Origin of the sequence: Novosphingobium sediminicola, from assembly GCF_014196525.1 — a bacterium.
GTDB classification, from domain to species: domain Bacteria; phylum Pseudomonadota; class Alphaproteobacteria; order Sphingomonadales; family Sphingomonadaceae; genus Novosphingobium; species Novosphingobium sediminicola.
Genome location: NZ_JACIDX010000026.1, coordinates 1 through 51,612, shown reverse-complemented (window position 1 = coordinate 51,612; position 51,612 = coordinate 1). Strand labels below are relative to the sequence as shown.

At 62.6% G+C, this 51,612-nt stretch carries 45 protein-coding genes and 1 pseudogene; 29 read left to right on the top strand and 17 right to left on the bottom strand.

Annotated elements, in window-relative coordinates:
* Positions 1-51: 51 nt before the first annotated feature.
* The 3 genes from GGR38_RS22380 (at position 52) to GGR38_RS22370 (ending at position 3,873) form a co-directional block, all read left to right on the top strand.
* Positions 52-921 (top strand): TonB-dependent receptor domain-containing protein, encoded by an 870-nt coding sequence (locus GGR38_RS22380; RefSeq protein ID WP_183628980.1) that lies wholly within the window; start codon positions 52-54, stop codon positions 919-921.
* 128 nt (positions 922-1,049) lie between these two features.
* On the top strand, positions 1,050-2,204 hold the full coding sequence (locus GGR38_RS22375; RefSeq protein ID WP_183628962.1) for an MFS transporter: 1,155 nt from the start codon (positions 1,050-1,052) through the stop codon (positions 2,202-2,204).
* A gap of 25 nt (positions 2,205-2,229) precedes the next feature.
* Positions 2,230-3,873, top strand: coding sequence for a GMC family oxidoreductase (locus GGR38_RS22370; protein ID WP_183628960.1), 1,644 nt, complete (start codon positions 2,230-2,232; stop codon positions 3,871-3,873).
* A gap of 256 nt (positions 3,874-4,129) precedes the next feature.
* Here the strand turns inward: GGR38_RS22370 and GGR38_RS22365 are convergent, their stop codons facing one another.
* The gene (locus tag GGR38_RS22365) at positions 4,130-4,540 is read right to left on the bottom strand and encodes a VOC family protein (RefSeq protein ID WP_183628958.1); all 411 of its coding nucleotides are present in this window, start codon (positions 4,538-4,540) and stop codon (positions 4,130-4,132) included.
* A gap of 212 nt (positions 4,541-4,752) precedes the next feature.
* On the opposite strand from GGR38_RS22365, the gene GGR38_RS22360 reads away from it, so the two are divergent.
* The 3 genes from GGR38_RS22360 to GGR38_RS22350 all read left to right on the top strand — a co-directional run bounded on the left by GGR38_RS22360 (position 4,753) and on the right by GGR38_RS22350 (position 6,701).
* Positions 4,753-5,073 carry a metalloregulator ArsR/SmtB family transcription factor gene (locus GGR38_RS22360; protein ID WP_183628956.1) on the top strand — a complete coding sequence of 107 codons (321 nt, stop codon included), beginning with the start codon at positions 4,753-4,755 and terminating at the stop codon, positions 5,071-5,073.
* Entirely contained in the window at positions 5,070-5,729 is a 660-nt protein-coding gene (locus tag GGR38_RS22355) for an SdpI family protein (protein WP_183628954.1), read from the top strand. The genes GGR38_RS22360 and GGR38_RS22355 overlap by 4 nt, the downstream gene beginning before the upstream one ends.
* 84 nt (positions 5,730-5,813) lie before the next feature.
* Positions 5,814-6,701, top strand: a complete 888-nt coding sequence (locus tag GGR38_RS22350; protein WP_221227216.1) for an AraC family transcriptional regulator — start codon at positions 5,814-5,816, stop codon at positions 6,699-6,701.
* Positions 6,702-6,742: 41 nt separating this feature from the next.
* Here the strand turns inward: GGR38_RS22350 and GGR38_RS22345 are convergent, their stop codons facing one another.
* Together GGR38_RS22345 and GGR38_RS22340 are read right to left on the bottom strand one after the other, a co-directional pair.
* Positions 6,743-7,906, bottom strand: a complete 1,164-nt coding sequence (locus GGR38_RS22345) for a winged helix-turn-helix domain-containing protein (RefSeq protein ID WP_183628952.1) — start codon at positions 7,904-7,906, stop codon at positions 6,743-6,745.
* An 82-nt stretch (positions 7,907-7,988) separates the two neighbouring features.
* Positions 7,989-8,267 (bottom strand): metal/formaldehyde-sensitive transcriptional repressor, encoded by a 279-nt coding sequence (locus GGR38_RS22340; protein WP_168604782.1) that lies wholly within the window; start codon positions 8,265-8,267, stop codon positions 7,989-7,991.
* Positions 8,268-8,542: 275 nt separating this feature from the next.
* On the opposite strand from GGR38_RS22340, the gene GGR38_RS22335 reads away from it, so the two are divergent.
* Genes GGR38_RS22335 through GGR38_RS22325 form a run of 3 tightly spaced genes read left to right on the top strand, consistent with a single transcriptional unit; the run spans position 8,543 to position 12,973 of the window.
* A complete protein-coding gene (locus tag GGR38_RS22335; RefSeq protein WP_183628950.1) occupies positions 8,543-9,862 on the top strand; it encodes a carbohydrate porin in 1,320 nt (439 codons plus the stop codon).
* Between the two features lie 22 nt (positions 9,863-9,884).
* Positions 9,885-11,630, top strand: a complete 1,746-nt coding sequence (locus tag GGR38_RS22330) for an ABC transporter permease (RefSeq protein ID WP_183628948.1) — start codon at positions 9,885-9,887, stop codon at positions 11,628-11,630.
* A gap of 20 nt (positions 11,631-11,650) precedes the next feature.
* Positions 11,651-12,973, top strand: a complete 1,323-nt coding sequence (locus GGR38_RS22325) for an ABC transporter ATP-binding protein (RefSeq protein WP_183628947.1) — start codon at positions 11,651-11,653, stop codon at positions 12,971-12,973.
* Between the two features lie 7 nt (positions 12,974-12,980).
* Here GGR38_RS22325 and GGR38_RS22320 read toward each other — a convergent pair whose 3' ends face one another.
* The 7 genes from GGR38_RS22320 to GGR38_RS22290 all read right to left on the bottom strand — a co-directional run bounded on the left by GGR38_RS22320 (position 12,981) and on the right by GGR38_RS22290 (position 19,569).
* Positions 12,981-13,241 (bottom strand): DUF3325 family protein, encoded by a 261-nt coding sequence (locus GGR38_RS22320; protein ID WP_183628946.1) that lies wholly within the window; start codon positions 13,239-13,241, stop codon positions 12,981-12,983.
* Positions 13,238-14,731, bottom strand: coding sequence for a PepSY-associated TM helix domain-containing protein (locus tag GGR38_RS22315; protein WP_183628945.1), 1,494 nt, complete (start codon positions 14,729-14,731; stop codon positions 13,238-13,240). Before GGR38_RS22315 ends, GGR38_RS22320 begins: the two co-directional genes overlap by 4 nt.
* Entirely contained in the window at positions 14,728-15,009 is a 282-nt protein-coding gene (locus GGR38_RS22310; protein WP_221227215.1) for a hypothetical protein, read from the bottom strand. Before GGR38_RS22310 ends, GGR38_RS22315 begins: the two co-directional genes overlap by 4 nt.
* Positions 15,006-17,456: a TonB-dependent siderophore receptor gene (locus GGR38_RS22305; protein WP_183628944.1), complete on the bottom strand. Its 2,451-nt coding sequence runs from the start codon at positions 17,454-17,456 to the stop codon at positions 15,006-15,008. The genes GGR38_RS22310 and GGR38_RS22305 overlap by 4 nt, the downstream gene beginning before the upstream one ends.
* Positions 17,457-17,535: 79 nt before the next feature.
* Positions 17,536-18,504 carry a FecR family protein gene (locus GGR38_RS22300; RefSeq protein ID WP_343059204.1) on the bottom strand — a complete coding sequence of 323 codons (969 nt, stop codon included), beginning with the start codon at positions 18,502-18,504 and terminating at the stop codon, positions 17,536-17,538.
* Complete coding sequence (locus GGR38_RS22295; protein ID WP_343059203.1) at positions 18,505-19,008, bottom strand: sigma-70 family RNA polymerase sigma factor; 504 nt, start codon at positions 19,006-19,008, stop codon at positions 18,505-18,507.
* A 144-nt stretch (positions 19,009-19,152) separates the two neighbouring features.
* On the bottom strand, positions 19,153-19,569 hold the full coding sequence (locus tag GGR38_RS22290; RefSeq protein ID WP_183628943.1) for a helix-turn-helix domain-containing protein: 417 nt from the start codon (positions 19,567-19,569) through the stop codon (positions 19,153-19,155).
* A gap of 65 nt (positions 19,570-19,634) precedes the next feature.
* Between GGR38_RS22290 and GGR38_RS22285 the strand changes: the two genes are divergently transcribed.
* Complete coding sequence (locus tag GGR38_RS22285) at positions 19,635-20,462, top strand: class I SAM-dependent methyltransferase (RefSeq protein ID WP_183628942.1); 828 nt, start codon at positions 19,635-19,637, stop codon at positions 20,460-20,462.
* Positions 20,463-20,479: 17 nt separating this feature from the next.
* Here GGR38_RS22285 and GGR38_RS22280 read toward each other — a convergent pair whose 3' ends face one another.
* The gene (locus GGR38_RS22280; RefSeq protein ID WP_221227214.1) at positions 20,480-21,310 is read right to left on the bottom strand and encodes an aldo/keto reductase; all 831 of its coding nucleotides are present in this window, start codon (positions 21,308-21,310) and stop codon (positions 20,480-20,482) included.
* Between the two features lie 376 nt (positions 21,311-21,686).
* Between GGR38_RS22280 and GGR38_RS22275 the strand changes: the two genes are divergently transcribed.
* A complete protein-coding gene (locus GGR38_RS22275) occupies positions 21,687-22,682 on the top strand; it encodes a purine-nucleoside phosphorylase (RefSeq protein ID WP_183628939.1) in 996 nt (331 codons plus the stop codon).
* A gap of 27 nt (positions 22,683-22,709) precedes the next feature.
* Here GGR38_RS22275 and GGR38_RS22270 read toward each other — a convergent pair whose 3' ends face one another.
* Positions 22,710-23,567: a HoxN/HupN/NixA family nickel/cobalt transporter gene (locus GGR38_RS22270; RefSeq protein ID WP_246405201.1), complete on the bottom strand. Its 858-nt coding sequence runs from the start codon at positions 23,565-23,567 to the stop codon at positions 22,710-22,712.
* Between the two features lie 363 nt (positions 23,568-23,930).
* Here GGR38_RS22270 and GGR38_RS22265 point away from each other — a divergent pair, with 363 nt between their 5' ends.
* Complete coding sequence (locus GGR38_RS22265; RefSeq protein ID WP_183628937.1) at positions 23,931-25,931, top strand: TonB-dependent receptor; 2,001 nt, start codon at positions 23,931-23,933, stop codon at positions 25,929-25,931.
* A gap of 363 nt (positions 25,932-26,294) precedes the next feature.
* On the opposite strand, the gene GGR38_RS22260 is transcribed toward GGR38_RS22265, so the two are convergent.
* A complete protein-coding gene (locus tag GGR38_RS22260; RefSeq protein ID WP_183628968.1) occupies positions 26,295-26,615 on the bottom strand; it encodes a hypothetical protein in 321 nt (106 codons plus the stop codon).
* A 410-nt stretch (positions 26,616-27,025) separates the two neighbouring features.
* Positions 27,026-27,834 (bottom strand): annotated as a pseudogene (locus tag GGR38_RS22255) (IS3 family transposase); the annotation flags it as partial.
* A gap of 475 nt (positions 27,835-28,309) precedes the next feature.
* On the opposite strand from GGR38_RS22255, the gene GGR38_RS22250 reads away from it, so the two are divergent.
* From GGR38_RS22250 to GGR38_RS24590, 3 genes are all read left to right on the top strand, one after another.
* Positions 28,310-28,714, top strand: coding sequence for a hypothetical protein (locus GGR38_RS22250; protein ID WP_183628935.1), 405 nt, complete (start codon positions 28,310-28,312; stop codon positions 28,712-28,714).
* 99 nt (positions 28,715-28,813) lie between these two features.
* Positions 28,814-30,931 carry a TonB-dependent receptor gene (locus tag GGR38_RS22245; protein WP_183628933.1) on the top strand — a complete coding sequence of 706 codons (2,118 nt, stop codon included), beginning with the start codon at positions 28,814-28,816 and terminating at the stop codon, positions 30,929-30,931.
* On the top strand, positions 30,906-31,643 hold the full coding sequence (locus GGR38_RS24590) for an energy transducer TonB family protein (protein ID WP_343059201.1): 738 nt from the start codon (positions 30,906-30,908) through the stop codon (positions 31,641-31,643). Before GGR38_RS22245 ends, GGR38_RS24590 begins: the two co-directional genes overlap by 26 nt.
* A gap of 167 nt (positions 31,644-31,810) precedes the next feature.
* On the opposite strand, the gene GGR38_RS22235 is transcribed toward GGR38_RS24590, so the two are convergent.
* The gene (locus tag GGR38_RS22235) at positions 31,811-32,716 is read right to left on the bottom strand and encodes an AraC family transcriptional regulator (protein WP_183628931.1); all 906 of its coding nucleotides are present in this window, start codon (positions 32,714-32,716) and stop codon (positions 31,811-31,813) included.
* 96 nt (positions 32,717-32,812) lie between these two features.
* Between GGR38_RS22235 and GGR38_RS22230 the strand changes: the two genes are divergently transcribed.
* The 11 genes from GGR38_RS22230 to GGR38_RS22180 all read left to right on the top strand — a co-directional run bounded on the left by GGR38_RS22230 (position 32,813) and on the right by GGR38_RS22180 (position 46,123).
* Positions 32,813-33,562, top strand: coding sequence for an SDR family oxidoreductase (locus GGR38_RS22230; RefSeq protein ID WP_183628929.1), 750 nt, complete (start codon positions 32,813-32,815; stop codon positions 33,560-33,562).
* 324 nt (positions 33,563-33,886) lie between these two features.
* Complete coding sequence (locus GGR38_RS22225; protein WP_183628927.1) at positions 33,887-34,582, top strand: CerR family C-terminal domain-containing protein; 696 nt, start codon at positions 33,887-33,889, stop codon at positions 34,580-34,582.
* Positions 34,575-35,333, top strand: coding sequence for a hypothetical protein (locus GGR38_RS22220; protein WP_183628925.1), 759 nt, complete (start codon positions 34,575-34,577; stop codon positions 35,331-35,333). The genes GGR38_RS22225 and GGR38_RS22220 overlap by 8 nt, the downstream gene beginning before the upstream one ends.
* Positions 35,334-35,367: 34 nt before the next feature.
* A complete protein-coding gene (locus tag GGR38_RS22215; RefSeq protein ID WP_183628923.1) occupies positions 35,368-35,988 on the top strand; it encodes a cytochrome c oxidase subunit 3 in 621 nt (206 codons plus the stop codon).
* 8 nt (positions 35,989-35,996) lie between these two features.
* Positions 35,997-36,263 (top strand): cytochrome C oxidase subunit IV family protein, encoded by a 267-nt coding sequence (locus tag GGR38_RS22210; protein ID WP_221227213.1) that lies wholly within the window; start codon positions 35,997-35,999, stop codon positions 36,261-36,263.
* A 130-nt stretch (positions 36,264-36,393) separates the two neighbouring features.
* Entirely contained in the window at positions 36,394-38,742 is a 2,349-nt protein-coding gene (locus tag GGR38_RS22205) for a TonB-dependent receptor (RefSeq protein ID WP_183628921.1), read from the top strand.
* 243 nt (positions 38,743-38,985) lie between these two features.
* Positions 38,986-39,909, top strand: coding sequence for a helix-turn-helix domain-containing protein (locus tag GGR38_RS22200; RefSeq protein ID WP_183628919.1), 924 nt, complete (start codon positions 38,986-38,988; stop codon positions 39,907-39,909).
* A gap of 121 nt (positions 39,910-40,030) precedes the next feature.
* Positions 40,031-42,634 (top strand): TonB-dependent receptor, encoded by a 2,604-nt coding sequence (locus GGR38_RS22195; RefSeq protein ID WP_183628917.1) that lies wholly within the window; start codon positions 40,031-40,033, stop codon positions 42,632-42,634.
* Positions 42,634-43,725: an NAD(P)-dependent alcohol dehydrogenase gene (locus GGR38_RS22190; RefSeq protein ID WP_183628915.1), complete on the top strand. Its 1,092-nt coding sequence runs from the start codon at positions 42,634-42,636 to the stop codon at positions 43,723-43,725. The genes GGR38_RS22195 and GGR38_RS22190 overlap by 1 nt, the downstream gene beginning before the upstream one ends.
* Before the next feature lies 1 nt (position 43,726).
* Positions 43,727-45,136 carry an aldehyde dehydrogenase family protein gene (locus GGR38_RS22185; protein ID WP_183628913.1) on the top strand — a complete coding sequence of 470 codons (1,410 nt, stop codon included), beginning with the start codon at positions 43,727-43,729 and terminating at the stop codon, positions 45,134-45,136.
* A gap of 66 nt (positions 45,137-45,202) precedes the next feature.
* On the top strand, positions 45,203-46,123 hold the full coding sequence (locus tag GGR38_RS22180; RefSeq protein WP_183628911.1) for an alpha/beta hydrolase fold domain-containing protein: 921 nt from the start codon (positions 45,203-45,205) through the stop codon (positions 46,121-46,123).
* A 128-nt stretch (positions 46,124-46,251) separates the two neighbouring features.
* On the opposite strand, the gene GGR38_RS22175 is transcribed toward GGR38_RS22180, so the two are convergent.
* Both GGR38_RS22175 and GGR38_RS22170 read right to left on the bottom strand, forming a co-directional pair.
* The gene (locus tag GGR38_RS22175) at positions 46,252-46,689 is read right to left on the bottom strand and encodes a PaaI family thioesterase (RefSeq protein WP_183628910.1); all 438 of its coding nucleotides are present in this window, start codon (positions 46,687-46,689) and stop codon (positions 46,252-46,254) included.
* A gap of 2 nt (positions 46,690-46,691) precedes the next feature.
* On the bottom strand, positions 46,692-48,161 hold the full coding sequence (locus GGR38_RS22170; RefSeq protein WP_183628908.1) for an efflux transporter outer membrane subunit: 1,470 nt from the start codon (positions 48,159-48,161) through the stop codon (positions 46,692-46,694).
* Positions 48,162-48,252: 91 nt separating this feature from the next.
* Here GGR38_RS22170 and GGR38_RS22165 point away from each other — a divergent pair, with 91 nt between their 5' ends.
* The 3 genes from GGR38_RS22165 to GGR38_RS22155 all read left to right on the top strand — a co-directional run.
* Positions 48,253-48,867: a TetR/AcrR family transcriptional regulator gene (locus GGR38_RS22165; protein WP_183628906.1), complete on the top strand. Its 615-nt coding sequence runs from the start codon at positions 48,253-48,255 to the stop codon at positions 48,865-48,867.
* Positions 48,868-48,939: 72 nt separating this feature from the next.
* Positions 48,940-50,013 (top strand): efflux RND transporter periplasmic adaptor subunit, encoded by a 1,074-nt coding sequence (locus GGR38_RS22160; protein ID WP_343059200.1) that lies wholly within the window; start codon positions 48,940-48,942, stop codon positions 50,011-50,013.
* Positions 50,010-51,612 (top strand): efflux RND transporter permease subunit (locus tag GGR38_RS22155; protein WP_183628902.1); only part of this gene is annotated, 1,603 nt, incomplete at its 3' end. The genes GGR38_RS22160 and GGR38_RS22155, both read left to right, overlap by 4 nt.

Sequence of the window (51,612 nt, the reverse complement as noted above, 5' to 3'; positions counted from 1 at the left end):
TGACCCTGTCCGGGGCTCGCCCCGGACAGGGTCAATCAGAAGAAGTGAGGAATTTTACTTTGCCTCTTCCGGGGCATTTTACTCCGCCATCAACACTCGAACTTCAGCTACAAGATCGGTCTTGACTGGCAGGCCACCCCGACCACGCTGGTCTATGGTTTTTATGGTCGCGGCTACAAGGGCCCCGGTTTCTCGAACAGCTCGCCGGGTGTCGGCGCTGATGTGCGCGTTGCGCCGGAAATCTCGAACGGTGGTGAAATCGGCCTGAAGGGTTCGCTCCTGGGCCGCTCGGTCACCTACAGCGTTTCGGCCTTCTATACGAAGTTCCAGAACCTGCAGGTGCAATCCTGGAACAACACCTTGCAGACCTTCTCGCTGCAGAACGCCGCCACGGCAACGACCAAGGGTGTGGACCTGAGCCTGACCTACCGGCCGACCCGCGATCTGTCCTTCTCGGGCAATGCCAGCATTCTGGATGCCAAGTATGGCTCCTATGCCGGTGTACAGTGCTATGTTGGTCAGGTCAGCCCCACCTGCACCAATGGCTACTTCAACGCGGCGGGACAGCCCATCCTGATGTCGGCGAAGTTCAGCTCTTCGCTGTCGATGGAATACACCCCCACTCTGAAGAACGATCTGAAGGGCATTCTTGGTCTGGGCCTCTATCATCGCTCGTCCTACCTGTCGGGCTTCTCGCCGAGCGAGCGCCTTCCGGAAGTGACCCGCGTTGACGCGCGCATCGGCCTGCAAAGCGATAACTGGACCGCAGCGCTGTTCTGCAAGAACTGCTTCAACGTCATCCAGCCCTACTCGATCGGCCAGTATCCGGGCGACACAACCAATGGTGTGATGTCGACCGTGCAGCGCTTCAACAATGACTCGGTACGCACGATAGGCCTGCGCTTCACCTACAGGCACTGATGGCTGGGCGGGTGAGCGGGCTGCGGCCGTTCACCCGCTTTTTCTCAACAAACAGATCATGGGAATTTACAGACGTGACCGTAACCCTCTCCCATGAATGGGACGCCAGCTCCGGCCCAAGGCATCCCATGGCCAAGGGCATCACGCTGGTTTACGCGCAGATTTTGCCCGTCATGGCGATTGTCTCGCTTTTCCCGGCCATTCCCAAGCTGTTTCAGCAATTCGGGAATATCCCGATGGCATCGCTGCTGGTGCCGATGATCGTCACGGTGCCATCGCTGTTTGTAGCTCTGACGGCTCCCTTCGCGGGCGTTCTGGCGGACCGCTTCGGCCGCCGCCGCATATTTGTGTGGGGCATTACGGCCTATCTCATCATGGGGCTGGTCCCGATTTTGACCGAAAAGCTGGGGCTGATCGTCGCTAGTCGTGCGGTGTTGGGGATTGCCGAAGCCTGCGTTGTCACCGTGTCGAGCGCGCTGATCGGCGACTATTTTGGCGAGCAGCGGCACAAGTGGGTTTCCATGGTGGGCATCGCCATCACCATTGCCGGCATGGTCTTGTTGGCAGCGGGCGGAGCGCTTGCCGATATCAGCTGGCGCGGGCCTTTTGCGATTTACCTCTTTGTGGTGCCCGCTGTCATCATGGCCTGGCTCTATATCGACGAGCCGCCGGTTTATGAAAAGCAGCAGGCAGGCGATGGAGAGGTGGCCGTGCCCCCCTATCCTTGGCGCATCGCCAGCGTGATCGGTGCGGTCACACTGCTCTGTTCGCTGATTTATTACGTCATGCCGCTGAATTTCGCCGCCGCGCTGGGCATGGTTGGCATCACCTCATCCACCACGGTAGGTCTGATGCAGGCGGCCTCCAATATCGGCTATTTGATCGGCGCGCTAACCTATCGCCGCATCCATGACTGGCACGTCACGCGGCTTTTGGCGCTCTCCAGCGCGGCGATGGGTGCGGGCATGCTGGTGCTCAGCTTTTCCACCACGCTCAACGGGGTGATAGTGAGTTCGCTGATCCAGCAATTTGGCGCCGGTTTCGTGATTCCTGTCCTGATGGCATGGGGGCAGGCGCTGTTGCCGGTGACCCAGCGCGGGCGCGTCATGGGCATTTGGGTCACCTCTTTCTTTACCGGCACATTCCTGTGCCCGCCGATGATCACCGGCCTGTCTGCGCTACTGGGCGGGCTTTATCCAGCGGTGGGCGCAGTGGGCGTGGCAGGGCTGATCACCGCGCTGGGCGCATTCGCGCTGCGCGAACGCCAGAACAACACACATTAATCAAAGCATGGATTTGGGCATCGTAATGGCAGAATATGACTATATCATCGTTGGCGCCGGTTCTTCAGGCGCGGTTCTGGCCGAAAGATTGAGCGCAGATGGGCGACAGTCGGTGCTCTTGCTGGAGGCTGGCGGCGACAATGAGGCCGAGATTGTTCGGATGCCGCGCGCTTTCCTCAAAATGTGGGGTAATCCGAAATATTTCTGGCACTTCCCTGTCAAGGAGCAGCAAGGCCGCCCAGCGGGTGAGACATGGTTCTATGGGCGCGGGCTTGGCGGATCAAGCTCGACCAACGGCACCTGGTATCTGCGCGGGCTTGCCGCCGACTATGACAGCTGGGCACAGCAGGGGCTGAACGAATGGTCATGGCAGGACATGGCGCGCTGCTTTGGCGAAATGGAGAGCTATCGCTATCCCCACGCCCATCCTTCGCGCGGACGCAGCGGGCCGCTGCAGATCACCGAACTGCCCTATCGCTCGAAATTCCTCGACGCGGTGAAGAGGGCAGGTGAGCAGTTTGGCCTGCCTGTGCTGGCCGACATCAACACGCCCGACACGCAGGGCATAGGATATACGCAGGCGACGGTGGATCGGCGCGGGCGCCGCGCCTCGTCCTATCGCGCATTCCTGAAGCCTGCGATGAACCGCCCCAATCTGACGGTCAAGACCGAGGCTTTGGTCGAGAAGGTGATAATCAAGGGCGATAAAGCCACCGGCTTGCGTTATCGCCATCATGGGCAGACCATTGAAGTCATCGCCCGCCGCGAAGTGATCCTGAGCGCCGGAACGCTGCAAAGCCCTAAGTTGCTCCAGATCTCGGGCGTCGGCCCGCGCGATGTGCTGGAGGCTGCCGGTGTGCCGGTGGTCAAGGAACTGCCCGCTGTAGGCCGCAATCTGGCTGACCATATCATGCTGTCACTGTCCTTCCGCATGAAGAACTATCGCGGCTTCAACACCGAGTTCTCGGGCTGGCGGGCTGTAAAGCATGTTTTGCAATATTACCTCACCCGCACCGGCATGATGGCCTACACGTCGCCTGAATTGACCGCGCTGATCGCGATGAAGGCGCCCAAGCACTGGCCCGAAGTGCAGATCGGCTTTGGCCCCTTCTCGATGCGCTCCAGCGAGGAAATCAAGGCAGACCCAGGCCGCGGTGCGCTGGAGCAGGAGCCGGGGTATACGCTCAACGGCTATTACCTTCGGCCTAAGTCGCGCGGCAGTGTCGCCATCCAGTCGAATGACATTGCGGTCCCGGTGATGGTGGACGCCAATTGGTGGGGCCACCCCGATGACAAGCGGGACCTGATCGAGATGGTGCGTCTGTGCCGTCGCTTTGCCGCCCAACCCGCACTGGCCGACTATACTGTTCGCGAAGTCTCGCCGGGCGAGCAGTACCAGACCGACGATGAGATCGCGCAGGCGCTGGAATGGCTGGTCAGCCCCGGCGTTCATGCGACAGGCACATGCCGCATGGGCCACAGCGCTGAGGATTCGGTGGTGGACTCGCGGTTGTGTGTCCACGGCATCAATGGGCTGCGCATAGTCGATTGCTCAGTCATGCCTTCGCCGCCCTCAGGCAACACCAATGGCCCGGCTATGGGGGTGGCATGGCGTGCCGCAGAACTCATCCAGCAGGATTGGGCGGGAGTTCGAGCCGACTTATCATAGTCGGCAGGTTCAAATACGGCGTTTCCACCTGCCGTTTACGGATCGATCATCACACGGGCATCTTCCAGAACCTTCCGCTGGCTCATTGGGGCGCGTATCAGGTGACCGAAGAGATGCCCAAGCCTCCGCGCAGGCCAAAGATGCGCGGAGGCTGAAATTCATAGACATTGGCCACCACCAGCTTGTCGGTGACAGTGCGGACATAGGCCTGCAATTCCCAGCCGCCGTGATCGGGCCGCGCTCCGCTCTTTCCGCCTCATTCTTCGGCGGGCATGGCGCTCATATCCATCCAGAAGGCCTCCCAGACATGCCCGTCGGGATCGGCAAGATTGCGGTTATACATGAAGCCGAGATCCTGCACGGGATTGACGTCCGCCTGACCGCCATGCGCATCGGCGGCCTCGTTCATCCGGTCCACCGCCTCGCGGCTTTCGCAGGAGATGGCCAGCATCACTTCGCTCGATGTTGCGGGCGGGATCGGGCGGCTGGTGAAAACGCGCCATTTGTCATGGGTAAGCAGCATCACGCTGATCGTCTCGCTCCACACCATGCAGGCGGAGTTGTCGTCGCTGAACTGCGGGTTGTTGGTGAAACCCAGCGCATCGTAAAAACGCATGGCGCGGGGCAGGTCGGTCACCGGCAAATTCACGAAGATCATTTTTGTCATGCTGCTTCTCCCTGGGCGCGCAGATCCCTGCTGGGCAAACCCATGCCCTCCGGGTCGGTTCCGTGTCGACGGACGAATTGCTCTCCCCATGCGACGAGAATGGAGGCGCGACGAAAGGGACCGGCGCCGCCAAGGACCGATGGGCGGCCGGCCCCGCAAGTCGCCCCACAAACTACTTGCGATTTGTTGTTTAGCGTATTAGCTAAATAGCTATGAACGTTGTCTTCGACGCTCTCTCCCATCCGATTCGCCGCGAGGTGCTGGAACTGCTCAAGCGCGGAGGAATGACCGCGGGCGAACTGGCCGACCATTTCCCGGTCTCCAAACCGACCATGTCCGGCCATTTCGCCAAGCTGAAATCCGCAGGCCTGATTTTAGGCGAAAACCGTGGCGGGACCATCCTTTACACACTGAACCTTTCGGTGCTCGAAGAGGCGGTGATGGGGTTCATGAACCGGGTGCGCACCGGCCAAAGCACTTCGGCCCAAAGCGCTTCGGCCAAAACCTGTCCGCCAAAGGGAGAAACAGCATGAAAGTGAAAGGCCTTTTGATGGCGAGCCTGCTGCTTGCCGCGCTGATGGCTGCGATGGGGGCGCTGGCGCTGATGCGCCTGCCCGAAGGCGCGCGGCTGATCACGCATTGGGCGGCGGACGGCACGCCCAACGGCTCCATGCCTGCGGCGCGCGCGCTGTTCATCGCGCCGCTGATGGTTGCGCTGTTGGGCGCGTTGTTCGCCGTTCTGCCCAGCATCGAGCCCTTGCAGGAGCGGATGGCGCAATCGGCGCAAGTGCTGCGGGTCGGCTGGATTTCGCTGCTGATACTGATGACGCTGGTGTTCGCGCAGATTGCGGGTCCGGCTTTCGGCATCGTGCTCCCCGTCTCGTTGGTAAGTTTTGGCGCGGGCGCCATGCTGGTCGCGCTGGGCAATGTGCTGCCCAAGTCGCGGCCGGGCTTTTTCGTCGGCATCCGCACGCCATGGACGCTGACCGATACCGAAAACTGGATTGCCACGCACCGGCTTGCCGCGCGCCTTTTCATTCTTGCGGGCCTTGCTGTCATGCTGGCTTCGGTCTTGCCGGTGCCAATGGCTGTGCGCGGCGGATTGCTGGTGGGCGCGGCGCTCTTTGCCGCCTTGGTCCCGACGATCTATTCCTGGTGGTTCTGGCAGAGCCGCAAGGGTCGCTCATAAGCGAGGCAGCATTGCGCAAGAACGGTCGAGCGGGGCCCCTGCCTCCATGGCTAAGAGAAGGGGCCATCACCCAGGAAGTTCCCGATGACCGCTACCGACACGACCGAAGCCCGCTATCTGCTGCGTATGCAGCGGGTGGTCGATCATATCCACCGCCATCTCGACGGCGATCTTGGGCTTGATGTGCTGAGCGGGGTTGCGGCCTTTTCACCCTATCATTTCCACCGGCAGTTCAGCGCCATGTTTGGCATGTCGCTCCACCGCTATGTGCAGATGGCGCGGATGAAACGGGCTGCATCGCAATTGGCCTATCGCGCCGAGACCGTGACCCACATCGCGTTCGAGGCGGGCTATGAAGCGCCCGACAGTTTCGCCCGCGCCTTTCGTCAGCGCATCGGGCAGGCGCCGCTGGCCTTTCGGGAACAACCGGACTGGGCGGCATGGGAGGCGGCAATGGCGCCGCTTTCCAAGGCTAGGAGCCGTATCATGACCCAGCAATTTTCCAGCGACGATGTTTCCTTGCGCGAGGTGTCCGATATAACCATCGCGCTGATGAGCCATTGCGGCGATCCGCAGCGCCTTGGCGATACGATCCGGCGCTTTATCGCGTGGCGCAAGGGCAACGGCGTGCGCGCCGCCGATCATGCCACCTACACGATCTTTCACACCGACCCGGAGATCAGCGGCCCGGACGCCTATCGCCTTGACCTCGCCACTGAAATCCGCCGTCCGTTGACAGCGGCCGACGTTGGGGTTGAGGCAGGCGTCATTCCGGGCGGGCGTTGCGCGGTGCTGCGCGTGATGGGCAACAGCGATGATCTGCGCCCGGCGGCGGAATTTCTCTACGGCACATGGCTGCCCCTCAGCGGAGAGGAATTGCGGGACTTTCCGCTCTATGCCCAACGCGTCCGCTTCTTTCCGGACGTGCCCGAGCAGGAGGCGATAACCGATCTGTTCCTCCCGCTGCGGTAGGAAGGCGGACCGCGCGTGGAGCAGTCCTGATTGCTCCCGCGCTATTCCGCCACACGCACCCCTGCGAGGCCAAGCCATGACGCCATGCGTTCAAGTTCGCTCCGAAGCCGCTCCAAGGTCTCGGCCGGAGCATTGGGTTCAAGCGTTATGCGATGGGCGAGGAGGAGGCCCGCCGCGCGGTCAGCTTTCAGATCGACGCGCGCGACCAGAGCCTCGTCCATCAGGAAGGGCAGGACATAATAGCCATGCGCGCGCTTTTCCTGCGGCACATAGATCTCGATGCGGTAGCGGAACCCGAACAGCCTTTCGGTGCGGCCGCGCTCCCATATCAGCGGATCGAAAGGCGCAAGCAGCGCGGCGCCGGTGATCTTGCGAGGCGTGCGGGTGTCGCGGTGCATCCAGGCCTTTTGCGTCCAGTCCTCGACCCGCACCGGCACGAGAAGGCCGGCATCGACCTGCGCCGCGATGGCGTGATCGGCCTCGTCCGGTTTGAGGCGATAATAGTCGCGCAAATCGGCCAAGGTCGCCACGCCCAAAGCCATGGCGCTGCGGGCGATAAGCTCTTGCTGCGCGGTTGCGGCGTCCGGCGTGGGCAGGGCCAAAATCTTTTGCGGCAAAACACGTTCCGGCAGATCATAGACCCGCGCGAAACTTCCCCGCCGCGTGGAGGTGGTGATCTGCCCGGACCAGAACAGCCATTCGAGGGCGTGTTTGGTATGGCTCCATTCCCACCAGCCGCTCTTGCTTGCCCCGTTCTCGAAATCGGCGGCGGTCAGCGGGCCTTCCGCCGCGATCCTGTCGAGCACGCATTGCGCTTCCTGACGGCGCTCGGTCGCAAAGCGCCGCAAGGCGGGGTATCCGATCTCGCCGCGCTCCGCCCGCGCCATGCGCCAGCGCAGCAGAGGATGAAGATCGAGCGGCAGCAGCGAGGCCTCATGGGCCCAGTATTCGAACATGCGGCGGTGCCGTCGGGCGCCCCACGCCGCCTGCTCCAGATCGGCGCGATCATACGGGCCGAGGCGCGAAAAGGCCGGGAGGTAATGCGCCCGCGTCAACACGTTCACGCTGTCGATCTGAAACAAGCCGAGCCTGTCCAGCACGCGGCGCATTTGCCCCGCCGCCGGGCGCGCGGACTGTCGCCCCCCGAAACCTTGCGCCGATAGCGCAATGCGTCTGGCGTCACGAAGGGAAAGTTCAATGGTCATGGGCGCAAGTCTGGCGGCGCAAAGCCGCGCATGCAAGCCGTGCGATACGCCGGTCGGGAAGTCCGGTGTGGAGGCCAGCGCTTTACCGAAGATAGGCCCTGACGATCGCCACCAGTTCCTCGGCGGCCTGCACTTTGGGGTCGCTGACGGGCAGGTCCGGCTCGATCATATGTTCGCGGATGTGATCCTCGATCACCTCGGCGATGAAGCCTTCGAGCGCGCCGCGACAGGCGGTGGCCTGTTGCAGCACGCGGGCGCATTCGACATCGCCGCTGACGGCGCGTTCCAGCGCATCAACCTGTCCTTTCAACCGTTTCAGCCGATTGAGGAGCTTTTGCTTTTCTGCCGCAACATGGCTCATGACCTGACCTTTTCACCTTGATACTATACCCCCCTAGGGTATATGTCCGCCCAAGTCGAGTCGGCCTGCAACCAGCAGCCACGACCGACGTTCCGAGGGAATCAATCGATGCCGCGAAGTTGCAACCATTCCGCCGACGAGGGCGACAGTAGGCTCACCGCCTTGCTGACGCTTGCGTGGCGGTCGGCAGCTTTCCCATCCGGGTATCCATGCGCGTAATCTGATGCGCGATGGGTCCGGGCGGAAAGCGTGCCTTTCCGTTCAAGGACCCGATAATGACCATTCTGACTGCTATGCGCGCCCTGTGCGCTGCCCCCTTTGCGCTGGGTATGCTGGTCGCGCCCGCCTTTGCCGATGACGCTGCTCCGCAGGATCAGCGCTTTGCCATCCACGGCCAATATACCGGCGTGGTGCAGGGCGTTGGCGGTTTCGCCTCGCCCTATGCCGCCGACAACAGCCTCGATCCCCATCAGGTCAAGGCCACTAATGATGCCACGCTTTACCTTGGCCTGCGCCTATGGAAGGGCGGCGAGATCTGGATCAATCCCGAGGTGGATCAGGGCTTTGGCCTGTCAAACACGCTGGGCGCGGGCGGTTTCCCCAGCGCCGAGGCCTATAAGGTCGGCAAGATGGCGCCCTATTTCAAGCTGCAACGCGCCTTTGTCCGCCAGACCATCGCGCTGGGCGGCGATGCGGTCAGGCTGGAGGCGGGGATCAACCAGTTGCGCGCGACCACCACGGCCAACCGCCTCGTCATCACGGCGGGCAAGATGGGCGTAGGCGATATTTTCGACACCAACAAATTCGCCCATGATCCGCGCGGCGATTTCCTCAACTGGGCGCTGGTCGACACGGGCAGCTTTGATTACGCGGCCAATGCCTGGGGCTATACCTATGGAATTGCGGCGGAATGGTATCAGGGGCCGTGGACCCTGCGCGCTGGTTTGTACAACCTGTCGAAGGTTCCCAATGGCGTCGAACTGGAGGCCGATTTCTCCCAGAACGCCCTGATGATCGAGGGCGAGCGGCGCTTTCGCATCGCCGGGCGCGAGGGCGCGCTGCGGGTGACGGGCTTTCGCAATCGCGGCCTGTTCGCACGGTTCGATGAGGCGCTGGCCAAGGGCGTGCCGCTCGACCTTACTCCCGCGCGGCGCAGGCAGGATCGTTTCGGCATCGCGCTCAATGCCGAGCAGGACGTGACCGATGCCTTGGGCCTGTTTCTGCGGGCGGGGACCAGTGACGGCGCCATCGAGACCTATGATTTCACCGATATCGACCGCAGCCTTGCTTTCGGCGGTGCGCTTAAAGGCAAGGCATGGGGGCGGCCGCAGGATACGCTGGCCGTGGCGGGCGTCGTCAGCGACATTTCCGATGCGCACAAGCGTTGGCTGGCGGCGGGCGGCATGGGCGTGCTGGTGGGCGATGGCGCGCTGCCCCATCCGGGGGATGAGAGGATCATCGAGGTCTATTACGCCTTCCGGCCGGTGGGCTGGGGCGCGCTGACGGTGGATTATCAGCATATCGCCAATCCGGGATACAACCGCGACCGCGGCCCGGCCGATATCGTCGCGCTTCGTGTTCATGCGGGCTTCTGAAGCCTTGTGAGAGGGTCGTTCCATGAGCCCCGACAAAAAACCGCTCCCCATCCTGCCCAGCTTCTCGCGGATGCTGCGCCTGACACGCCCCAGCCGCGAGGATGCGATGGGTTTCGTCATCCTTGCGGGTCTGGCGCTGCTGGTGTTCCGCGCGGGTGAGGGGATGGTCGAGCCGCTCTCCAGCCTGCATCTGGAGCCGGTGACGCTCGATCCGGCGCATCTGCCCTATTATGCGCTGCGCACGGTGCTGCGCATGTTTGCCGCGCTGCTGGCCTCCACGCTGTTCACGCTGATTGTCTCGACGTTGGCTGCGCGCAGTCGGCGTGCCGGACAGATCGTCGTGCCCGCGCTGGATATTCTGCAATCCGTGCCGATCCTCGGCTTCCTGACCTTCACCGTCACCTTTTTCATGAATCTGTTTCCCGGTAATGTGCTGGGCGCCGAACTGGCCAGCATCTTTGCCATCTTCACCTCGCAAGCGTGGAACATGGCCTTCAGCTTCTATCAGTCGCTGCGCAATCTGCCCGGCGATCTGGAGGAAGTGTGCGAGGGGTTCGAACTCTCGCCGCTGCGCCGTTTCCTGCGGCTCGATCTGCCCTATGCCACGCCCGCGCTGGTATGGAATGCGATGATGTCCATGTCGGGCGGGTGGTTCTTTGTGGTGGCCTCCGAAGCGATCACTTTGGGCAACACCACGGTGACCTTGCCGGGGATCGGTTCCTATCTGGCCTTGGCCATCGCGCATCAGGATTTCGGCGCGGTGGGCTGGGCGGTGGGCATGATGGCGCTGGTGATCGTCGCCTATGACCAGTTGTTTTTCCGCCCCATCGTGGCCTGGGCCGACCGGTTTCGTTTCGAACAGACGGCCGGTACCGAGGCGCCGCAAAGCTGGGTCTATAATTTGCTTCGTCGCACCCGCGTCCTGCCGCTGCTGTTCGTGCCTCTTGGGGCCATGCTCGGGCTGTTGCTGGCGCTTGAGCCGCGCCGATTCAGGCGCCGCGCGGCCGAACCTCGCCCGGCCAATGCCGTGACCGAGCGGATATGGCAGGCGTCGATCTGGGCGGGGGTGGTCGCGGCCTTGGGGTGGATTGGCCATTATGTGCTGACCTCGCTTGGCCTGCATGACATCCTGCTGGCCTTTGGCTATGCAGCGATCACGCTGGTCCGGGTCGTGGTGCTGATCGTGCTGGCCAGCGCGGTCTGGGTGCCGCTTGGGGTGACGATCGGCCTGCGCCCGCGTCTTGCAGAGAGGGTTCAGCCCGTCGCGCAATTTCTGGCTGCGTTCCCGGCCAATGTGCTGTTTCCTTTTGCGGTGATGGGCATCGTGCGTTTCGGCCTGCTGCCCGACATCTGGCTCTCGCCGTTGATGATCCTTGGCACGCAATGGTACATCCTGTTCAACGTGATCGCGGGGGCCAGTTCGATCCCCAACGACCTGCGCGAGGCAGCGAGCATGTTTTGCGTGCGGGGCTGGCAATGGTGGCGTCAGGTCGCGCTGCCCGGTATCTTTCCCTATTACATCACCGGCGCGCTGACCGCCTCGGGCGGCTCGTGGAATGCCTCCATCGTGGCCGAAGTCGTGACATGGGGCAGCCATCGCCTCGAAGCGCATGGCCTTGGCGCCTATATCGCCGATGCCACCACGGCGGGCCATTATCCGCAGGTCGCGCTGGGCATCGCGGTGATGAGCCTGTTCGTCCTTGGCTTCAACCGCATGGTCTGGCGCCCGCTTTATGCCTTTGGCGAGCGCCGCCTGCGGCTGTCCTGATTTTCTTCGGAGTATTCCCCATGGCAACCATCGCTCCTGCCGCCTCGCTGCCTGTCATCCCGCTGATCAAGGTCAAGGGGCTCAACCATTATTACGGCCCGCCGCCGGGCGGCCATCTGGTGCTCGAAAATGTCGATCTGACGCTTTATCAGAACGAGGTTGTCGGCCTGTTGGGCCGCTCCGGTTCGGGCAAATCCACTCTGCTGCGCTCGATTGCGGGGCTGATCCATCCGCGTCACGGCACGGTGGAGCGCGTTGCCGGCCCGGATTGCCCAGACCCCAGCGTGGCCATGGTGTTCCAGACCTTCGCGCTTTTTCCATGGCTGACGGTGCAGGAAAATGTCGAGCTGGGGCTGGAGGCGCAGAAAGTGCCGCCTGAGGAGCGCCGCGCCCGCGCGCTGGCCGCCATCGACCTCATTGGGCTGGACGGGTTTGAAAACGCCTATCCCAAAGAACTGTCGGGCGGGATGCGGCAGAGGGTCGGGCTGGCGCGGGCGCTGGTGGTCAATCCGTCGCTGCTGTTGATGGACGAGCCGTTTTCCGCGCTCGATGTGCTGACCGCTGAAACCTTGCGCACCGATCTGCTCGATCTGTGGTCGGAAGGGCGGATGCCGATCCGTTCGATCCTGATCGTGACGCATAATATCGAGGAGGCGGTGCAGATGTGCGACCGCATTCTGGTGTTCTCCTCCAATCCGGGGCGGGTGGTGGCCGAGATCAGGGTGGATATTCCCCGCCCGCGTGACCGGCTCGATCCGCCGTTCCGCGCGCTGGTGGATGATATTTACGCCCGTATGACCGCGCGCCCGGATCAGGTTCAGCCCACCCGCGATGGCGTGTTTCCCGGCACAGGCATCGCCATGGTCCTGCCGCGCGTTTCGACCAATACGCTGGCGGGCCTGATCGAGGAGGTGGACGGCACGCCCTTCAACGGCAAGGCCGGTATGGCCGAACTGGCTGCCACGCTCAATTTCGAGGTGGATGATCTGTTCCCGATGGCCGAAACGCTGCAATTGCTGCGCTTTGCCGAATTGCGCGGGGCCGATCTGCTGCTCACCCCATCCGCGCGGCGTTATGCGCAGGCAGGCGTTGACCAGCGCAAGGCGATGTTTGGCGAGGCGTTGCTGGCCCATGTGCCGCTGGCGGGTCATATCCGCCGCATCCTTGACGAGCGCGCCAGCCACAAGGCTCCCGCGCGCCGTTTCCGCGACGAGCTGGAAGACCATATGAGCGAGGATTTCGCCGACGAAACGCTGCGGACCGTCACCAACTGGGGGCGCTATGCCGAGATATTCACCTATCACGAGGATGATGATCAATTCAGTCTGGACGATCCGCAATAACGGGCGTTCACGGGCGCCTTGCCGAAGCAAGAGTGCATGAGGCAGCCACGATGAGGGCCGCAATGCTCAGCTCGCCGATCCAGCACAGGATCGCGAGCGGCCCGTCGGACACGGCCAAGGCCAGAGACAGGCAGAGCGCGGCCCAGCCGCAGCATCGCAGGGCTTGCGATGATCGCTTTGGCAAGGCGTGCGCCAACAGGTCGCGCTGATGCCGCGTCATCGAAAGACACAGGCAGAGCAAACCGCCAAGTATAAGCAGCAGGGTCATGCCTCGGCCTTCCGCCTTGTGCCGCCCATGCTGGCTGCCGCCAAGGCGGTGAGGCCGGTGGTGAGCAGGGCCAGATCGACGCAGACCCGCGCCATGTCGTCGGTTCGGACCCATGCGAACAGCCCGCTCTCCGGCACGAACATTTGCGGGATCGGGGCGGCGAGGCACAACAGGCCAAGGCAGCGCACCTGTCCTATCCATGCTCGTTGGGGCGGCATCATCCATGCATTCACCAGCGCGGCGATCCATGAGAGGAAAAAGGCCGAAGCCTCCCATCCTATGCGCCCGGACATTCCCGCAGGCAGCAGCCGGTTCGCCAGCATCAGAGCCGCGATGGCGATCGGCAGGCCCGCGATCACGGCGACATTGGCGCGCTCCGCCGCCATGGGGCGCGGGGACGCCGGGTTTTGCGGGCGCCGTTTGACCACCCAGAGGATCAGCCCCGTTGCGATCATCGCGGTGCCGAGCAATCCCGACAGAAAGAACAGGAAACGCAAGGTCCCGCCCGAGAAGCGGGCCAGATGCAGACCATAGAGCCAGCCATGCGTTGTCACAGCCGGTCCGCCGCCGTCATGGCGTGCGACCAGTCGCCCGTCGGCGCTGAACCGCAACCAGACGAGATCATAGGATATGCTGTCCGAATCCCGCCGCTCCACCGTCACGGTCGCGTGTTTTGACGAGGGATTGTCCACCAGAATGCGACCGGCGCGGCCCTTGGGCCACATCTGTTCGGCGCTGCGGACAATATGGTCCACCATAGGCCCGGTCAGCGCTGGCGCATCGGCGGAGGAAGCCACACCTTGCCCTTTCAGATCGAGGGCATAGGCGGCAGCATCGCCCGAATAGGCGCGCTGGATGGCCCATGGCATGAACATTGTGGCCAGTGTGATCAGCCCGGTAAAACTGATCATCAGGCAGAAGGGCAGGGCCAGAACGCCCGCGACATTATGGGCGTCGAGCCAACTGCGCTGGCCTTTGCGCGGGCGGAATGTGAAGAAATCGGCGAATAGCCGCCGGTGCGTGATGATCCCGCTGATGATGGCCACCAGCATGGCGATGGCGGCAAAGCAGACCAGCCAGCGCCCAAGCCGGACGGGCGCGTGCAGATCAAAGTGGAAGTAATACAAAAAGTCGCCGCCCATGGTCTCGCGCCCGCGCAATCGCCGGCCGGTGCGCGGGTCGAGATATTCGGAGCGGAAGCCGCCCTTTTCCCCTTTCCACAAAATTTCCGTCACCGGGTTGCGCGCATTGGGCAGATCGATGCGCCACAGATGAGCATCGGGCGCTGCCTGTTGCAGGCGGTCTATGGCATGGAGGGCGGCCTGCGGATCGGCCGCCGCGCCGCTCAATTCGGGCCGCATCCACAGGGTGATTTCCTGCCGGTAATAGGTCAGCGAACCGCTCAGGAAGACCGCATAGAGCAGCCATCCTGGAAACAGGCCCGCCCAACTGTGCAGGAAGGCCATGGTCTGGCGAAACCCGTCCTTCATCGGCCGCCGCCCAGCCATCCCGCCAGCGCAAAGATAGCGCCGGGCAGCAGGATGATCGCCCATGCCGTCGCACCCTTGCGCGGCAGGAATGCCGCCAGCGCCGCCAGAACGAACAGGACATAGGCGGCGATCTGCGCCGTCACCACGGCCTCGATCCGTGGCATCGGCAATATCGCGGCCAGCCCGCCAGCTGCAGCGGCGGCCAGCAGATAGCCGCCGCCCAGCCCGGCCAGAATGCGGTTCAGGACAGCCTTTCGCCCCGGTGCGGCCCGTTTCACCAGCGCCACGCCAGATCGACGATGACATCGCGCCCTTCGCCATAATAGCAACGGTTGGTGCCGATGCAGGAGGCGATGTAGCGTTTGTCGAACAGGTTGTTCGCCTTGGCCGAGAGTTCGAGCCCCTTCAGGCCGGGCAGCCACGCGCCGAGATCGAAACGAACCGAGGCATCGACCAGCGTGAAAGCGGGAACGCGCGAATAATTCGCGGCATCGCCAAAGGTCTCGCTGGTATGGCGCAAGCCTCCCGCCAGCGTGATGCCCCGCAGGTTGGCATAATTGAGCCAAAGCGAAGCATTGTGCCGGGGCACTGCCATCAGGCGCAGCCCCTGCTGCGCGCGTGATTTAACCGTGAGATCGGCCGGGTCGATGCCCGATACGGTATCATTGCTGTTCGTGACGCGGGAATCGAGCAGCGTATAGGCGCCGATCACGCTGAACCCGGCCGGGAGCTTGACCTTCCCTTCCACTTCCAGCCCACGCATCCGCACCTCACCGATCTGCACGTAGAACAGCGCATGATCCCGGTCGGCGGTAAGATAGTTCTTGCGCCGCAAGTCAAAGACCGCCGCCGTCATGAAGCTCTGGCTGCCCGGCGGCTGGAATTTTATGCCCAGTTCATACTGGCGGCCCTTTTCCGGGTTGAAGGATTTTCCCGAGTAATCAGACCCATATTGCGGCGTAAAGCTTTCGGCATAGCTGAAATAGGGGGCCAGCCCATTGTCGAAATTATATAGCAGCGCCGCGCGCTTGGTCAGCGCCGCATTGCTGTTGTCCGAAGCGCCCGCCGGGAGATAGGAGGTCAGCCTGTATCGGGTCCAGTCCTGACGCAGGCCCAGCAGCAGGCGCCAGCCTTCATAGGCGATCTGATCCTGTGCATAGAGGCCGATCTGTCGGTTGTCATATTGCTGGTTGCGAAAGGGCGCGCGGGCCGGGATCGTCTGATAATAGGTCGGCGCGAACAGATCGAGCGTCGGCGCGGTCACAAATTCCCGCACCGTGCTGTATTGGAAAGACTGCGCGTCCAACCCGATCAGCACCTGATGCGCAACCGCGCCCGTATCGAATTTCAGCGTGACGCGATTGTCGATGGTGAAATCGTCGGACTTCTCGTTCAGGCCGAAAGCCTGCCGCGTGACTGTGCGCAGATCGGCGGCGAGGGCGGCGATATAGATATTCTGATTGTCCAGCTTGTTGTTGGTATAGCGGAAATTCTGGTTGAATTTGATCGCATCGCTGAAGCGGTGCTCCAGTTGATAGCCGACCGAGGCGACTTCGCGGCGCCAGCCCTGATAATTGGGATCGCCCGTGAACAGGTTTGGGGTAATGCTGCCATTGGGATTGGCGATGATCGTGCCGATGGTGGGCAGCCAGTTCAGCGTCGATCCTTTGAAATTGTCCTTCTGATAATGAGTCAGCAGGGTGAGGGTGGTCCGCCCGCCCGGTTTCCACGTCAGGGAAGGGGCGACCATCACCCGTTTTCGATTGGAAAAGGCGGTCATGCCGTTCGTGTCGAAATAGGTGCCGGACAGGCGGTAAAGCAGGCGATGATCCTGCGTCAGCGGTCCGGTCACATCCGCCGCCACCTGCTTGCGATCAAAAGTGCCGTAACGCAGCAGGATCTCGCCTCCGGCTTTGGACTGCGGCCGTTTGCTCACCATGTTGATGAGGCCGCCGGGCGTCGATTGGCCGAAGAGGACCGAGGTGGGGCCTTTCACAACCTCCACCTGTTCATAGAGATAGGGATCGAGAGCGCCGCTGGCATAACCTGTGCCGCTCAATCGCAATCCGTCGATATAGCTGTTGGTGGCTGTGCCGGTCGTGCCGTCATTGCCGAAACCGCGAATGGCCAGGGCATCGCCGCCATAGGTCACGCCCTTGGTATTGGCAAAGACGCCCGCGCTGTAGGTCACGGCGTCGCCGACCGAGAGGATGCTCCGTTCGCGCGCCTGCTCCATCGAGACCACGGAAATCGACTGGGGCGTCTCGCGCAGGGGCGTGTTTGTTTTCGTGCCAATGGCGGTCACAACGATATCATCGCTTTGCGCCGGTTCCATTCTCTCTGGCGTCCGGGCCGGAGCATGCGTTGGAGCCGAGGCGGGTTTGTGCGTCGCCGGTGCCACGCGCCTGACCAGCGTAAATCCGCCATGGCCATCCGGGTGAGCCTCCACCCCGCTCCCTTGCAGCAGGCGTTCAAGCGCTTGCGCGGGCGTATAGGCGCCGCGCAGGCCCGCCGTGCTTTGACCGCGCACCAGCGCCGGATCGAATGCGATCATCACGCCCACCTTCCGGCCAAGCTGGGCGATGGCGGCGCCCAGCGGACCGGCGGGAATGTCGATGTTTTGCGCCATCTGCGGGGTTTGCGCCTGCGCCTGCATCGGCGGGGCGCCAAGGCCCATCACCACCATCGCAACAGCCGCCGCGCCACACATTCCCCTGAACTTCACCACTTGGAAAACCCCTTTGCAAAACCGCTTCACAATGGGGGACGGGCGAGTTTGGAAATCGGGAACCTGAAATCGGAAATTATTTTGCCCGGCTCACAACGGGCGAACCGTCAGGCGCGCGCGACAGGCGAAGCCCGCTCGACCGCACAATACCGTCGAGCGCGCGATCGGGATCGGCCAAGGGATAGCTGCCCGAGACCCGGATGCCGGAAAGCGCAGCGGCGTCAAAACTCACCGGCTGCGCGCGATAGCGGTTGAGTTCGCGCAGCAGGCCCACGACCGGCTGATCGTCGGCGGCGAGCCAGCCTTGCGCCCATCCGGCGGCAGCCTCGGGATCGATAGGGGCAAGGTGCACCAGCTTTCCCCGCCCCATGCGCACGCGATCACCGGGCGAGAGATCGGCGCAATTCTCGCGGCCGGTTTTCGCCGGGCAGGCCCGCACATGAGATTCGATAACGGTGACGGTCGTTGCCTCGTCATCGCGGCGCACGATAAAGGCGGTGCCTTTCGCGGTGGCGCTGCCGTCGCTTGTTTCCACGATGAAAGGCCGCGCCGCATCCTTGGTCACGCGCGCCAGGATTTGCCCCCGGAACAGCGTGATGGCCCTGCGGTCATGGCTGCGGCGAAAGCTCAGCGCCGCGTCCGTGTCGATGGTGATCGAGCTGCCATCGGCAAGCGTCACGCTGCGCTGCTCACCCCGCGCCGTTTCATAGTCCGGGAACCATGCGCGCACCGCCATGGTTTGCGCCGTCAGCCATCCGCCGCCGCCCAGCAGGAGCAAGCCGAGGGCCAATCCGCCCCAGCGGCCGGTTTTGCGCGATCGGCGTTCGACCATGGTTTCAATCACTTCCCGGCCGATATCGTCCGTGCCTTCGAATTGCACGTCGATCCCGCGCATCCGCTCCATCGTCAGCCGGTGCAGAGGGTTTTCCTGACACCATGCCTCGCAGGCGTCGCGTTCATCCTGTGTCGCTTCGTCGGTTGCAAGCTGGGCCGCCCAATAGGCAGCCTGCGCGATCATCTCGGGGGTAGGGCGCGGCTCGGTCACTTAGTCCGCATAAGCCAGCGCGTAGCAATGGGCATAGACCTGCGCGACATAGCGCTTCACCATGCGTTCCGATACGCCCAGCGCCTGCGCCGCATCGCAATAGCGCAGGCTGTCGAACCGGACCATCATGAAGGCCTGTCGCGCTTTGGTCGGCAGCGTTTCGAGCAGGCGCAGGATCGCATCGAGAAACTGCGCCGCCTCGGTCACGCGCTCGGGCGTCAGGTGGTCGGCCTCGCCCATCCGGGCCGCGTGGACCGCCAGATAGGCCCGCTCAACCTCGCGGCGGCGAATGTCATCGATCAGGATGCGGCGCGCCACGGTCGAGAGATAGCTGCGCGGATCGCGGACGGATTCATTGGTTTCCAGCAGCCGGCAAAACGTATCCTGCGCCAGATCGGCCGCCCGGTGCGAACAGCGCGTATGGCGCCGCAGCCATTGCCTTAGCCAATCGCCATGCGAGGCATAGAGTGCCCCGACATCCATGGTTGCTGCAACGGCGGGCACGCGAAAACTCCCTGATCACAAGCCGACGGGATTGGTCCGTGACGGCGAGTTGAACTATGGGGCCTTCCTGACATAAATGCAAATTATTCGCAATAGCATGTTTTGGCGTTTTCGCGGGTGTTCGCCAAACCCGCCCCACACTGTTCAGCCTTTGCCCTTTGCCTTGCGTGTGCGCTCGGCGGCGATGGTCATCAGGCGGCGGAAGGTGGGGCATTGCGCATGGCTGGGCGCCGGGCAGGCCGCCGCATGGCGCAGGCCATCACGCAGCGCGCCAAGACGATGAATGGTCCGGTCGATCTCTTCAGCCTTGGTCAGCAATATTGCCCGATCAATATCCGGAGCGCCGCCATCCCCCAGCATATCGGCGATTTCATCCAGCGAGAAACCTGCCGACCGGCCCAGCGCGATGAGCGACAGGCGCTCCACCGCATCGGCATCGAATGTGCGGCGCAGGCCGCGACGGCCCAGTGACTCAATCAGCCCCTTCTCCTCATAGAAGCGGAGCGTCGATGCTGGTACGCCGCTGCGACGGGCCAGTTCGGCAATATCGATCAATGCCATCTTGACCTCAAGTGGACTTGAAGTGGCAACATGGCGCGAATCGACAGGTTAGGCAAGGAGCGCATATGACGGATCAGCAACCGGAAACCACAGGGTGGAACACACAGCGCAGTCAGGTGTGGGTGGAATTGCAGCCCATGCTCGACCGGCTGTTTTCGCCCTTCGAACGCATTCTGGTCGACGCGGTGGGGGGGCAGGGCGCGCGTGCCGTGCTGGACATCGGCTGCGGGGCGGGGGCGACCACTCTGGCCATCGCGCAGCAGTTGGGGGACGAGGTGAATTGTACCGGTCTCGACATTTCGCAGGACCTTGTCGATGCCGCCTCCCGCCGCGCGAAGGGAAAGGGCAATGTCCGCTTTCTGTGTGCCGATGCCCAAAGGCACGCCTTCGCGCCCGAGCAGTTTGACGCGATCATCTCGCGCTTCGGGGTGATGTTCTTCGATGATCCGGTCGCCGCTTTCGCCAATCTGCGGGCGGCGGCCCGTCCGGGAGCCGCGCTGACCTGCATCGCCTGGCGCAGCGCTTCGGACAACCCTTTCATGACGGTGCAGCGCCGGGCCATCGCCCAAGTGCTGGGGCCGCAGGGTGATCCTGCGCCTGATGCGCCCGGCCAGTTCGCCTTTGCCGATGACGGGCGGGTGAGGGGCATTCTTGCCGATGCCGGATGGAGCAGCATCGACATTCGGCCGATCAACGTCCCATGCACCTTGTCCGCCGATGATCTGCCGATCTACGCCCGGCGCATGGGCGGGATGGACGCCATCGCCTCTGATCTGGACGAGGCACAATGGGGCCGCCTCGAAGCCGCTTTGGATCGCGGGTTCGCCGGTTTCGTGGTCGATGGCGTCGCCCGGTTCGAGGCTGCGTGCTGGGTGGTTCAGGCCAAGCGATGATGGTCGCGCCGGAGCGGCTATAGCATCTCAAGCCCTCGGCGCGCGGTCGGGCGGGCAAAGCTGCGCTCAAGCTGGGCGATGTCCTCGTCGCTCAGCGTGAGATCGGCCGCCGCGCGATTGTCCTGCACGTGCCGGACCGACCCCGCCTTGGGAATGGGCAGGATGCCGGGGCGGCTCAGCAGCCATGCCAGCGCGATCCGGGCCGGGGTTGCCTCATGACGGCGGGCCACTTCGGCAAGCGCCTTGTGCGAGAGCAGGCGCCCCTGCTCGACCGGGCTGTAGGCCATGACCGGCATCGAGCGATCCGCCAGCCAGGGCAGGAGATCCAGCTCCGGCGCGCGGCGCGTGAGATTGTAGAGGATCTGATCGGTAGCGCAGGCATGGCCTCCGGCATCAATCAGTTCTGCCATATCGTCCATATCCAGATTGCTGACCCCCCAACGGGCGATCAGACCCGCATCGACCAGCCTCTCCATGGCTTCGACCGTTTCGCCCAGCGGGACCGCGCCGCGCCAGTGCAGGAGATAGAGGTCGAGATGGTCGGTTCCCAGCCGCTTCAGGCTGGCCTCGCAGGATTGGCGCAGGAGCCGGGCCGAGGCATGATGGGGATAGGCCTTGCTGACCAGAAAGACCTTGTCGCGCAGGCCTGCGATAGCCTCACCCACCAGAATTTCAGCTTCGCCCTCGCCATACATTTCGGCGGTGTCGATCAGGGGCATTCCAAGCTGGACCCCCTCGCGCAGGGCCGCGATCTCGTCGCCGCGCCGTGCGGGGTTTTCGGCCATCATCCATGTGCCTTGTCCCAGCGCCGGGACAGCGGTGCCATCGGGAAAGCGGATTGTCTTCATGATCCTTGTCATGCCTTTCGCGCAGATCGCCCTGGGGCTCCTCAATAGGGCGGCAGACGCATACTGGCCAGAGAAACGCGCGGGCGGCGGGTAAGTTCGGCGCTCTGTTTTTTGCAACGCCTGATCCAGTTCTTTGCGATAGATTGCAACGCGGCGATGCCTCTAGCAAGCGCGGAACACAAAGCAGGGATCAGGCAATAATCATGGGGCGTATCACCACATCGCGGCTCCGAGCCAAACTTGCGCTCAACGGGCGGCGTGCGGCCCTTGGCGCGATCATCGCGGCGGTGCTGGCCTGCGCGGGCGCCGTGCCGGGACAGGCTCAGGAGCCGCCGGTTCCGACGGTCCCTGCGGTAACCCCGATTCCGGTAAAGTCATGGTCATCGCCAATTTCGAGCCGGGGGCCGATACTGGGGACGCGCCGGGCGAGTTCCAGCTTTGGGCCGAGCGGGAGCATCTTGACGAGGTGATCCCGGTGCGCGGGGCGCTCCATCCCTTGCTGCGCAACAAGGAGGGGCTTTACGGCATGGTCTGGGGCGATCCGCATTCGCTGGTGGCGACGCCCGACGTGCAGTTGATGGCGCTCTTGCTCGATCCGCGCTTTGATTTTTCACACACATATTGGCTGTTTACCGGCATTTCCGGCGCCGATCCTCAGGCCGCCTCGGTTGGCAGCGTCGCATGGGCGCGATGGGTGGTGAGCGGCGATGCGCTGCGCGAGTTTGCCGAGAATGAAACGCCCAAGGGCTGGCCCTATGGCCTCTTTGCGATCGGCGCCAAGGCGCCGGGGCAATTGCCCAACGCCGCCGACAGTTTTGGCGGCATGACCGACACCGGCTCGCTCGGCATGGCGGTGCCGCTGAACCGGAATTTGGCGCAATGGGCATATGATCTCAGCAAGGACGTGCCGCTGCCCGACTCTCCGGTGCTCTGCGCCGCCCGCGCGCGATGGAAGGGCTATCCCGCCGCCCAGCGTCCGCCCTTTGTGATGATGGGCGAAACGCTGGGTGCGCTGCGCTACTGGCATGGCGCCGGGCGCACCCAATGGGCGCGCGACTGGGTGAAGATGTGGACGCAAGGGCAGGGGCGCTTTGTGATGACCAACATGGAAAGCCAATTGATGGCAGGCACCATGCTGGCCGCTGCGCTGGCCGAGTTGGTGGACAGGCAACGCGTGATGGTTCTGCGCAGCGCCAGCAATGCGTCCATGCCGCCGCCGGGGCAATCGCCGCTCGACAGCGTGGGCGACGAAGGGCCGGGGCAGGTGGCGGCTTATGAAGGCAACTATCGGGCAGGCGCGGTGGTGGTGCATCGCCTGCTGGTCGATTGGGCTAAAGTCCGAGACACCGTTCCCGGCACTGCGCGCCCATAAAAGCCGGGCGTTTTCCATCATTGGATTTTACCGCGCCCGGCGCGCGCGCCAATGGGCGGCCAGCAGGCCCAGTACCGGCATGGCGATCACGGTCAGCGCGCCGATAATGGTGGTGGCATTGCCGGGCAAGGGGCCGACCAGCGTCAGGGCATCGAGCATGATATAGGCCGCCGCGCCCAGCGACAGCGTGACCACCAGCCAGCCGACCAGACGGCGAAACCGTTCGATGCGCTGCTTTCGCATCGAACGCAGGACGCGGGCCACGATCTGGCTGTCGATTGTGTCGACCAGTATCATGCCTGCCGAAAACATCCCGATCAGCACCAGCACCGCCGCAGAGCCGCCGCGTGCCGTGGCCGCCGCGCCCCATGCCGCAGCCTGAGTGATGGTATCGAACACCAGTCCGAACATCAGCCCCACGCTGATGATCGACACCGGCCGGTCAAGCTTGTCGATCCAGCCCGCCAGCAGTCGCGAGCGCCAGCCGGTTGGCCGAAAGGATGTGGGCTTTAAAAGCCCGTGGAGATTGGCGATGCCAACCACGAGCAGCATCGCCAGCACCATAACCTCGCTGGCCGGGGCAAACCATGCGGGCGGTGAAAACCTGTGGGCGACAGCGGCCACCAGCAGCGCCACCACGGCCACGCCAAGACTGTGACCAAGGGCAAAAAGCGTTCCGATCCATGGGGCCAGACGCGGTCTGCGCTGGTTTACGGAAAAGACCATATTGTCGATCATGGCGATATGGTCGGGATCAAGACCATGGCGCAGACCCAGCATGAACATGAGCCCTAGCGCAGACAGATCCAGCCCGTTCGGCAGGGATTGCATCATGGCCTTGGCCACCATGGCGCGCGGGGCGTGGCGGGATTGGTGCTCATCCATGGCTGTCTGGTTTGGGGCAGGAGGGTGTTCATGGCATTTCCTTTAGGTGCTAGGCTGTGGGGCGTGAGTGCGGCTCGATGGGTCATTAAGAGATGATATAACATTTCATAATGACCCAAGGGGTTTTTGTGAACCCCCTTATGTCGCCGTCTTTCCGGCCCTTTGCGGGCGGGCAGACGGAAACGTTGCCGAGCCCTTTGATCCGAGATGCTTTTATGGCTTTGCGACGGGGATGAGGGGGCTTTTCCCTCGCAGGCAGATAAAATGATATGTTATCTTGTTACATAACAAGATCTCGTCTATGCAGACCCCGTGCCTGAGGGGGCGGCACATTATCGGATCGGAATAAAAAGGACTGAAACCATGAAATTGCCCTCGCTTCTGGCAAGCACCTCGCTTGTGGCCAGCTTGATGGCGGCTGCCCCTGCATGGGCCGCCGATGCAGGCCCGAATGATGGATCGGGACCGGCCATCGTGGTCACGGCAACGCCCTTTCGGCATACTCAAGATGAAACGCCGTCCATCCCCGCCAAAGTGGACGCGCAGCAGATCCGGCAGGCGGGTGGGGCCAGCATCGCCGACGCTCTTAAGGACGTGCCGGGCGTCTCGGCCTCCGGCTTTGCACAGGGGGCCTCGCGGCCGATCATTCGCGGCATGGATTCCAATCGCGTCCGCCTGCTCGAAGACGGCACGTCGATCTCGGATGTTTCCGACATCGGTCCCGATCACGGTACGCCCATCGACCCATTATCGGCGCGCAGCATTGAGGTGGTGCGCGGCGCAGCCACTTTGCGTTATGGCAGTCAGGCCATCGGCGGGGTGATCAACACGATCAACAACCGCGTGCCGACCACCTTGCCGACAACCCCGCTTTCGGGCGAGTTGACCTCATCCTATACCAGCGTCAACCGGGGTGGCGAGGTCGCCGGGCTGGTGGATGGCAAGGCGGGCGATCTGGCGCTGCACGCCGATGCCTATTACCGCCGCACCGGCGATTATGACACGCCGCTTGGGCGACAGGACAATTCGTTTTTCCATGGTTGGGGCGGATCGCTGGGCGGCTCCTATTTCTTTGGCAACGGCAGTCACGCCGGGCTGGCCGTCACCCATTATGATGCTCAATATGGCATCCCCAGCGACACGACCTATATCGACATGCGCCAGACCAAGGTCCTCAGCCGCAATGTGATCGAGATTGCCTCGCCTCTGCTCAAGTCGATCAATATCGACGGCAGCTATGGCGATTATCAGCATCAGGAGAAGAATCCCGACGGCTCGGTCAACACCACTTTCAGAAACAAGGAGGCCAATCTGCGCGGCGAACTGCTGTTCAACCGCCTGGGCGCGATCAGCAATTCGGCGCTGGGCGTGGAATATCAGCATCGTGATTTCTCGGCCGTCGGCGCGGACAGTTCCTATCTTCAGCCTGCCACCTCGCAAAACATCGCCGGATATGTGTTCAGCGAGATCGAACTGGCCAAGCCGCTGCATCTGGAGGCCAGCGCCCGCGTGGAGCATGTCTCCGTCACCGGCACGCCGCTGTCGGATCAATTCACCAGCCGCAATTACACGCCGGTCAGTGCTGCCTTGGGCATGCTCTATACCGCCGCGCCGGGGATCAAGCTGGGCCTGACGGCTTCGACCACGGGGCGTGCGCCCGCGCTGACGGAATTGTTTGCGCGCGGCGGGCATGATGGCCCCCAGACCTATGAAACCGGCGACCCCAATCTGAAAGTGGAGCGCGCCAAGGCATTGGAGCTGAGCCTGCGCGCCAATCGCGGCGCCTTTCATTTTGAAGGCAGCCTCTATTCCACGTGGTTTTCCAATTACATCTATGGCGAGTTGACCGGGCGGACCTGCGATGATGACGGCAATTGCGTGGCGGGCGATGCCAATGATCTGCGCGAAGTGTTCTATCGCCAGCAGGGCGCCCATTTCCGGGGTCTGGAAGGCGAGGCGCGCTATGATCTGATCAAGACTGCCCACACCAGTCTGACTGCGCGCGTGATGGGCGACCTGACCCGGGCCACGCTGGATGACGGCAACAATGTGCCGCGTATCGCGCCATGGCGTCTGGGCGGCGGGCTGGATTGGCAAAGCCCGCGCTGGGACGCCGGTTTCAGCTATACCCGCTATGGCACGCAGAATGACTATGGCCTGTTTGACACGGCAACCGCGGGCTACAATGCGCTCTCGGCCCATGTTGCGGTGCGTCCGTTCAAACAGTGGCAGGGCGTTGAATTTTCGCTGGTGGGACAGAACCTGACCAATGACGTTCAGCGCTATGCCACATCCTTCAACAAGGATCTGGTGGTGATGCCGGGCCGCTCGGTTCGGGTTGTGGCAAGGATCGCCAGCTTCTGATGATGGTAAGGCCGCGTCGCTGGGGCGAGTGAATTTGGAGCGTTTCCGGGACGGCCCGGAAATCTTCCCATACTCCCTTCGCGGGTTTTCGCCACGCTCCCGGGCAGGATTTTTCCTGTCCGGGAGCGTGGCGGTGGCTTTGATGTTCGGGGGAATATGGCAACGATGGAAAACCGCGCCACATGAAATCGCAGCCGGTCCTGTCGGTTCCCTAGCTCTGCTGCCAGCCAAGCCGATTTCTTTGTACGATGCTTCCGGTCGTTCGATGCTGAAAATGTAGGGCGGGTTCCGATAAAATGATCTGAAAGCGGGAACGCCCCGCTTTGGCCGCCACGCCGACCAAAGAGAAACGGTAGAAGCCGATTAGTTGCCGTCCGCGTCGACGACGAACACCATAGGCTTGCCTCGAGACATCGGCTCCCACCCAGCCATTAGTGCCGCACGAATTCCCCGGGATACAAGGGCGTCGCTAATTTGCAGGCGGCTCGGCGGCAAACCTTTCAGCAAGCGCTTGGGCGGGGGGAATTCCAGTACGGCTCCGCGCTGGGCATCTTGCTGGAGCAAGGCAACCGCCATGCCCTTCCAGCCTTCAAACTCGCTCCATTGCGGCTCGCGTCGAAGTTCCCAATCATAGTGAAGCCCGTCAACGTCGACGGTACCGGCAAGCCTGTGAGTGTTTGACATGTCGACGCGACTAGCAGGTTTCTGTCGGCAAACCACGGTAATGTCGATCGCATGACCGTTCATGAATGGAGGCATGCCAACAGGCTGCTATCAAGATCGGTCTGAACCGCGCCTGCTTTGCTGAAGGATTAAACTCTTGAGTGCCAGATGAACGAAAGCCCACTTTCGACCATAAGTCGTCTAATGTGGCGAAAGGAATATCGGCATACGCCGGAACGGGCCATTCGCCGGTCTGACAGATGGTGGGCAGCAACACGCCTCTAATCGCCGCAGCTTGCTGGTCGGCCTGCTTTCCATTGGTGCTCTATCGGGAATCGCGCTCGGCTTCCCGAATGTCCGCCGCCGAGAATGGGTCGCTTTCTGCGCGGAGCGTTCCGCTAACGTATTGCGGAATCTCCTTACAACGCATCCAGTGCTTCCTCCAGCGCCTCGACGCAAAAATCAGCCTCCATCGAGATCGATACCCGGTGGCTCAGAACCTTGCGGCTGAACCAGTCCACGATGGCCACCAGATAGACAAAACCCTTAGCCATGGGGACGTAGCTGATGTCGGTTACCCAGACTTGGTTCGGCCGCGTGATCGGCAATTTACGCAGCAAATACGGGTAGATCTTGTGCCCCGGTGTCGGTTTCGACGTGTTGGGACGGCGGTAGATCGCCTCTATCGCCATCTTCTTCATCAAGGTCGCGACATGGCAACGCCCGATCTCGATGCCCTCCTGGCGCAGCAGGTCGCGCAGCATGCGACTGCCCGCAAAGGGATACTCCAGATGCAATTCGTCCATGCGTCGCATGATGCCAAGGTCGGCGCCCGACACCGGCGCGGGCAGATAATACACGCTGCTGCGGCTGATCCCCAGTTCCCGGGCCTGACGCAAAACCGGCAGGCTGTGCGACCGGTCGATCATCGCTTTACGCTCGGCAACAGACCTGCTTTCCCGAGCGCGCCTGCTAAAAAATCATTCGCCAGCGTCAGTGCGCCGATCTTGGCGTGCAGCGTTTTGACATCGACGGCAGGTTCGGCGTTCTCTGCGGCACTCTCGCCACCAAACACACCGGCTGCGCCTTCCAGCAACTGCGTGCGCCAAGTCGTGATCTGATTCGCGTGAACGTCAAACTGCTGCGCCAGCTCCGCCAGCGTCTTCTCGCCCTTCACTGCTGCCAACGCCACTTTCGCCTTGAACGCTGGGCTGTGATTACGGCGGGGTCGTCTGCTCATCTCTGCTCCTGTCTGGCGGCCACCATGGCCCCCTTCAGGCAGAAAATCCACTTAGACCGCTGTCCGAATTTGCCGAGCCATCTCTCTTTTTCGGACCAGGAGCTGTTGAAGCCGGTGCAAGTTTCAATATCACCAATGGTTCTGGCGGCGTCATCGCTGGTGCGGTCATAGGTCGTAAATAGGTATCATGCCCGGTTTTACATTCGCGTCAGTAAGGCAAAACCGACCATTGTCGGGGGAGAGTAAGGGGGCAGACAGCGAAGCCTGACGTCCTGGGAGAGCTGGCTATCAGTATGACCATAAAATTGGTCTTTCCAAACACGGTAACGACGGTCGCATTCAGTAAACGATGTCCCCACCCGGTCGGTTGTTGGTGAACTGGGTAAATCTGCACGCCCTCCGCCCTTCTTCTGACCTAAGGGGCGGTACATTTTGTCCGATTGCTCTGCTCGTAATGCCCTGATAGCTGGGCTGAATGATGCATTTGATGCGCAAGTGGTGTTTTGACAGGCATTGGCTGGCCATAGGGCTGGTTTTGCTTGCGCTCGCCGTTCGCGCGCTGCTGCCGCAAGGCTTCATGCCGGTTGCCTCTAGCCACATACTGACGGTCCAAATCTGTGCTGATGCCAGCGGCTTGGCCCATATCAGGCAGATTGTTGTACCCGATCGCCAACCCGACCATTCTGACGGGCGGGATCGCCACACGACCTGCGCCTTTGCCTCGCATGCCATGCCCTTGCTGGGCGGGGCCGATGTGCCCTTGCTGGTCGAAGCTTTGCTTTTCGTCATGGCGCTGGCGCTTTCGCATGTCACACCTGTTCCCGCCCAGCGGCCCACGCGCCTGCGCCCACCTTTGCGCGCGCCACCTGTCTTCTCCTGATTTTTCGCAAACCAACATCGCATGGAGTTGCTCCACGGCGATGCGATTGAACGCGCGGCCGCGCTGATTGTGCGTTCGCGCCAGGTAAACAGGCTATCCATGAAAATTTCCACTCTCGCGCTGGCGCTGATCGCCGGTGTGTCCACGCCCGTTATGGCCCAACAGGCGGTCACTGTTCTGCCTTCTGTCGATGTCGATACCGATGCGGCTTCCACCGGCGCCGCCGCTACGACCATTATCCGTGACAATTTGCGCCGTATGGCGCCTTCGACCAGCGACACGGCGACGATCCTGACCAGCGTGCCGGGCGTAGCGGGCAATACTGGCGGCGGCTTTTCGACCATGCCCGCCATCCGCGGCCTGACCGAACAGCGCCTGACGGTTCTGGTTGATGGTCACCCCATCGATATAGCCTGCCCCAACGATATGAATACGCCGCTCAGCTATACCGATCCGCAGACGGTGGGCAGCATCAACGTCATTACCGGCGTGTCGCCGGTCAGCGCCGGCGGGGATGCCATTGGCGGGGTGATCTCGGTAAAAAGCGTGCCGCCGCGTTTTTCAAAAGACGGCACGCTGCTGATCACCGGCGAGGCGCAGGGCCATTATCGCAGCAATGATGGTGGTTTCGGGACCGGTCTGTCGCTGACAGTGGCAGTGTCGCGTCTGTCAGCCACCTATACGGGCAGCTATACCAAGGCAGGCAATTACAGCGCCGGGGGCGATCTGGGCACTGTGCATTCCACCCAATATGCCAAGACCGACCACAAGTTGGCGCTGGCCTGGCAGGGGGATATCGGCCTTGTCGAACTGGCGGGCGGTTATCACCATTCCGCCCATGAAGGTTTTCCCAATCAGTTCATGGATATGACCGGGAACAACTCCTGGTTCCTCAATGGTCATTATCTGGGCACTTTCAACTGGGGTACGGTGGACCTCAAGGCCGATTATCGCGCCACCGATCACGAAATGAACTTTCTGGCCGACAAGGGCGGCGTGGCCGATGGCGGCATGCCGATGAACACGCGCGTGCGTTCGGGCGGCTATACGCTGGCGCTCGATCTTCCGCTGGCGGCGGGCACCAACCTGCGTCTGGGCAGCGAGTATCGCAACCAGCGACTGGACGACTGGTGGCCGCCGGTAGCGGGCAGTATGATGATGGGGCCTGATACCTATCTCAACGTCAACAACGGCCAGCGCGAAAGAGTCGCTGCTTACGCCGAGGCCGAGAAGCGCTGGGGCGAACGCTTTGTCCTGACAGCGGGCGGGCGTTATGACCGGGTGAATATGGATACGGGCAATGTGACCCCTTATTCCACCGGCATGATGAGCATGGCCGATGCGGCCGCGGCCCGCGCCTTCAACGCGGCAGACCATAAGCGTCATTTCAACAACTGGAGCGCATCGCTGATCGGACGCTATATGCCGGTATCGGGCGTGGCCATTGATCTTGGCTATGCCCACAAGACCCGTGCACCTAACCTTTATGAGCTCTACACATGGGGCCAGGGCGCCATGTCGAGCCAGATGATCGGCTGGTATGGCGATGGCAACGGCTATTTCGGCAATCTGAACCTGCGCCCTGAACGCGCCGACACGATCAGCGCCTCGCTCACCGTTTCGGGCGGAGGCAAGCCGGGTTGGTTCGTCAAAATGGCGCCCTATTACACTCATGTGAACGACTATATCGACGCGCGTTATGTCGGGCCGCTGGGCAACTTCAACCAGTTGCAGTTCACAAACGAGGAGGCAAAATTCTACGGTCTGGATGTGTCAGGTGCGGCGACCGTATGGAACGGCGGAAGGTGGGGGCAGACACGTCTGAGCGGCGCGCTATCATGGGTGCATGGCCAGAACCTGACCGATCATGCACCGCTCTATCGGCAGATGCCGCTCAACATCAAGGCGAGCCTGCAACATCAGATGGGAGCCTTGAGCAGCGCGGTCGAAGTCAACTGGGTCGATAGCAAGACCCGTGTCGATCCGGCCCGCAAGGAGTCGACCACGGCAGCTTTTGTTTTGGTGAACCTGCGCACGGCCTATCAATGGAAATTCTGGAGCGTCAGTCTCGATGTCGAGAACCTGCTGGACAAGGGCTATTTCCTGCCGCTGGGCGGGATGGCGCTGGGTGATTACAGCGTCAGCGGCGGCACTGTGCTGCGCCCGGTGGCGGGGCGTGGGCGGTCGGTCAATGTCGGCCTTTCCCGTCGTTTCTGAGCATTGTGGGAAAGGAGGATCCGGTCGCTTTGCGGCGGCCGGATCTTCCTGCCGTCAACGGATGGCCGGTGCGGCGGCGAGTCTGCTGGCGCATGGCGCGTTGTTGTGTGTAGCGCTGGCATGGACCGCAAACGGAACCAGATCCGCACGCGGCCCTGCGCCTCGTCCGGCTACGTTTTCCTTGCACACGTCGTCAACTCCAGCACAGCCAGAGGCCAAACCATTAGCCGCTGTAAGGCGGCGCGCCATGACGACGCAGGCGAAATCGCTTTTCGAAGACTTGGGGAGAGCTATGGCTCCTTCCAGGCAGCCCGCCCCGTCTGACCTTTCAGCAAGACTGCTGCCATCTGCTACGCTTCCGGTAGCGCATGCCTCCGAGATTCAGCCGGATGCATTGCCGCGCATCCCTTTAGCAGAAAAGCTCGACCAGTCGGCGCGACAGGCGAACTATGCGCATCGGATATGGTTGCGTATCATGGCTTGTCGCCCGGCCGCCGTCTCCATGGAGGGCCGCGTGACATTGAGTTTTGATCTGGATGTAAGCGGGCATCTGACTAGGTCGTCGGTTATCAGCCCCAGTGGATTAACGATGCTGGATCGTGCCGCCATACAGGCACTTCACCGAGCGTCGCCGTTTCCCGTCCCGCCCGATGCCAGCACATCTGAAGCGCTGCACTTTGAGGTGGAAGTCCGTTTTGGGCCAGCAAGTTAGGTTGAATTGGCTGCAATTTGCAGGGTATCTGTCGCTATTCGGCTGGCCGAAATCGGATGGTGGGCTGCCCAGCGTTGATGTCGTTCAGCCTTTGCCGACGCAACCTGAACCTACGCCTGCTTTGGACGGTCAGTTTGGGCCCACTGAATGTCAGGAATGAGGGCGAATTAAGCGTCCCTCATCATTCTGGCAAAGCTGCCCGGCGGGGTGCCGTTGTGTTTACGAAAGGCGGTGCTGAAGGCGCTGGCTGATTCATAACCGATGTCGTCGGCGATGCGGTCCAGCGACTCGCCGCCGCGCGCTAGCGCATCCTTGGCAACCGCCAGGCGCCAGCTGGTAAGATATTCCATGGGAGCGCGGCCAACGATCAGGCTGAACCGCGCGGAAAAGGCCGAACGTGACATGCCGGCGATCTTTGCGAGCTGCGCAACGGTCCAACGGGCGCGGATATCGGCATGCACCGCATGCAGCGCCCGGGCCAGCGCCGGATCGCGCAGCCCGGCGAGCAAGCCTGCCGAGGCGGCATCATGCCCCACGCCCTGCCACCGAAGGGCTTCGACCAGCAGCACTTCGAGCATGCGCTGAACGATCAGATCCTTGCCCGGATGACTGGATGTGCATTCTTCGGCCAGCAGGTGGATCGTCCGGCCCATGCGGTCTGTCATGCCCTGCGCAGCGGGAATGTGGATCAGGCCGGGCAGCAGCGCGAGCAGGAGAGGGGCGTTGGCCCGTTCAAAAGAAAAACTGCCGCCCAAAGCCGCAAATTCGGGCTCGCCGTCCTGTTCCCCATGCCGGACCGCCTCTTTGCTCGGCTCCAGCAAAGGACCGGCCAGTCCCGGCTCGCTGCCCAGAGCAAAGGCGGGCGTTGTCGGCATCAGCAGGAAATCTCCCTGTGCCATTTGCAGCGGCGCCGATCCTTCGAAGGTCACCCATGCCTGCCCGGCGAGGATAAGCGTGAAGCCCGGGGCATCATGCGCCTGATAGCGCACACCCCAACGGCCCCGCGCCGTGATCGGTTTCGACAGGGCCGCATGGGGGCGCAGCAGGGCGATGATATCGCTCAGGGGATCCATGTCTGGACGATCCGTAAATAGATATGGATCTATGATTATATATTGTCTTGGATTCAGCGTCTATCTCTCCCCCTATCGACATTAAGGAGACAGGCAATGACCAGGACGATCCTCATCACCGGCACATCCTCCGGCTATGGTAAGGCAACGGCGGAGCATTTCCTCGTCAAGGACTGGAATGTGGTGGCGACCATGCGCAAGCCCGACCCGGCGGTGTTTGGCGGCGCTTCTGATCGGCTGCGCATCCTTCCGCTGGATGTCACCTCGCAGGAAAGCATCGAGGCTCTGGCGGAGGCGGCAGGGCCAATCGATGTGCTGGTCAATAACGCGGGAGTGGGCGGGGTGGGCGCTTTCGAGGCCATGCCGATGAGCCTGATCCGGCAATTGATCGAGACCAACACAATCGGCGTGATGGCGATGTGTCAGGCCTTCATCCCCCGGATGCGGGAGCGTCGCTCGGGCTGCATCGTCAATGTCACCTCAAGCGTCACTTTGGGGGCCTTTCCGCTGGCCGCCGCCTATACCGCGACCAAGCAGGCCATCGAGGGCTTTACCGGCTCGCTGGCACATGAACTGGGCCATTTCGGCATTGACGCGAAGCTGGTCGAGCCGGGCTATGCGCCGACCACGCGGTTCGGGGCCAATGCCATCGTGCCGGTAAGCGATCTGCTGCCGGGCGAGTATGCCGACTTTGCCCGCCCCATTATGGAAGCCTTTGCCGCGCCCGCCCTGACCACGCGCGAGAGCGATGTTGCCCAGGCGGTGTGGGACGCGGTGCAGGACCGGACAGGTCAGCTTCGCTTTCCGGCGGGGGCGGATGCTCTTGCCATGGCAGGGGGCGTATAAGCTCATCGCCCGGCTTGCTGTGTGGCTGACCGAACGCTCGCTTCTTCCGAATAGTCGTTCACGATCTTGTCGGGACAGCCATATTTGGAGACATCGCCCTTTTTACCCAGGTCACGGGCGCTGACGGGTCTCAAGCAATATTACGGACAACTTCGCCTCAACCATCGCTGCGTACACCGACCTTGGACGTGCCCGGATCCTCGAATCGTGAAAGGTCATGCATGATCCGGAAGCTGGATGAATTTTTAATGGTCGGTCCATTGACGCATGTTCGGACAGGCGTTAGAAATTAGATCAATCGATCGATCTTAATGGAGTCGGCAAGTGGAGCAGGATGAAGGGGTGCGCTCGAACGGGCATGCCATGCGCACGGCAGAGACAAGGGCTTGCCTGATCGAGGCGGCGATCGCGATGTTTGGGGATGGTGGCTTCGATGCCGTCAGCACCCGCCAACTGGCCGACAGGGCCGGGGTGGGCCTTGCCGCGATCGCCTATCATTTCGGGGGCAAGGCAGAGCTGTTCGAAGCGGCGGTGGCCTCCATCGCCGAATATTGTCGGGGGCTGACCCGTGAAGTGTCCGACCAGTTGGAGGCCGATGCCCCCGCCGATCCGGCTGAGCGGCTGACCCGCGCGGTCCGCGCCTATTTTGGTGTGCTTTTCGGCGGTGACGAGCCGCAGTCCTGGGTGAATTTTCTGGTGCGCTGCTCGATCGACACACCCGATGCCTATGACACGCTTTACGAGGCCGCGTTCCGGCCGCTGGAAACGGCGCTGGCGGTCAATCTGGCGGCGCATCTGGCTGTGTCGCCCGACGAGCAGGAGGTGCGGCTGCGCGCCTATATCGCCACGCATTCCATCGTGTCGATGCGCACCAATCGTGAGGCGTTCCTGCGCCATCTGGGCTGGACCGATCTTGGCCCGGCCCAGATCCGGATCCTGGAGGGCATCGTGACCAGCCTCGTTCACAATGCGCTGATGCTGAAACCGGCTGCAGACAACAAGGGGAACGGTGATGCCTGAGGAAACCTCGAAAAAGATTGCTTATTGGGTGTCCTGGACCGGCCCGGCCTGGGTGGTCAGCTTCATCCTGACCTGGGGCGTGATGGGGCGAAACTATCCTTGCCCGCCCCAGACGTTGAGCGGCGCGGAACTGGTGAGTCAGTATTACGGGCATCCCTCGGTGATGCTGGGCATGGCCTTGGCCACGTCGGTGGGCATTCTCTACATGCCCTGGTCGATCGTGATGGCGTATCAGATCTGGCAAAGGGAAAAGACCCCGCTGCTGGCGCTCATGGCGCTGAGCGGGGGCATTCTGACAGCCTTGCTCATCGTTTATGTCTGCTCGCAATGGTCATGGTGCGCGCGCTGGGCGGGGCAGCCGGGGGTCGATCCGGAGATGATCAAGGCGGTCCATCTCTCGACCTGGTACTTCTTCGACATGACGTACAACATCACCAATGTTCAGCTGCTGGGCTGCGGCCTGTTCGCCATTCTCGATCGCAGCGAGCATCGGATCTTCCCCGCCTGGCTTGGCTGGTTCGCCCTGTTCACGGGGGCATCTTTCTTCCTCGAAACGATCATGCCCTATTTCAACCGCGGGCCGCTGGCGATCAACGGTTGGTGGAATTTCTGGTTCGGTTTCATCATCTGGTTCCTGTGGTTTTCGCTCCAGAGCATGTTCGTGCTGAAGGAGACCCGGCGTTCGATCGGACAGCCATCGCCCGCCATAGCGGCCGGGCAGCAGGTCCACGGAGCCTATGGCCTGCGCTAAAGGGCAAGTGTTCTCTGGGGAGGTAGGACTGTCAATGGTTGGGCAGGCAACAGATCGTGATCGCGGAGGGGCGCTTGGGAAAAACGCCCCGTGTCACCCGGCGGTCAGGGTGCCGGGTGTCCGGGACTTCTGGATCCTGATCGCGGCGGAATGCAGCTTGTTCAGTTTCTTCTTCATCACCTACATGATCGGGCGGGGCGGCGATGTCGATCTCTACCGAACCTCGCAACAGGCGTTGAGCCGCGATCTGGGGGTCTTCAATACCTGTGTGCTGATCATCGGGTCCTGGTCGGTCATGCAGGCTCTTGGCAGTCTCCGGCGGGAGCATGCGCGGCAGGCATCGCATTATCTGGCTGGTGTTATCGGCTGCGGCGTGATCTTTGCCGGGGTGAAAGTGTTCGAATATGCCGACAAGATCTCACACGGCCTGTTCCCTACTACCAATGATTTCTTCACCTTCTATTTCGTGCTGACCATGGTCCATATGGTGCATCTTGTCATTGCCACCGTGGTGCTGGCGGTCATGCGGCGCGGGGTGATGGCGGGGCATTATCATTCGGGGCAGATGGATGTGCTCGAATCCGGGGCGATCTACTGGCATCTGGTCGACCTGCTGTGGATGTTTCTTTTCGCGCTTCTGTATCTTCTCCAGTGAGCGGCATCATGGACAAGGTTTTCTTCACCCCGCATCGCACCTTGTTTCTTATGCTGGCAATCACCGGGATCAGCTTTCTGATCAGCCATGACAGCGCCATGGGGCAGTTGGCGGGGATCGGCACGCTGCTGCTGGCCGGGGCCAAGGGCCGTCTGGTGCTGCTTGACTTCATGGAGTTGCGCCATGCCCCCGCGCTATGGCGATGGGGTTTCGAGGGGGGACTTCTGGCGGTGACCGCACTGTTGGCGGTGCTTTATCTTGCAGGTGGCCGCTGACCGTTCCGGCGGCGCAAGGGTTCCGATTGGTGTGACCATGAGATCGGGCGATGCCGCAGGGCCGCCCGTGGGAGACGCGCGCCTGCGTCAAATTCAAACATAAAATCGCAAATCATAAAGGGAGAGATCTATGTTGAAGGCAAATAGTTGCCGACTGCTGGCCTTGTCTTTGCTGTCGGGAACGGCGGTGACGGCGGGGGCGGCCCAGGCACAATCCACTAACGCGCCAGCCCAGGCATCCGACACGCAGACAGGCGTGCCCGACATCATCGTCACCGCGGAAAAGCGATCCTCCTCGGCGAACAAGGTGCCGCTCTCGATCAATGTGTTCAGCGGCACGCAGCTTACCACGGCGGGCGTGCATTCCACCGAGGATCTGGCCAAGCTGGTGTCCGGTTTCTCGACCGTGACCAGTTTTTATGGCGCTCCGGTCTATTATCTGCGCGGCGTCGGCTATTACGACAATTCAGTCGCCGCACGGCCCGCCGTTACAATCTATGCCGACGAGGCGCCCATCCCCTATTCGGTGATGGCCATGGGCACGACGCTTGATCTCGAACGGGTCGAGGTGCTCAAGGGGCCGCAGGGGACGCTTTTCGGTTCGAATTCCACCGGCGGCGCGATCAACTTCATCGCGGCCAAGCCGGGGACCAGATTTGAGGCAGGGGCCGATGTCAGCTTCGGCCGGTTCGACGACGGCATCGTCAGCGGCTTTGTGAGTGGCCCGCTGTCCGACACGGTGGGCGCGCGGCTGGCGGTATCGCATGAAAACTCGGGAGACTGGCAGAAGAACTATGTGACCGGCGCGACGCAGGGCGCCAAGAACATCACCAGTTTTCGCGGCACGCTGACCTTCCGGCCCACGCCCCGGCTGAAGGGCATTCTGACCTTCAGCGGCACCTTTGATCGGTCAGATGTCCAGACCGGCCAACTCGTCGGGATCAGCCCGACGGTTCCTGCCGAACCCGCGCTGGCGGCTTTCCCGCTCGCGCCCGCCAATGCCCGCGCCACCGCCTATGGCACGGACTTTCCCGAAGGCGGTCGGCTCCGGAAAAACAATCGCGAATTGCAGGCGACATTGCGCATCGATTATGATGTGAGCGATGGCACGACGATCACCTCGCTCACCTCCGGGGCGTGGAACCGTCAGAACTTTGCACAAAGCGCCAGCGCCACCACGCTTCAGGTCTATGCGCTCGACCGGCAGGGGAATGTCCACAGCGTGTCGCAGGAGTTGCGCGCAGGCGGCCATTTCCACCAGGATCGCGGTCATTGGGTGCTGGGCGGCAGCTATGAACATGACACCACCTATGAGAACACCACTTTCGACATCCGCGACGCCAACGCGGGCAATGTGTTCGACGCGCTGGGCCTGCCCTCAATCAACCGGGTGCCGACCATTTTGAGCACCACCTATGATTCAAAAGGGGTTTTCGGCAATGTCGACTATGAGCTGACCAGCACGATCAGTGCGCGCGCAGGTCTGCGCTACACCAAAACCGGGCTGGATTATGACGCCTGCTCGCAGAATGCAGGCAACCTGACTTATGGCACCGGCATTGCCACCGTCCTCAACATGACGGGCAGCTCGATCCGTCCGCTGGTAGCCGGGGATTGCGTGAATTTCGCGCCGCTGGCCAATGGCACCTATCAGCTCGCCCATATCCGGGGCCGGACCGAGCAGGGCAGCACATCGTGGCGCGCCGGGCTGGATTGGAAGCCGGTGGCGGGCACATTGCTCTACGCCAGCGTCAGCCGGGGGTACAAGGCGCAGGCCGTCTCGAACATCGCAGCGGTTTTCGTGACCCAATACAATCCCGTGCCGCAGGAAAGGCTGACCGCCTATGAGGCCGGGATCAAGACGAACATCCTGCCCGCCACGCATCTCAATGCGGCGGTGTTCTATTATCAGTATGCCGACAAGCAGTTGCAGGGCACGATGATTGTGCCGATCTTCGGTCCGCTTGCCACATTGGTCAGCGTGCCCAGATCGCACATTCTGGGCGCCGATTTCGACCTGACCACGCGGCCCATGCGCGGGCTGACGCTGGGCGCGCAGGGGACATTCCTCCATTCACAGGTCGACGGAAGCTTCACCGGCACCACCCAGCTTGGCGAAACCGGCGATTTCGGGGGATCGGCCTTCCCGAACACACCCAAATGGCAACTTGCGGGCAGCGGGGAGTATCGCTGGAATGTGGGAAGGACGCTGGAGGCCTTCGTTGGCGGGCGCTACACTTGGAGGAGCCAGACCTATGGCGATTTCAACCGCGAGAACCTGTTGAAGATCAGTGCCTATGGTCTGCTCGATGCCAATCTTGGTGTCAGTACCAACGACCACCGCTGGACGGCGCAGATCTGGGGGCACAATCTGACCAACCGCTATTACTGGGCTTCGCAGAACGCCTTTCTGGAATCGATCGTGCGCTATGCCGGCATGCCCATCACCTATGGGGCCAGCCTGTCGTTCCGGTATTGATCAGGGTTTGAGATGATGCCTGTGGTCCGGTTTCCAGAGTTGCACGGCGCAGCGGGGAACCGGATCGCCTGGTAGAAAGGGGGGGCGGCGATTATCATCGTTTGGCGTGGCGCCAGCATATATCCGCCAGCGGATTTTGATGGCTGGTTCGCAAAGCATCGACTCATCCCATCCGCCCCGTTATTAGTGCAAGGGCATAGAATGCGCCAAGCAGAGCGCATCGGGTAACGGGGGGAGAGCGCGATGCTGATCAAGCACGCTACGGGCTCGGTTTGCGCCAATGAGAGGCTGGATTACTGGAACGATCTGATCGCGGCGATGTTTCCGGGCATGACCGTCGATGGCGCGCGCGATATTGATGCCAGCTGGACCGGGTGCCGACTGGGCGATTTCGGGCTCAGCCTTGCGCTTTCGCAGCGTTCCTCGGTGCGGCGATGGGCGGGCAGCGCGCCGCAAAGCGTAGGGGAGCGCGGGCTGATCCATTTCCAGTCCAAGGGTTTCAGCGCCACCGAGCAATGCGGCCGCCATGCCGCGCTTTTCTCCGGCGATCTGACCTTTTGCGCGCCCGAAGAGCCCTATGGCATCGAAATTTCCGACCGCAACGCAATGTTCGTGATCGATTTCCCATGGGAAGCCTTGCGCGAATTCGGCGCAAGGCCCGGCATGATCCTGCGGCACAGGACGCCTTCTCTGGGGGTGCTGCGTGGTTTCATCGCCTCGATTTTCGCCCAGAGCTGGAGCGACACCCATACGCCTGCGGAAAGCGAGGCCTTGGGCGAAGTGCTGATGCGTCTGCTGGCCAATGCCATGCGGACGCGCGAAAGCAGGCCGGAGGCGGGGGCCGACCTGCGCGAAAGGGTGCTGGCTTTTGTAGAGGACAATCTGGCCAATGGCGCGCTGCGCACCGGGTCCATCGCGCAAAGTCTGGGCGTGCCCGCGCGCGAGGTGCAGATGGTCTTTGCCGAAATGGCGACAACGGCCAGCGATTATATCAACACGCGCCGTCTGGCGCTGGCGGCAGACCGTTTGCGCAAGGGAACGCGCGGTGCTTCGCTCAGCGATCTGGCCTATGAGCTGGGTTTTTCCGATGCGGCCCATTTCAGCCGCCGTTTCCGCGAACGCTTTGGCGAAACGCCCAGTTTCTATGCCACCCGGTTCCGGGGATAGGCTGGCCCATTTCCGTTCGTTCAAGCAAAGGGCGGTTGGGCGTTCAAGACAGGCAATGCTATAAGGAATAACGTTTCCTCCATCAGGGTGGCCAAGCCGCCTGAACGGGAGAGGAAACATCATGCGACACCATCTTTGGGTCAGCAGCGCCCTTGCGACCGCGCTGGCCTCCGCCCCGGCCATGGCGCAGCAGCAGTCTGCCGAGCCTGCCATCGGCGAAATCGTCGTTACCGCGCAAAAGCGTTCGGAAAATGTCCAGAACGTGCCGATTGCCATCAGCGCCTTCACCGCCACGGCTCTCAAGGAGCGTTCGGTGACCTCGGTCGCCTCGCTTTCGGCGCTGGCACCCAATGTCAATCTGGATGGCGGCACGCCGTTTTCGGGCTCCTCGGCGGTGCTTTCGGCCACGATTCGCGGGATCGGGTCGGATGACTTTGCCTTCAACATCGATCCGGGCGTCGGCATCTATCTCGATGGCGTCTATCTGGCGCGGACTGTGGGCGCCAATCAGGATCTGCCCGATGTGGAGCGGGTCGAGGTGCTGAAAGGGCCGCAGGGCACGCTTTTCGGCCGCAACACCATCGGCGGCGCCATCAGCATCGTCACCCATGATCCCGGCAAGGAGTTCAAGGGCAGTTTCGACGCTACCACGGGCAGTTTCAATATGGTGAAACTGCGCGCCACGGTCGATGTGCCGCTGACCGACAGCCTGTTTTCCTCGTTCACCGTATCGGGCATAAACCGTCAGGGCTTTTTGAAGCGCATTCCCTATCCCGACCAGCGGGCGGGCAATTCGGACCCCTATACCAGCTTTGCCAATGCCGATTATGCCAATGCCTCGCGCGAGGGCGGCGATAATAGTGTCAGTATGCGCGGCAAGTTGAAATGGGACAATGGCGGCGCGATCACCGCCACCTTCACCGGCGATTATACGCGTCAGGACAGCCCCGCGCAGGCGACCAAATTGCTGGGCGTGTTCCCCAATGTGCCCGGTCCTTTTGCGGGCGCCAACCATTTGCCCGGTACAGCCTTTGATCCCACCTCAACCACGGGCTTCCTGTTTGCGGGCCTCTACAATTTCTGCATCGGCAGCACGCCCGCCCAGATTGCCGCACGCAATGCGCAGGCCCTGTGCGGCCCGCGCGGCACGCAGTATAACCCGCAATATCAACTCGCCGGTCTTGGCAGCGTCAATGTCGACGGCAATCCGCTCAATGACCGGCTGCCGTGGGATTCGCGCTTCCTCATCGCCAATCCCGATCTCTCCTATGCCAATGGTCCCAGTTTTACCAAGCTGACCGCATGGGGCCTGGGCGGCACGGTGCAGGCCGAGGTCAGCCCCAATCTGACCATCAAATCCATCACCGCCTATCGCCAGACCAATTGGAAGGGCGGGGTGGATGCCGATGGCTCACCGCTTTCCTTCCTCGAATTGAGCTTTACCCAGAACCAGTGGCAGATCAGCCAGGAACTGCAATTGCTGGGCCGGGCCTTTGATAAGAAGCTGAACTATGTGCTGGGCGCCTATTACTTCAAGGAAAAGGGCAATCTGCATGACTATGTGAACTTTGCCGAGGGCCTGCTTCAGGTGGATGGCCCCAACAAGTTCAACACGGAAAACTGGGCGCTGTTCGGTCAAGTTGATTTCCGCCCCAGCGATTTGCTCGGCTTCACCGCTGGTGGCCGCTATACACAGGAGCGCAAGCAGTTTGAAGGCGGGCAGCAGGATCTGAACGGCGGCAATTACAAGCTGTTCGGCTGCGCGGCGGGCGATGGCACAATCGCGCCCTATGGCAATTTCCCGCTGGCGCCTCCGGTCGCGGCGGGCGGCCCGCCCTGCTACGCGGCGCTGTCCTATCCCAATCCCGCCAATCCGGTGCAGGTCTATGTGCCGGGCGTCAACCGCAAGAGCTTTTCCAATTTCTCGCCCAAGCTGGGGGTGCAACTCCATCCGTCCAAGGACATCATGGTCTATGGCTCATGGTCGAAGGGCTACAAGACTGGCGGCTGGACCACGCGCCTGACCAACCCGCAGGGCAATGTCGCCCCCGATTTCAACGAGGAAAAGGCCACGACGTTTGAGGCGGGCATCAAATCCAGCCTGCTCGACCGCCATCTTCAGGTGAATATGGCCGCCTTCACCACCGACTATAAGGGCGTGCAGCTCAACATCCAAATCGGCACGTCGCCCACCATTGCCAATGCGGGTGACGCGCGGATCAAGGGGCTGGAGCTGGAAGTGGTGGCCGCGCCCGTCAAAGGTCTGACGATCAATGGCGCGGTGGGCTATATTGATGCCCATTACACCTCGCTGCTGCCAGCGGCGCTCGTCAATGCCAGCCCCATTCCGGGCATTCAGGCAGGTATCTATGTCGGCGCGCCTTTGCCCAAAACGGCGAATTGGAAGATCAATGTCTCGCCTCGCTATGAGATGAAGCTGGGCAATGGGGGCTCCTTCGTGGTGCTGGGCGACTGGACCCACACCACCGAGGTGTGGAACGACATTGCCCGCGCCCTGCTGCTTCGCCGCCCCACCAATGACATGTTCAACGCCAGTCTGACCTATAATGCCCCCGATGCGAAATGGTCGCTCACGCTGGGCGGGACCAATCTGACCGATACCCGCTATATCACCAGCGGCGGGCTCAATATCGCGGCGGGCACGGCCTTTGGCACCTATAACCGGCCGCGCGAATGGTATCTGCGCTATGGGATGAAGTTCTGATGGGCACGCAAGCGACAGCCGCCGTTTCAAGGGTGGCGGGCGAGGCGCCTCGGCTGGAAAGCGTCATTATCGACGATCCCCGCCCCGGCGAGGTTCTGGTCAGGCTGGTGGCCACCGGCGTTTGCCATACCGATATGGTGATGCGCGATGGCCATCTGCCGGTGCCCTTGCCGGTGGTGCTGGGGCATGAGGGCGCGGGCCATGTGGTGGCCGTGGGGTCGGGGGTGGATCATGTCGCGCCCGGCGATGCGGTGGTGCTCTCCTTTGCCAGCTGCGGGGCATGTCCCTCCTGCGATCATGATGCACCGGCCTATTGCCACGGCTTCTTTCCGCGCAATTTTCTGGCCATGCGCGAGGATGGGTCCACTGCCATCCATGATGGGCAGGGGGCGGTGCACAGCCATATCTTCGGCCAGTCCTCCTTCGCCACCTATGCCATTGCCCATGGACGCAATACGGTAAAAGTGGATGGCGATCTGCCGCTCGAACTGATGGGGCCGCTGGGCTGCGGCTTTCTGACCGGGGCGGGGGCGGTGCTCAACGCGCTGGATGTGCGGGCGGGGCAGAGCATCGCCGTGCTGGGCACGGGGGCGGTGGGCATGGCCGCGATCATGGCGGCCCGCATCCGGGGCGCGGCGCGCATCATCGCGGTGGACCGGTCGGCGCAGCGCGTGGCGCTGGCCCTCTCGTTGGGCGCGACGCAGGGCGTGGTGGCCGATGGGCAAAGCCTTGCCGACCATGGACTGGTCGGCCTTGACCATGTGCTTGACACCACCGGCCATGTGCCCCTGATCGAGGAAGCGATCATGGCGCTGGGGCCGCAAGGGCAGGCGGGCCTGCTGGCGGCCTTTGCGCCGGGGGCGCAGGTGAAGCTGGATGCCGCCTTTGTCATGAGCGGCGGGCGCGTGATACGCGGCATTGTCGAAGGTTCAGCCGATCCGCAAAGCCTGATACCGCAACTGATTGCCTATTGGCGCGAGGGGCTTTTTCCTATCGAACGCCTTGTTCAGTTCTATCCCTTCACCGATATCGCGCAGGCCATCGCGGCCGGTGAAAGCGGCGCGGTGATCAAACCGATTGTGAGAATGTGATATGGATCAAGCGTTTCGTCTGTTGATTGATGGCGCTCTGGTGGATGGGGTGGCAGAGATGCCCGTCATCAATCCCGCCACCGGGCGCGCCTTTGCAACCGCCCCGCGTGCGGATGCGGGGCAACTGGACGCAGCGGTAGCGTCCGCGGGTCGCGCCTTTCCGGGCTGGGCTGGGCTTTCCTATGCCGAACGCCGTGCCTTTATCGAACGCTTTGCCGATGGCGTGGAGGTGCGGTTTGAGGAATTGGCCCGCCTGATGACGATGGAACAGGGCAAGCCGCTGGTTCAGGCGCGGGGTGAGGTGGGCGGCACGATTGCCGGGCTGCGCTATTTCGCGGCGCAGGATATCGGCTCCCATGTCATCCGTGACACGCCAGCCGAGCGCATCACCGAACATCGCAGCCCGCTTGGCGTGGTGGCGGCGATTACACCCTGGAACTTCCCGCTGATCCTGCTGGTGGTCAAATTGGCGCCCGCGCTGATCACCGGCAATGTCGTGATCGCCAAGCCTGCGCCGACCACCCCGCTCACCACGCTGCTCTTGGGTGAGGTGGCCGCCGACATTCTGCCGCCGGGCGTGTTTCAGACGTTGGCCGACGCCAATGATCTGGGCGCGGCGCTGACCAGCCATCCGGGTATCGCCCATGTCAGTTTCACCGGGTCGACCGCCACGGGCAAAAAGGTGCTTTCCAGCACGGTGGACACGCTCAAGCGCTTTACGCTTGAACTGGGCGGCAATGATGCGGCGCTGGTGCTGGACGATGCCGATGTGGCCAAGGTGGCGCCCGCCATCTTTGGCGCGGCGATGGTTAATGCCGGGCAGGTGTGTCTTGCGGCCAAGCGCGTCTATGCTCCGCGCGCGATGTATGATGATCTGTGCGATGCGCTGGGCGCTCTGGCGCGCGCGGCGGTGGTGGGCGAGGGGCTGGATCAGGACAGCCAAATCGGCCCGGTCCAGAATTCGGCGCAATATGCCAAGCTGATCGATTATCTGGCCGAAGCGCGCGAGCAGGGCAAGATCGTGGCCGGAGGCGCCCCGCTGGAGCGCGAGGGCTATTTCATTGCGCCCACCATTGTGCGCGATCTGCCCGATGATGCGCGGTTGGTGCGCGAGGAGCAGTTTGGGCCGGTGCTGCCGGTGTTGCCCTATGACGATTTGGGGCAGGCCATCGCAGCCGTCAACGCCAGCGAATATGGGCTGGGCGGCACGATCTGGACCGGCAATCCCGAACGAGGCGAACTGGTGGCGATGTTGATCGACAGCGGCACAGTCTGGGTCAACCGCCATCTCGACCTGCCCTTCGATGTAGCCTTTGGCGGGGCCAAGCAATCGGGCCTCGGGCGGCAACAGGGCATCGAGGGCCTGCTGGAATTCACGCAGGCCAAAATCATCAACATCGCCAAGGGCTGAAACGGCCCGCAAATCCCGGCTCCCAAATCCCGGCCCCAAAATTCCGTCAGAGTGAGAGGATCATCCATGACACAGCCTTACGTGCGGCCTGACGTCGCGGCCTTTCTTGCCGCAGGCCGGGAAAGCGGCGCTCCGGCCATCAACGAATTGCCGGTGCCCGATGCGCGCGCGGCCATTCGCGCCATGGGGCAGGCGCTTGATCTGCCGCCCGTCGCGCTGGCTGTGGTGCGGGATCTGGCCTGCGGTTCGATTTCGCTGCGGCTTTATGATGCGCGCGAGACACGCGATTCCGGCCCGCTGATCCTGTTCTTCCACGGCGGCGGTTTCGTGTTCGGCGATCTGGACAGCCATGATTCCTTTTGCCGCTTTGTGGCGCAGCGCTGCGATCTGCCGGTGCTGGCGGTGGATTATCGCCTTGCCCCAGAGTACCCCTTTCCCGCCTTTGCGCAGGATGCCGAAGAGGTCGCCCGCTGGGCTGCTGCCGCGCCTGCAGCGTTGGGCTTCGCGCCGACCGGGATCGTGACCTGCGGCGACAGCGCGGGCGGGCATATGGCGATCCTGGTCGCCCAGCGCCTTGGGGCAAGGCCCGCGGATCGGCCGGTGCTGGCGCAATGGGCAATCTATCCCTTTCTGGGCGCTGGCAATGACTGGCCGTCGATGCGTGACTTTAGCGAGGGCTATATGTTGACCCGCAGCGCGATGGACTGGTTCGACGGGCTTTGCGGCAAGCCGGAGGGGGATGAGCGCTATAATCTGCTGCTCGGCCCCGTGCCACAGGTCCCGCTGCTGATCCAGATCGCAGCGCTTGATCCGCTGCGCGATCCTGCGCGCCATTATGCGGACAGAGCGCGGGCAGCAGGCGCCAAAGTGGTACAGCTGGAGGCCGAGGGCATGATCCACGGCTATGTCAACATGCGGACTGCCTTGCCCTCCGCGCAGCAGGATATTGAAAATCTGCTCGCGACGGGGCTGGCGCTGCTAGAATAGCTCTCAGCTTGGTGGTTGGACGATCATCCCACAGCATTTTGGTGCCAGCTTTGCTCTGGCCGCAGGATAATCGAGGACTGCCGAGCAATCTAAGTCATTTTCCGGCTTTTGACGTTAGGTGTGGGCCATTAGGTTTTCTGTTCGAAAACCAGCAATGTGGACGTTGCGGTTGCGCATAATTGCCCTTCGGCATTGTGAAGCGTGGCCTCGGCAAAACCGGCGCGGCGCCCCATCGAGAGCAGGCGTCCGGTGGCCCTGACCGTCCCGCTTTCGGCATGAAGCGGGCGCAGATAGGACACTTTGAGCTCCAGCGTGGTATAGCCATAGCCGGGCCGCAGCGCTGTGTGGGCGGCAATGCCGCAGGCGCTGTCGAGCATGGTGGCGATAAAACCGCCATGCACGGTGCCCATCGGATTATAGGCGCTGCCGTCGGGTGTGGCCTCGAAGATGCAATGGCCATGACCGGCTTCGACCAGCGCGATGCCGAGTTTTTCGCCCAGCGGCGGCTGCCTACCTGCCGCCAGCAGGGCCTGCACCTGTTCAAGGCCGGTTGGTGATTTGGTCATGGTTATGTCTCCGGAGTTGCGGGCGGGTTCCATCCGCCGCCCAGCGCGCGGAACGAGGCAATCGCGCCGCGCGTTGCTGCCGCCCGAGCCTGTATTGCACCGTCACTGGTTTCCAGCAGGCGCCGGTCGGCATCAAGCACCTCGATCAGGCTGACCATCCCGCCCTTATAGGCCGCCATCGAGGCATCGCGCGCCCTCGTCAGCGAGGCTTCGCCATCATGGAGTGATGCCGCGCGTGCCTCCTGCTGCACCAGCGTGGAAAAAGCGTCCTCGACATCCTGAGACGCCCGCAGGACGGCAAGGCGATAGGCGGCGAGCGCCTCGGTGTTGCGCCCCTTGGCTGCGCGGATTTCGGCATCCACCCGGCCAAAATCGAACAGCCGCCAGCGCAGGCCCATCACACCATTGGCCTGCGTCGCGCCGCCGGTGAACAGCCCGCCCGTGGCGGTGGTGGCGCTGCCCACCAGCCCGCTCAGCGAGAATTTCGGGTAATATTCGGCGACCGCCACCCCAATCCGGGCGTTCGAGGCCGCCAATGTCCTTTCCGCCGCAATAATGTCGGGGCGGCGGCGCAGTAAGGCGGCAGGGCCACCCGCCGTGGCCACTGCGGGCGGGGCGGGGATGGGGGCTTGCGCCGTCAATTCGGCGCGGGTCGATCCGGGCTGGGCGCCGATCAGCACGTCGAGCGCATTCATCGCCATATCCAGTTGATTGCCCAGCGCGGGGATCGAGCTGCGCACCTGCGCCAGCGCGCCTTCGGCCTGCCGCAACTGCAATTCGGCCGCGACGCCCTTGCGATATTGCAGCGCGACCAGATCAACAAGGCGCTGCTGCGTATCAAGTTGGGCGCGGGCGACATCGAGCCGTGCCTGAAGCATGCGGATCGTAACATAAGTGTCGGCAATCTGCGCCGCGACCGACAGGCGCACCGCCACCGCGCCCGCTTCACTGGCCTGCCAATCAGCCCGCGCGGCATCGCGCGCGGCATCTCGGCCACCGAACAGGTCGATTTCCCAGCTTGCACCAAGGTCCACCTCATAGGTTTCGCTGGAGCGCTGGAACCCCGGAAAGGCGCTGCCGATCCGGCCGATGGGCGTTTGCAGCGATTGATAGGTTTCCCCCGCCTGTCCGCTGACCTGCGCGGAAGGGAGCAAGGCGGCATTGGCATTCTTGAGCACGGCGCGGGCCTGAAACACACGGGCTGCGGCCTGCTGCAGGTCGAGATTTTGCGCCAGCCCGCGTTCGACGAGGCTGGTCAGCAGCGGATCGTTGAACGAGCGCCACCAGTCGGCCAGATCGGCGGTTGGGGCCGAACCTTTTGGGACCGAACCATGGCGCCCGGCCAAGGCGGCCTCGCCGTGAAAGGCGGGGGCAAGCGTGGAAACGGGCCGGTCATAGCGGGGGCCGACGGAGCAACCGGCCAGGAGCAGAGGGGCGCCAAGGGCAGGCAGGATCAAGGTCAAAGGCCGCATATTTTCCTCGCAGCGCCAATGGATGAAGTGTGACCAATATATTGATTGGTTACACGTTGTCAATGCGCGGGACGAGGACTATGGTTGCGCCATGACCAATGCACCCACCGATACCGCCCCGCGCGGCCCGGCCGAACACGCCGTGCGCGACCAGATCATCGCGGCGGCCCATGAATGTTTTGCCCGCTATGGCTATGGCAAGACAACGGTTTCCGACCTTGCCAAGGAGATCGGCTTTTCCAAGGCCTATATCTATCGCTTCTTTGAATCGAAGCAGGCCATTGGCGAGGCGATCTGCACCGACAGGCTGGATCAACTGGTGTCTGAGGCGCGCGCCGCGATTGACGAAGGGGGCAGCGCGACAGAAAAATTCAGGCGTATGTTCAAGATATTGGTGAATCTCAGCCTGCAACTCTTCTTTGATGACCGCAAGATCTATGAGATCGCCGCGCTCTCGGCGTCCGAGCAATGGGCTTCGGCGCGGACTTATAAGGCAACGCTCAAGGCCATGCTGATCGAGATCGTCAGGGAGGGGCGCGAAAGCGGCGAGTTCGAGCGCAAAACCCCGCTGGATGAGACCTGCCGCGCGATTTTCTACGCGATGATGCCCTTTATCGATCCGCTGCATTTGGAGCGCAATCTGGACTTGTTGCCCGATGCGCAAGTCGAGGTGTGCGGCCTGATCCTGCGGAGCCTGGCTCCGTGATGTAAAATGTGACCACTTGACAATATAGTCATATGAATACACATGATCCCTCTCTCGTTGGAGGAATCGTGCGTGACGAATCGGTATCGCAAATCTGCTCTCGCCCTGCTGGCTCTGCCGGCGTTTGCGCTTTCGGCCTGCCACGGCGCCGACCCTGATCCGCGCGCCCAGCCGCCTTTGGTGCGGGTGCTCTCGCCGGTGGCGGCGGGCGATGCCGCGCATGAATTCACCGGCATCATCGCCGCCCGCGTGCAGAGCGATCTGGGCTTTCGCGTCGGGGGCAAGATCACCGAGCGGCTGGTGCAGGCCGGGCAGACCGTGCGGCGCGGGCAACCCTTGATGCGGATCGACCCCACCGATCTGGCGCTGGCCACAAATGCCTCGCAGGAAAATGTGCAGGCTGCGCGCGCCCGCGCCTTGCAAACCTCGGCGGATGAGCGGCGCCTGCGCGATCTGATTGCGGCGGGCGCAGTGTCCGCCTCTGCCTATGATCAGGCCAAGGCCGCCGCCGATGCCGCCCGCGCCCAACTGGCCGCCGCCGAGGCGCAGGCAAGGGTCGCGCATAATGCCGCAGGCTACAGCCTGCTGGTGGCCGATGCCGATGGCACGGTGGTCGAAACTCTGGCCGAGCCGGGGCAGGTGGTGAGCGCGGGGCAGATCGTCCTGCGCCTTGCCCGTTCCGGCCCGCGTGAGGCGCTGGTGCAATTGCCCGAAACCGTGCGCCCCGCGATCGGATCGGAGGCCAAGGCACGCACTTACGAAGGCGCGAATGGCACGGCCACCCTGCGCCAGCTTTCCGATGCGGCCAATCCGGCCTCGCGCACGTTTGAGGCACGCTATGTCCTGCATGGCGCGCCCGCACAGGCCCCGCTGGGGGCCACTGTCACCATCGCGCTGGCACAGCAGGGCCATGCCGGGGCGACGCAGGTGCCGCTGGGCGCGATCCGCGATGTGGGCAAGGGGGCGGGGGTCTGGGTGCTGCGCAATGGCGCGCAACCTGCAGTCACATGGCGCCCGGTCCATATTGCCGCTCTGGCCGAGGAAACCGCGACCATTGATGCCGGGCTGAGGCCGGGCGAGCGCATTGTCGCCATGGGCGCGCATATGCTGCATGAAGGCCAGTCTGTCCGGGTGGCGGCGCAATGAGCGGCGGGTCGGAAACGTCCGGACGGTTCAACCTGTCCGCGCTGGCCGTGCGCGAGAAATCGGTGACGCTGTTCTTTCTGATCGCGATCATTCTGGCCGGGGTCTTTGCCTTTCTGAAACTGGGCCGGGCCGAAGATCCCGGCTTTACGATCAAGGTGATGACCGTGGTCACCGCATGGCCGGGCGCGACCGCGCAGGAGATGCAGGATCAGGTGGCCGAGCCGCTGGAAAAGCGCCTTCAGGAATTGCGCTGGTATGACCGCAGCGAGACTTTCACGCGGCCGGGTCTGGCCTTCACCACGCTGACCCTGCGCGATCAGACGCCGCCCAAGGATGTGCCGGAACAGTTCTATCAGGCGCGCAAGAAGATCTCGGACGAGACGCGCAAATTGCCGCAAGGCGTGGTCGGCCCCTTTGTTGATGATGAGTTCGGCGATGTCAGCTTCGGTCTCTATGCGCTCAAGGCCAAAGGCGTGCCGCAGCGCGACCTGGCGCGCGAGGCCGAAAGGCTGCGCCAGCAATTGCTGCATGTCCCCGGCGTCGACAAGGTCAAGATCCTTGGCGAGCGGCCCGAGCGCATCTATGTCGAATTTGCGCAGGAACGGCTCGCCACGCTGGGTGTTTCCCCCCGCGCGATCTTTGACGCGCTGGCCAAGCAGAACCTGATGACTCCCGCTGGGTCTATCGAAAGCAAGGCGCAGCAGGTGGTGGTCCGTCTGGATGGCGCGTTTGATGACCTGTCCAAAATCCGTGACCTGCCCATCATCGCCAATGACCGCACCTTGCGCCTGTCCGACATTGCCAGGGTCGAGCGCGGCTATGAGGACCCCGCCACTTTCCTGATCCGCAGCGAGGGCGAGCCTGCGCTGATGCTGAGCGTGGTGATGCGCGAGGGCTGGAACGGGCTCGATCTGGGCAAGGCGCTGGCCGCCGAGACCGACACGATCCGCGGGCAATTGCCGCTGGGCATGACGCTGAGCAATGTGACCGATCAATCGGTCAACATCCATGATGCCGTCGATCAGTTCATGCATACCTTCATGGAGGCGCTGATCATCGTGATGATCGTCAGCCTGATCAGCCTTGGCTGGCGTGTGGGGATCGTGGTGGCCGCCGCCGTGCCTTTGACGCTGGCGGTGGTGCTGATGGTCATGTGGGCCACAGACCGCGCCTTTGACCGTATCACGCTGGGTGCGCTGATCCTGGCGCTGGGCCTGCTGGTCGATGACGCGATCATCGCCATCGAGATGATGGTGGTGAAGATGGAGGAGGGCTATGACCGCATCCGCGCTTCGGCCTATGCGTGGAGCCATACGGCCGCGCCCATGCTGGCGGGCACGCTGGTCACGGTGATCGGCCTGATGCCGGTGGGGTTTGCCAAGTCTACGGCGGGCGAATATGCGGGCAATATCTTCTGGGTGGTCGGTTTTGCGCTGATCGCCTCGTGGTTCGTGGCGGTGATCTTCACGCCCTATATGGGGGTTAAACTGCTGCCCGCGATTCCGCCGGTCGAGGGTGGCCACGCCGCCATCTATCAAACGCCGCGCTACAACCAAGTGCGGGGTATCATCGCATGGGCGGTGCGGCGCAAGAAGCTGG

Excerpts from the sequence above, each read along its gene's own strand:
- GGR38_RS22210 (WP_221227213.1), top strand. The coding sequence starts at position 35,997 with ATGGACAAGGTTTTCTTCACCCCGCATCGCACCTTGTTTCTTATGCTG.
- GGR38_RS22285 (WP_183628942.1), top strand. The coding sequence starts at position 19,635 with ATGACGGATCAGCAACCGGAAACCACAGGGTGGAACACACAGCGCAGT.
- GGR38_RS22350 (WP_221227216.1), top strand. The coding sequence starts at position 5,814 with ATGACCGCTACCGACACGACCGAAGCCCGCTATCTGCTGCGTATGCAG.
- GGR38_RS22170 (WP_183628908.1), bottom strand. The coding sequence starts at position 48,161 with ATGCGGCCTTTGACCTTGATCCTGCCTGCCCTTGGCGCCCCTCTGCTC.
- GGR38_RS22260 (WP_183628968.1), bottom strand. The coding sequence starts at position 26,615 with ATGTCAAACACTCACAGGCTTGCCGGTACCGTCGACGTTGACGGGCTT.
- GGR38_RS22325 (WP_183628947.1), top strand. The coding sequence starts at position 11,651 with ATGGCAACCATCGCTCCTGCCGCCTCGCTGCCTGTCATCCCGCTGATC.
- GGR38_RS22335 (WP_183628950.1), top strand. The coding sequence starts at position 8,543 with ATGACCATTCTGACTGCTATGCGCGCCCTGTGCGCTGCCCCCTTTGCG.
- GGR38_RS22215 (WP_183628923.1), top strand. The coding sequence starts at position 35,368 with ATGGTTGGGCAGGCAACAGATCGTGATCGCGGAGGGGCGCTTGGGAAA.
- GGR38_RS22265 (WP_183628937.1), top strand. The coding sequence starts at position 23,931 with ATGAAATTGCCCTCGCTTCTGGCAAGCACCTCGCTTGTGGCCAGCTTG.
- GGR38_RS22230 (WP_183628929.1), top strand. The coding sequence starts at position 32,813 with ATGACCAGGACGATCCTCATCACCGGCACATCCTCCGGCTATGGTAAG.
- GGR38_RS22270 (WP_246405201.1), bottom strand. The coding sequence starts at position 23,567 with ATGGATGAGCACCAATCCCGCCACGCCCCGCGCGCCATGGTGGCCAAG.
- GGR38_RS22180 (WP_183628911.1), top strand. The coding sequence starts at position 45,203 with ATGACACAGCCTTACGTGCGGCCTGACGTCGCGGCCTTTCTTGCCGCA.
- GGR38_RS22245 (WP_183628933.1), top strand. The coding sequence starts at position 28,814 with ATGAAAATTTCCACTCTCGCGCTGGCGCTGATCGCCGGTGTGTCCACG.
- GGR38_RS22360 (WP_183628956.1), top strand. The coding sequence starts at position 4,753 with ATGAACGTTGTCTTCGACGCTCTCTCCCATCCGATTCGCCGCGAGGTG.
- GGR38_RS22345 (WP_183628952.1), bottom strand. The coding sequence starts at position 7,906 with ATGACCATTGAACTTTCCCTTCGTGACGCCAGACGCATTGCGCTATCG.
- GGR38_RS22355 (WP_183628954.1), top strand. The coding sequence starts at position 5,070 with ATGAAAGTGAAAGGCCTTTTGATGGCGAGCCTGCTGCTTGCCGCGCTG.
- GGR38_RS22205 (WP_183628921.1), top strand. The coding sequence starts at position 36,394 with ATGTTGAAGGCAAATAGTTGCCGACTGCTGGCCTTGTCTTTGCTGTCG.
- GGR38_RS22165 (WP_183628906.1), top strand. The coding sequence starts at position 48,253 with ATGACCAATGCACCCACCGATACCGCCCCGCGCGGCCCGGCCGAACAC.
- GGR38_RS22275 (WP_183628939.1), top strand. The coding sequence starts at position 21,687 with ATGGTCATCGCCAATTTCGAGCCGGGGGCCGATACTGGGGACGCGCCG.
- GGR38_RS22365 (WP_183628958.1), bottom strand. The coding sequence starts at position 4,540 with ATGACAAAAATGATCTTCGTGAATTTGCCGGTGACCGACCTGCCCCGC.
- GGR38_RS22185 (WP_183628913.1), top strand. The coding sequence starts at position 43,727 with ATGGATCAAGCGTTTCGTCTGTTGATTGATGGCGCTCTGGTGGATGGG.
- GGR38_RS22330 (WP_183628948.1), top strand. The coding sequence starts at position 9,885 with ATGAGCCCCGACAAAAAACCGCTCCCCATCCTGCCCAGCTTCTCGCGG.
- GGR38_RS24590 (WP_343059201.1), top strand. The coding sequence starts at position 30,906 with ATGTCGGCCTTTCCCGTCGTTTCTGAGCATTGTGGGAAAGGAGGATCC.
- GGR38_RS22220 (WP_183628925.1), top strand. The coding sequence starts at position 34,575 with ATGCCTGAGGAAACCTCGAAAAAGATTGCTTATTGGGTGTCCTGGACC.
- GGR38_RS22370 (WP_183628960.1), top strand. The coding sequence starts at position 2,230 with ATGGCAGAATATGACTATATCATCGTTGGCGCCGGTTCTTCAGGCGCG.
- GGR38_RS22315 (WP_183628945.1), bottom strand. The coding sequence starts at position 14,731 with ATGAAGGACGGGTTTCGCCAGACCATGGCCTTCCTGCACAGTTGGGCG.
- GGR38_RS22190 (WP_183628915.1), top strand. The coding sequence starts at position 42,634 with ATGGGCACGCAAGCGACAGCCGCCGTTTCAAGGGTGGCGGGCGAGGCG.
- GGR38_RS22235 (WP_183628931.1), bottom strand. The coding sequence starts at position 32,716 with ATGGATCCCCTGAGCGATATCATCGCCCTGCTGCGCCCCCATGCGGCC.
- GGR38_RS22340 (WP_168604782.1), bottom strand. The coding sequence starts at position 8,267 with ATGAGCCATGTTGCGGCAGAAAAGCAAAAGCTCCTCAATCGGCTGAAA.
- GGR38_RS22375 (WP_183628962.1), top strand. The coding sequence starts at position 1,050 with ATGGCCAAGGGCATCACGCTGGTTTACGCGCAGATTTTGCCCGTCATG.
- GGR38_RS22290 (WP_183628943.1), bottom strand. The coding sequence starts at position 19,569 with ATGGCATTGATCGATATTGCCGAACTGGCCCGTCGCAGCGGCGTACCA.
- GGR38_RS22200 (WP_183628919.1), top strand. The coding sequence starts at position 38,986 with ATGCTGATCAAGCACGCTACGGGCTCGGTTTGCGCCAATGAGAGGCTG.
- GGR38_RS22195 (WP_183628917.1), top strand. The coding sequence starts at position 40,031 with ATGCGACACCATCTTTGGGTCAGCAGCGCCCTTGCGACCGCGCTGGCC.
- GGR38_RS22280 (WP_221227214.1), bottom strand. The coding sequence starts at position 21,310 with ATGAAGACAATCCGCTTTCCCGATGGCACCGCTGTCCCGGCGCTGGGA.
- GGR38_RS22250 (WP_183628935.1), top strand. The coding sequence starts at position 28,310 with ATGATGCATTTGATGCGCAAGTGGTGTTTTGACAGGCATTGGCTGGCC.
- GGR38_RS22320 (WP_183628946.1), bottom strand. The coding sequence starts at position 13,241 with ATGACCCTGCTGCTTATACTTGGCGGTTTGCTCTGCCTGTGTCTTTCG.
- GGR38_RS22175 (WP_183628910.1), bottom strand. The coding sequence starts at position 46,689 with ATGACCAAATCACCAACCGGCCTTGAACAGGTGCAGGCCCTGCTGGCG.